50 protein-coding genes and 1 pseudogene (1 of these 51 running past the window's edge) are annotated in these 57671 nt (G+C 45.8%); 26 read left to right on the top strand and 25 right to left on the bottom strand.

The window, feature by feature from the left end; all coding sequences use genetic code 11:
- Positions 1-208 carry the final stretch of a YdcF family protein gene (locus tag J2Z34_RS06170; RefSeq protein WP_209458994.1) on the top strand. 362 nt of this gene lie to the left of the window's left edge, so only the last 208 of its 570 coding nucleotides appear in the window; its start codon lies off the left edge, out of view; its stop codon occupies positions 206-208.
- Between the two features lie 20 nt (positions 209-228).
- Here the strand turns inward: J2Z34_RS06170 and J2Z34_RS06165 are convergent, their stop codons facing one another.
- The 4 genes from J2Z34_RS06165 to J2Z34_RS06150 all read right to left on the bottom strand — a co-directional run bounded on the left by J2Z34_RS06165 (position 229) and on the right by J2Z34_RS06150 (position 5438).
- Entirely contained in the window at positions 229-978 is a 750-nt protein-coding gene (locus tag J2Z34_RS06165; protein WP_209458993.1) for a TIGR03915 family putative DNA repair protein, read from the bottom strand.
- On the bottom strand, positions 975-2312 hold the full coding sequence (locus J2Z34_RS06160; RefSeq protein ID WP_209458992.1) for a putative DNA modification/repair radical SAM protein: 1338 nt from the start codon (positions 2310-2312) through the stop codon (positions 975-977). Before J2Z34_RS06160 ends, J2Z34_RS06165 begins: the two co-directional genes overlap by 4 nt.
- Before the next feature lie 114 nt (positions 2313-2426).
- Complete coding sequence (locus J2Z34_RS06155; RefSeq protein ID WP_209458991.1) at positions 2427-3890, bottom strand: aminotransferase class I/II-fold pyridoxal phosphate-dependent enzyme; 1464 nt, start codon at positions 3888-3890, stop codon at positions 2427-2429.
- A 192-nt stretch (positions 3891-4082) separates the two neighbouring features.
- Positions 4083-5438 (bottom strand): SH3 domain-containing protein, encoded by a 1356-nt coding sequence (locus J2Z34_RS06150; protein ID WP_209458990.1) that lies wholly within the window; start codon positions 5436-5438, stop codon positions 4083-4085.
- A gap of 142 nt (positions 5439-5580) precedes the next feature.
- Here J2Z34_RS06150 and J2Z34_RS06145 point away from each other — a divergent pair, with 142 nt between their 5' ends.
- The 10 genes from J2Z34_RS06145 to purB all read left to right on the top strand — a co-directional run bounded on the left by J2Z34_RS06145 (position 5581) and on the right by purB (position 16860).
- Positions 5581-7311 (top strand): phospho-sugar mutase, encoded by a 1731-nt coding sequence (locus J2Z34_RS06145; protein WP_209458989.1) that lies wholly within the window; start codon positions 5581-5583, stop codon positions 7309-7311.
- Between the two features lie 72 nt (positions 7312-7383).
- On the top strand, positions 7384-8457 hold the full coding sequence (locus tag J2Z34_RS06140; protein ID WP_209458988.1) for a tetratricopeptide repeat protein: 1074 nt from the start codon (positions 7384-7386) through the stop codon (positions 8455-8457).
- A gap of 21 nt (positions 8458-8478) precedes the next feature.
- Entirely contained in the window at positions 8479-9402 is a 924-nt protein-coding gene (locus tag J2Z34_RS06135; RefSeq protein ID WP_209458987.1) for an NAD-dependent epimerase/dehydratase family protein, read from the top strand.
- Between the two features lie 131 nt (positions 9403-9533).
- Complete coding sequence (gene recA / locus J2Z34_RS06130) at positions 9534-10592, top strand: recombinase RecA (RefSeq protein ID WP_209458986.1); 1059 nt, start codon at positions 9534-9536, stop codon at positions 10590-10592.
- A gap of 313 nt (positions 10593-10905) precedes the next feature.
- A complete protein-coding gene (gene rny, locus J2Z34_RS06125; protein ID WP_425348040.1) occupies positions 10906-12399 on the top strand; it encodes a ribonuclease Y in 1494 nt (497 codons plus the stop codon).
- 106 nt (positions 12400-12505) lie between these two features.
- Entirely contained in the window at positions 12506-13336 is an 831-nt protein-coding gene (locus tag J2Z34_RS06120) for a PHP domain-containing protein (RefSeq protein ID WP_209458985.1), read from the top strand.
- Between the two features lie 35 nt (positions 13337-13371).
- Positions 13372-14565 (top strand): pyridoxal phosphate-dependent aminotransferase, encoded by a 1194-nt coding sequence (locus tag J2Z34_RS06115; RefSeq protein WP_209458984.1) that lies wholly within the window; start codon positions 13372-13374, stop codon positions 14563-14565.
- Between the two features lie 16 nt (positions 14566-14581).
- The gene (locus J2Z34_RS06110) at positions 14582-15046 is read left to right on the top strand and encodes a PTS sugar transporter subunit IIA (RefSeq protein WP_209458983.1); all 465 of its coding nucleotides are present in this window, start codon (positions 14582-14584) and stop codon (positions 15044-15046) included.
- A gap of 74 nt (positions 15047-15120) precedes the next feature.
- The gene (locus J2Z34_RS06105; protein WP_023383927.1) at positions 15121-15381 is read left to right on the top strand and encodes an HPr family phosphocarrier protein; all 261 of its coding nucleotides are present in this window, start codon (positions 15121-15123) and stop codon (positions 15379-15381) included.
- 48 nt (positions 15382-15429) lie between these two features.
- The gene (gene purB, locus J2Z34_RS06100) at positions 15430-16860 is read left to right on the top strand and encodes an adenylosuccinate lyase (RefSeq protein ID WP_209458982.1); all 1431 of its coding nucleotides are present in this window, start codon (positions 15430-15432) and stop codon (positions 16858-16860) included.
- Between the two features lie 251 nt (positions 16861-17111).
- Here purB and J2Z34_RS06095 read toward each other — a convergent pair whose 3' ends face one another.
- Positions 17112-18305 (bottom strand): helix-turn-helix domain-containing protein, encoded by a 1194-nt coding sequence (locus J2Z34_RS06095; protein WP_209458981.1) that lies wholly within the window; start codon positions 18303-18305, stop codon positions 17112-17114.
- A gap of 120 nt (positions 18306-18425) precedes the next feature.
- Complete coding sequence (locus J2Z34_RS06090) at positions 18426-19235, bottom strand: MurR/RpiR family transcriptional regulator (protein WP_209458980.1); 810 nt, start codon at positions 19233-19235, stop codon at positions 18426-18428.
- Between the two features lie 169 nt (positions 19236-19404).
- Here J2Z34_RS06090 and J2Z34_RS06085 point away from each other — a divergent pair, with 169 nt between their 5' ends.
- The 7 genes from J2Z34_RS06085 to J2Z34_RS06055 all read left to right on the top strand — a co-directional run bounded on the left by J2Z34_RS06085 (position 19405) and on the right by J2Z34_RS06055 (position 25598).
- The gene (locus J2Z34_RS06085) at positions 19405-20397 is read left to right on the top strand and encodes a prenyltransferase/squalene oxidase repeat-containing protein (RefSeq protein WP_209458979.1); all 993 of its coding nucleotides are present in this window, start codon (positions 19405-19407) and stop codon (positions 20395-20397) included.
- Positions 20398-20617: 220 nt separating this feature from the next.
- Entirely contained in the window at positions 20618-21337 is a 720-nt protein-coding gene (locus J2Z34_RS06080; protein WP_209458978.1) for a DUF3784 domain-containing protein, read from the top strand.
- 134 nt (positions 21338-21471) lie between these two features.
- Positions 21472-22509, top strand: a complete 1038-nt coding sequence (locus J2Z34_RS06075; RefSeq protein WP_209459061.1) for an NAD(P)H-dependent flavin oxidoreductase — start codon at positions 21472-21474, stop codon at positions 22507-22509.
- Positions 22510-22695: 186 nt separating this feature from the next.
- Positions 22696-23463 carry a hypothetical protein gene (locus J2Z34_RS06070; RefSeq protein WP_209458977.1) on the top strand — a complete coding sequence of 256 codons (768 nt, stop codon included), beginning with the start codon at positions 22696-22698 and terminating at the stop codon, positions 23461-23463.
- Positions 23464-23585: 122 nt separating this feature from the next.
- Entirely contained in the window at positions 23586-24023 is a 438-nt protein-coding gene (locus J2Z34_RS06065) for a MarR family winged helix-turn-helix transcriptional regulator (RefSeq protein WP_209458976.1), read from the top strand.
- Positions 24013-24990, top strand: coding sequence for a ring-cleaving dioxygenase (locus J2Z34_RS06060; RefSeq protein WP_209458975.1), 978 nt, complete (start codon positions 24013-24015; stop codon positions 24988-24990). Before J2Z34_RS06065 ends, J2Z34_RS06060 begins: the two co-directional genes overlap by 11 nt.
- The gene (locus tag J2Z34_RS06055) at positions 24990-25598 is read left to right on the top strand and encodes an alpha/beta hydrolase (RefSeq protein ID WP_209458974.1); all 609 of its coding nucleotides are present in this window, start codon (positions 24990-24992) and stop codon (positions 25596-25598) included. Before J2Z34_RS06060 ends, J2Z34_RS06055 begins: the two co-directional genes overlap by 1 nt.
- Positions 25599-25677: 79 nt before the next feature.
- Here the strand turns inward: J2Z34_RS06055 and J2Z34_RS06050 are convergent, their stop codons facing one another.
- Positions 25678-26865: an anaerobic nitric oxide reductase flavorubredoxin gene (locus J2Z34_RS06050; RefSeq protein ID WP_209458973.1), complete on the bottom strand. Its 1188-nt coding sequence runs from the start codon at positions 26863-26865 to the stop codon at positions 25678-25680.
- 234 nt (positions 26866-27099) lie between these two features.
- On the opposite strand from J2Z34_RS06050, the gene J2Z34_RS06045 reads away from it, so the two are divergent.
- The 3 genes from J2Z34_RS06045 to J2Z34_RS06035 all read left to right on the top strand — a co-directional run bounded on the left by J2Z34_RS06045 (position 27100) and on the right by J2Z34_RS06035 (position 29939).
- On the top strand, positions 27100-28149 hold the full coding sequence (locus tag J2Z34_RS06045; RefSeq protein ID WP_209458972.1) for a DUF5050 domain-containing protein: 1050 nt from the start codon (positions 27100-27102) through the stop codon (positions 28147-28149).
- 173 nt (positions 28150-28322) lie between these two features.
- Entirely contained in the window at positions 28323-29312 is a 990-nt protein-coding gene (locus tag J2Z34_RS06040) for a tyrosine recombinase XerC (RefSeq protein ID WP_209458971.1), read from the top strand.
- Positions 29313-29642: 330 nt separating this feature from the next.
- Positions 29643-29939 (top strand): hypothetical protein, encoded by a 297-nt coding sequence (locus J2Z34_RS06035; RefSeq protein WP_209458970.1) that lies wholly within the window; start codon positions 29643-29645, stop codon positions 29937-29939.
- A gap of 46 nt (positions 29940-29985) precedes the next feature.
- Here the strand turns inward: J2Z34_RS06035 and J2Z34_RS06030 are convergent, their stop codons facing one another.
- The gene (locus J2Z34_RS06030; protein ID WP_209458969.1) at positions 29986-31521 is read right to left on the bottom strand and encodes a hypothetical protein; all 1536 of its coding nucleotides are present in this window, start codon (positions 31519-31521) and stop codon (positions 29986-29988) included.
- Between the two features lie 170 nt (positions 31522-31691).
- Here J2Z34_RS06030 and J2Z34_RS06025 point away from each other — a divergent pair, with 170 nt between their 5' ends.
- Complete coding sequence (locus J2Z34_RS06025; RefSeq protein WP_209458968.1) at positions 31692-31901, top strand: hypothetical protein; 210 nt, start codon at positions 31692-31694, stop codon at positions 31899-31901.
- 75 nt (positions 31902-31976) lie between these two features.
- On the opposite strand, the gene J2Z34_RS06020 is transcribed toward J2Z34_RS06025, so the two are convergent.
- The 4 genes from J2Z34_RS06020 to deoD form a co-directional block, all read right to left on the bottom strand.
- Positions 31977-32186 carry a helix-turn-helix domain-containing protein gene (locus J2Z34_RS06020; protein WP_209458967.1) on the bottom strand — a complete coding sequence of 70 codons (210 nt, stop codon included), beginning with the start codon at positions 32184-32186 and terminating at the stop codon, positions 31977-31979.
- 11 nt (positions 32187-32197) lie between these two features.
- Positions 32198-32674: a DUF2975 domain-containing protein gene (locus tag J2Z34_RS06015; RefSeq protein ID WP_209458966.1), complete on the bottom strand. Its 477-nt coding sequence runs from the start codon at positions 32672-32674 to the stop codon at positions 32198-32200.
- Between the two features lie 239 nt (positions 32675-32913).
- Complete coding sequence (locus J2Z34_RS06010; RefSeq protein WP_209458965.1) at positions 32914-33759, bottom strand: CPBP family intramembrane glutamic endopeptidase; 846 nt, start codon at positions 33757-33759, stop codon at positions 32914-32916.
- 53 nt (positions 33760-33812) lie between these two features.
- The gene (deoD, locus tag J2Z34_RS06005) at positions 33813-34529 is read right to left on the bottom strand and encodes a purine-nucleoside phosphorylase (RefSeq protein ID WP_209458964.1); all 717 of its coding nucleotides are present in this window, start codon (positions 34527-34529) and stop codon (positions 33813-33815) included.
- Positions 34530-34696: 167 nt separating this feature from the next.
- Between deoD and lexA the strand changes: the two genes are divergently transcribed.
- A complete protein-coding gene (lexA, locus tag J2Z34_RS06000) occupies positions 34697-35296 on the top strand; it encodes a transcriptional repressor LexA (RefSeq protein WP_209458963.1) in 600 nt (199 codons plus the stop codon).
- A gap of 53 nt (positions 35297-35349) precedes the next feature.
- On the opposite strand, the gene J2Z34_RS05995 is transcribed toward lexA, so the two are convergent.
- The 7 genes from J2Z34_RS05995 to mutS all read right to left on the bottom strand — a co-directional run bounded on the left by J2Z34_RS05995 (position 35350) and on the right by mutS (position 45394).
- Complete coding sequence (locus J2Z34_RS05995; protein WP_209458962.1) at positions 35350-36753, bottom strand: sodium-dependent transporter; 1404 nt, start codon at positions 36751-36753, stop codon at positions 35350-35352.
- A gap of 136 nt (positions 36754-36889) precedes the next feature.
- Positions 36890-38242 (bottom strand): hemolysin family protein, encoded by a 1353-nt coding sequence (locus J2Z34_RS05990; protein ID WP_209458961.1) that lies wholly within the window; start codon positions 38240-38242, stop codon positions 36890-36892.
- A 100-nt stretch (positions 38243-38342) separates the two neighbouring features.
- A complete protein-coding gene (locus J2Z34_RS05985) occupies positions 38343-39623 on the bottom strand; it encodes a methionine gamma-lyase family protein (RefSeq protein WP_209458960.1) in 1281 nt (426 codons plus the stop codon).
- A gap of 112 nt (positions 39624-39735) precedes the next feature.
- Positions 39736-39999: an RNA chaperone Hfq gene (gene hfq / locus J2Z34_RS05980; RefSeq protein WP_209458959.1), complete on the bottom strand. Its 264-nt coding sequence runs from the start codon at positions 39997-39999 to the stop codon at positions 39736-39738.
- Between the two features lie 89 nt (positions 40000-40088).
- Positions 40089-41009 carry a tRNA (adenosine(37)-N6)-dimethylallyltransferase MiaA gene (miaA, locus tag J2Z34_RS05975; protein ID WP_209458958.1) on the bottom strand — a complete coding sequence of 307 codons (921 nt, stop codon included), beginning with the start codon at positions 41007-41009 and terminating at the stop codon, positions 40089-40091.
- Entirely contained in the window at positions 41006-42835 is a 1830-nt protein-coding gene (gene mutL / locus J2Z34_RS05970; RefSeq protein WP_209458957.1) for a DNA mismatch repair endonuclease MutL, read from the bottom strand. Before mutL ends, miaA begins: the two co-directional genes overlap by 4 nt.
- Positions 42836-45394: a DNA mismatch repair protein MutS gene (gene mutS, locus J2Z34_RS05965; RefSeq protein ID WP_209458956.1), complete on the bottom strand. Its 2559-nt coding sequence runs from the start codon at positions 45392-45394 to the stop codon at positions 42836-42838.
- Positions 45395-45632: 238 nt separating this feature from the next.
- On the opposite strand from mutS, the gene J2Z34_RS05960 reads away from it, so the two are divergent.
- A complete protein-coding gene (locus J2Z34_RS05960) occupies positions 45633-46043 on the top strand; it encodes a VOC family protein (protein WP_209458955.1) in 411 nt (136 codons plus the stop codon).
- 49 nt (positions 46044-46092) lie between these two features.
- Here the strand turns inward: J2Z34_RS05960 and miaB are convergent, their stop codons facing one another.
- Positions 46093-47421 (bottom strand): tRNA (N6-isopentenyl adenosine(37)-C2)-methylthiotransferase MiaB, encoded by a 1329-nt coding sequence (gene miaB / locus J2Z34_RS05955; RefSeq protein WP_209458954.1) that lies wholly within the window; start codon positions 47419-47421, stop codon positions 46093-46095.
- A 271-nt stretch (positions 47422-47692) separates the two neighbouring features.
- Here miaB and J2Z34_RS05950 point away from each other — a divergent pair, with 271 nt between their 5' ends.
- Positions 47693-48886: a pyridoxal phosphate-dependent aminotransferase gene (locus J2Z34_RS05950; RefSeq protein WP_209458953.1), complete on the top strand. Its 1194-nt coding sequence runs from the start codon at positions 47693-47695 to the stop codon at positions 48884-48886.
- Positions 48887-48936: 50 nt separating this feature from the next.
- On the opposite strand, the gene J2Z34_RS05945 is transcribed toward J2Z34_RS05950, so the two are convergent.
- From J2Z34_RS05945 to J2Z34_RS05935, 3 genes and pseudogenes are all read right to left on the bottom strand, one after another.
- Complete coding sequence (locus tag J2Z34_RS05945; protein WP_209458952.1) at positions 48937-49821, bottom strand: GNAT family N-acetyltransferase; 885 nt, start codon at positions 49819-49821, stop codon at positions 48937-48939.
- A gap of 161 nt (positions 49822-49982) precedes the next feature.
- A pseudogene (locus J2Z34_RS05940) lies at positions 49983-51913 on the bottom strand (bifunctional 4-hydroxy-3-methylbut-2-enyl diphosphate reductase/30S ribosomal protein S1).
- A gap of 199 nt (positions 51914-52112) precedes the next feature.
- The gene (locus J2Z34_RS05935) at positions 52113-53327 is read right to left on the bottom strand and encodes a BaiN/RdsA family NAD(P)/FAD-dependent oxidoreductase (RefSeq protein WP_209458951.1); all 1215 of its coding nucleotides are present in this window, start codon (positions 53325-53327) and stop codon (positions 52113-52115) included.
- A gap of 280 nt (positions 53328-53607) precedes the next feature.
- Here J2Z34_RS05935 and J2Z34_RS05930 point away from each other — a divergent pair, with 280 nt between their 5' ends.
- On the top strand, positions 53608-54861 hold the full coding sequence (locus J2Z34_RS05930) for an MFS transporter (protein ID WP_209458950.1): 1254 nt from the start codon (positions 53608-53610) through the stop codon (positions 54859-54861).
- Between the two features lie 50 nt (positions 54862-54911).
- On the opposite strand, the gene gdhA is transcribed toward J2Z34_RS05930, so the two are convergent.
- Both gdhA and J2Z34_RS05920 read right to left on the bottom strand, forming a co-directional pair.
- Complete coding sequence (gene gdhA, locus J2Z34_RS05925; RefSeq protein WP_209458949.1) at positions 54912-56279, bottom strand: NADP-specific glutamate dehydrogenase; 1368 nt, start codon at positions 56277-56279, stop codon at positions 54912-54914.
- A gap of 198 nt (positions 56280-56477) precedes the next feature.
- Positions 56478-57335: a MurR/RpiR family transcriptional regulator gene (locus tag J2Z34_RS05920; protein WP_209458948.1), complete on the bottom strand. Its 858-nt coding sequence runs from the start codon at positions 57333-57335 to the stop codon at positions 56478-56480.
- Positions 57336-57671 lie beyond the last annotated feature (336 nt).

Raw genomic sequence — 57671 nt, 5'->3', positions numbered from 1 at the left:
CAGCCTGAGCCTCCTCGGTGGTGAACAGAAGGGGAGAAAGCTCCTCATTGTGTCAAATGACTTCCATGTGCTCAGGGCGAAGCTCATTGCCTGGAAGCTGGGCTGGGATGCAGGGACTTTAGGTTCATCGTCTCCACCAAGCGTCGTAGTGCAGTATCACCTCAGGGAATTTTTCGGGATAATAAAATCACTCGTATTTGACAGATGACCGTCCGGGAGACCGGACGGTCATTTCTTTTCGTTATTTTCTGGCAGCTCTCCAGTCTCCACCAGGTTCTTCCAATACCTGACCGGCATTGACCTCTTCTGCTGCCTGGGATTGGCCCGCTCCTTTATTGCGATGTTCTCGTAGTATTCCTTCCAGAACTCAGTGAAGCTGTCAGTGGTTATATATCTGGGGTCAAGTTCTACTCCTGTCCTTATTGTGGTTATACCATCATGGTAGAGGATCGCCTTTTTTCTCTTCTCATCATATATAAGAAAATCCTGGTCGCTGTACCTGTCAGTGAAATGATCTGCAAGGAACTCAAGTATGTCATGGTCAGGGCAGATCTTCGCCACATAGACTCCGCCTTTTTCAGAGAACCTTACGAAGCCCGTGAACCTGTGGGACTCAAGGGATGCCTGTCTTGAAAGCCTTTCAGCCTTCATTATGGCCTCATCCTGAAAATCTCCCTTCTTCGCCTTGTTGCCAAAGCACGCGACTATGTACCTTAGAGTGACGGTCGGCGCCTCCTTTGAGCTGTTCGCAAGGCAGTATGCAATGGTATCCAGCGTCTCCCTTTCGAATCTTTTGATCATCGCATCCCTTACCTTTGTGAAGGACTCATCGGAGTACAGGACGTCTACTGGCTCATCAAGGAGATTGTGCTGGTACTCGTCACGTCTTTGGAGATTTGGAGGCAGCTTTCCATAGTAGACCAGATAGACTGCACACAGGAGCTCACCCATGCTGCCGTCAAAAAGCATAATCTTCATGAAGCACCTCCTGGTAGGGCTGCTTTAATGCCAGGTAATGGGATCGGCTCCGGGATAAGCTTTGGAACATGTGATTTTATCCTGATTGCCGGCTCCAGCGCGTCTATCTTGTCGAAGAGGTCAGTCTGGATCTCATCCTTCCTTTCTGATAGGGCGCTGTAGATCAGATCTGGGTCCTGAGAGAAGGAGCCATAGTATTTGCCACTTACAAGAATAAAATGTCTGGCACGCTTAAGGACTATCCCCATCCTCTTCAGCCCGTCCCAGGTGAGAGGGGACAGGCGCCTTGCCTTTGCCATCCTTTCAGCTGATATGAGTCCAACTCCGGGAATCCTCAGCAGCATATCAAAGCTTGCGCGATTAACTTCAACAGGGAACAGCTGCATGTTCCTGAGTGCCCATTGCGTCTTGGGGTCCACATTGACATCAAGGTTTTCGTCAGGAGACACCAGCTCCTCTGTCTGGAACTTGTAGAATCTCAGGAGCCAGTCTGCCTGATAGAGCCGGTGTTCCCTCTGGAGAGGAGGAGCAGGAATCTTAGGCAGGAGTGAGCTCGTACCTACCGGTATGTATGCAGAATAGTAGACTCTCTTCAGTCCATAGGACTTGTAGAGGCTTCCGCTTAGTGAAAGTATCTTTCCATCTGTAGCAGGGGTTGCTCCTACTATGAGCTGGGTGCTCTGGCCTGCGGGGACGAAATCCTCGGAATATCGGAAAATCCTCTTCTCTTCTGTATTCTCCTTTATCTTTCTGGAAATCTGGGCCATTGGCTTCAGGATCAGCTGCCGGTTTTTCTGAGGGGTTAGGGAGGCATAGTCAGACTCCTCAGGAAGCTCGATATTGACGCTCAGCCTGTCTGCATATTTTCCGGCTTCTGCAATCAAATAGGGGCTTGCTCCAGGTATGCCCTTGACGTGAATGTATCCATTGAACTTTTCCCGAATTCTCAGAGTCTTAAGGATCTGTACCATAAGCTCCATGGTATGGTCCGGACTTTTCACCACACCTGAACTCAGGAAGAGTCCTTCGATGTAATTTCTCCGATAGAAGCTCATGGTAAGGTCTATTAGCTCTTCAGGCTTGAAGAAAGCCCTTTCGATGTCGTTCGAGATCCTGTTCTGGCAATATGCGCAGTCATATATGCAGTAGTTGGTCATAAGTATCTTCAAAAGGGAAATGCATCGGCCGTCGCTTGTGAAGCTGTGGCAAATTCCTCCCTGTACCGCATTCCCAAGTGAGCCTGACTTGCCTTGCCTCGAATTCCCTGATGACGAGCATGAGACATCGTATTTTGCAGAATCTGCGAGCACCCTGATTTTTTCCTTGGTATCCATGAAATCACCGCTTCATCATTTATTTCATGATCCAATTATAGCACATATGTTCGATATGCGCAAAGGGCATGAAAAAACCCCCGCCAAATAAATGACAGGGGTCCGCAAAACTTATTATCTTACTACTACCTTGATTGACTCGACCTTAGGGTCTTCAGTGCCCTGTACATACAGTCCTGTTTTCTTGAGGTCTCCAACATACTTTACTATCTCTTCTGTGATTACCTCTCCAGGACACAGCACCGGAATACCCGGAGGGTATGCCATCAGGAATTCGCCGCTTACTTCTCCAATGCTGTCCTCTAGGAGAACTGATTCCTTGTACCCGTTGAAAGCTTCCCTGGGTATAAGGACCTGCTTGGGTATTGCAGGAATGTCAATGAAATCAGGCTTTACAGCATTCTTGTTCATGTATTCGTCGCTTATCTCCTTCAGTGCGGATATAAGCTTGTCAAGGTTTTCCCTGGTATCTCCGAAGGAACCAACAGCCAGCACGTTGTATAGGTCTGACAGCTCCATCTGGATATGGTACTTGTTGGAGAGTATCATGTCGAGGTCAAAGCCCGTTATTCCAAGGTCCCTGCAGGTTATGCATATCTTGGTCGGGTCCAGGGCAAATACTCCGGGATTTCCCAGGATTTCCTTGCCGAAGCAGTAGAAGCCCGGGATCTTGTTGATTTCAGCCCTTGCATACTCCGCATTCTCTATTGCCATATCAAGAAGTTCCTCGCCTTCCAGTGCTATCTGCTTCCTTGATGTATCCAGGGATGCCAGGAGCAAATAGGAGGGGGATGTGGTCTGTAGAAGGTTCATAATAGCCTGAACCCTTGACTGGCTCACGTACTTCGTCCTTACATGAAGAAGCGAAGCCTGAGTCATTGCGCCGATTATCTTGTGAGTGCTCTGAGCGCACAGGTCGGCTCCGGCCTCCATGGCGCACATCGGAAGCTTATCGTTGAATGCAAGATGAGGTCCGTGGGCTTCGTCGACTATCAGTGGGATGTCGTACTCATGGACTATGTCTGCAATTCTCTTAAGCTCAGTGGCAACACCATAATAGGTTGGGTTGATTATGAGCACTGCCTTTGCATGGGGATTAAGCCTCAGGGTTTCCTCAACGGTCTCCGGAGTGACTCCCTGTGCTATGCCAAGCTTCTTGTCAAGCTCTGGCTGCATATATACCGGTATTGCTCCGGAAAGTATTATCCCTGCAGTGATTGACTTGTGCACATTCCTTGGGACAATGATAGTGTCTCCCTCGCTTACGACGGACATTATCATGGCCTGTATCGCACCGGAAGTCCCGTGTATGGAAAAGAAAGTGGCATCGGCGCCATAGGCATCCGCCGCCAGCTCCTGAGCCTTCTTTATCGGTCCGGTGGGATGGTGAAGGGAGTCAACCAGCTGGAAAACAGTCACGTCTATCTTGAATGGATTTTCTCCCATGAATTTCTTGAACTTTTTCTCAACACCTTCGCCCTTCTTGTGCCCTGGCACGTGAAAGGGAATGGTCTCTCTGTCGACATATTCCATTAAAGCGTCAAACATCGGAGTCTCGTTCTGATTAAGCTTGTACAACTTTCAACCGCACCCTCTTTCTTGGATTGTGACGGCCATAAGGCCCTATGGAATCAGCGGCAGGGTGTTACATGCCAGTACCAAAATCACTATTTTATATAATAACACAATTTGGTTTCGATTCAATTAATTATACGATATTTTAAGCTGCTCTGCAGAAGTTTTGAATCAGCAGCTGCTTTCACTTTTTTCCTACCTTACGACAACTGCCCACTTGAGTGCATCATAGGCGGTCTCGAACTTGACCTGGCTCACCCAGTAGGTATTCCTTGAGCTGGCAGGGTCGGTGACATGATACTCTCCATCGGAGTTGTAGCCGGTCAGTACCATTACATGCATGTTGTCTACAATGTTCACATTGCCTGAAGGACCCATGTCATATACCTTCCAGATCGGTGTCTCATAGTTTCTGGTGGTGACATAGACTACAACAGGGTTTCCCTTGTCTATCTCTGACTTCAGCTGTGCCGTGGTGTATCCCGAAACATCTGCAACATTGCCGCTGTATCTGCTGCCATATGCTGTCAGTGCCTCCGGGAATATGGACTGGAATATCGCTGGATTGCCCGAAACTACACTGTAAGGTGTGCTCGCGAAACCATTGAATGGGTCCCTTTCCGTTTTCGGCATGGCATCGAGGAACGCTTTGAGTTCAAGTGAAGTGTATCCCTTGTACTTCAGTGCCATGAGGAGGCTTGCCCCTTCGCAGCCCATCGGGGCATAGACAGGAGAATATTGGTTTACGTAGGGTATTCCAATAACCTTCTGGCTGTAGCCTGAGAGTACCGACACGTAGCTTCCTGAAACCCAGCCCGTTTTCCCGCTGTAGCTGACCTTGTACCAGCCGCCTGAAGTCCCGAGAACTTCAGCCCTTGTTCCTGAAGGTATGGTTGTTATTATACTGTAGCCAGTACCGGCTCCAGTCCTCATGTTAAGGTTCGCTGTGGTCCTTATGTATGTAGCGGCAGAAGAAGGGGCTGGAGCAGGAGTCTGGGCCTGCACAGGAGTGAGATATGAGCCCGAAGCCCATCCTGTTATTCCCTGGTACGTTACCTTGAACCATCCGTTCTCGGAGCCTGAGACTGCAACCTGGGCACCTTTGGGAATGACCTTGATTATCTGATATCCGGTTCCGGGACCTGTCCTCATGTTCAGGTTCGCAGTTGTTGCCATCTCTGATGAGGCCTGGACTGCAGGTGCCGGAGCCTGGGAAGACTCTCTGAAGGATACATACAGCGGGTTTGCACTTATGTACATTCCGTTTGAGAGCCTGTACATGTCCCTGCCTGCTACTGATATCCTTTCAAGAACCGTGAAGGACTCGCCCTTGTATGCTACCTTGACCTTGGCTGTCCAGTCAGGTCTGCCGTAGGTCCAGAGAGCACTGCAGGTGACTGTTACTGAACCCTGAAGCTCAAGGGCAGAAACCTCGATTCCTTTGCCTGCCATGTCAGACCACGCTGAAGTTCCCGGCATTGCTGAAGCTGAAGCTATAACCAGAAAGGCTGTCGCCTTAATTAAAATGTTCCTTATTTTCTTGCTGTGCATATTACGCCTCCTGTTATGAAATTTGATAAGATGTATAGACTTTGAAGCAAATTTGACAGATATTAATCTTTACGACTGCATTCAACTCAATCTTATTATATAATATTAGATAAAGATATGATTATGTTTTAGGAGGTTTATCATGACCTATATGGAAAAATACGAATCATGGCTTAAGGACGACAGCGTGCTCCCGGAATTCAAAGCGGAGCTGAAGGCGATTACTGATGAAAAGGAAATAGAGGACAGGTTCTATCAGGACCTGGAATTCGGAACCGCAGGGCTTAGAGGAGTACTCGGAGCCGGAACGAACAGGATGAACGAACACACAGTGGGGAAAGCCACTGAAGGACTTGCCAGATACATTGCAGAGACCTTCCCGGGCTCACCGTCGTGCGCCATCGCGTATGACTCCAGGATAAAGTCCGATACCTTCGCCAAGACAGCAGCACTCATTCTCGCTGCCCATGGTGTAAAGGCGTATCTGTTCGAAAGCCTCAGGCCTGTGCCAATGCTTTCATATGCGGTAAGGTACCTGAAAGCTGATGCCGGCATAGTCATCACCGCATCCCATAATCCAAAGCAGTACAATGGCTACAAGGTCTATGGAGCCTACGGTGGACAGCTTACAGACGAGGCTGCGGACATAGTCCTTGACAAGATTGCAGAAGTCGCCTCGTTTGGGGATGTCAAATCGATAAGCGAGGAAGAGGCAGTTGAAAAGGGACTTCTCGTCTACATAGGCGAGGATGTTGACAAATCCTACATCGATTCTATCAAGACTGTCACTGTCAAGAAGGACCTTGTCAGGGAAAGCGCACCTGAGCTCCAGATCATATACACACCACTCCACGGATCGGGCAATGTTCCTGTAAGAAGGGTCCTGAGAGAGCTTGGCTACACCAACGTGCATATTGTAAAGGAACAGGAGGCTCCGGACGGAAACTTCCCGACTGCTCCTTATCCTAACCCTGAGAACCCTTCGGTATTCACACTGGCTCTTGAAATGGCCAAGGAAGTCAAGCCTGACATCATTTTCGGAACCGACCCTGACTGTGACAGGATTGGTGTTGTAGTAACCGAAAAAGATGGAGGAAGCAGAGTCCTCACCGGCAACCAGACAGGAATGCTTCTGACATATTATCTCCTGAACGCGTTGAAGGAGGAGGGCCGACTGCCTTCGAACGGCGTCGTCATAAAGACCATAGTATCAACGGAGAGCGTAAGGAAGATAGCCTCATCCTACGGAGTTGAGCTGATGGATGTCCTCACAGGCTTCAAGTATATCGGCGAAAAGATAGAGGAATTCAAGGCTACTAAAGAGAAGACCTTCATATTCGGCTTCGAGGAATCCTTCGGGTACCTTGCAGGTGACTTTGTAAGGGACAAGGATGCTGTCGTGGCATCGATGCTCGTCTGCGAGATGGCCCTCTACTACAAGAAGAAGGGCATGACCCTTTATGATGCTCTTATGGAAGTTTACGAGAAGTATGGATACTTCAATGAAGCCATAGTCTCCTTCACCCTGGAGGGCAAGGACGGGCAGGACAAGATCAGGAAGTGCATCGAGTATATGAGGGATAACACCCTTACCGAGGTTGATGGTGTCAGGACTCTGTCCAAGGAAGACTACAAGCTGAGAGAGAAGACAGATCTTCTGACAGGCGTCAAGGAAGAGATAACACTTCCATCTTCGAACGTAATAAAGTATACTCTTGAAGATGATTCCTGGTTTGTTGTAAGACCATCCGGAACTGAGCCAAAGATGAAGGCCTATGTGGCCGTTACCGGAAAGGACCTGGATGATTCCAGGAACAAGCTGGAGGCCTTCAAGAAGGCTGTTGTCGATGCCGTGAACAAGGGCTTCGAATAAGTAACCCGTTTATTAATTAAAGATATGACTGATGGCATACCATCTTTGGTATGCCATCAGTTTGGAGGTAATATGGATTTTAGGCAAGGATTGAAAGAGAAGCTTTCAAAGCTCATTTTCCTTGAACTCAAGAAGGATTTCGCAGCTAAGGCATTCAAGGCGGATGGGCTCATGGACATCGAGGGAGAGGTGTATGTGCCTTTGTCTCCTGACTACATCGCCAAGAACCTGGAGAGGGACATGATCAAAAATCTGCCTGTCGGAGAGTTCGTTAAAGGTATGTACTACTGCCTTGGAGCGGACAGAGGGTTCAGGTATTCTGAGGCCTACAGGCTGATGCTTGAAAACATTGGCATGGAAAGTCTGGTCAAGGGTCTTGTTGCAAGGCTGATCAAGGACGGCAGGAAGGATGAAGCCATCGTTTACCTCCTTGGCCTCTATGAGGTACATGGGGAAAAGGATGTGACACTGAACACTTTAGCTCTTCTCGAGGAGCTTTCCATAGAGGACAGGAGTTATCTCGACGGTTTTCTCGCATTGGCTGAGGAGGTATCTCTGAAGGGTCTCCTTGAGGCGAAACTCTTCTTTGGCTCCGCATTAAGGATGAAGGGTGATTTTCCGAAGGCACTGGTAGTGCTGAGGGACTACATCACATCAGGCGGCGAGGAGACCGAAGAGTTATCCTCAGAGCTTGAGAGAATAGGCCGGAAGGCTCTCCTAGAGGAGTCGGAAGCTGTACTGTATGACGAACCTGCAAGGTTTTTAGAGATGATTCTGCCAATTCTAACATCAGAGGCAGACAATCCTAAGATTCTGCTCCAGGTAGCCATAGCCTACAGGAACCTCAAGAACCATGACAAGGCCATATACTACCTGAATGAAGCTCTGGCTCTTGACGATGGTTATGCTGACGTCATCAATGAACTTGGAATTAACTATGCCGCAATGGGAGACTTCGAGACTGCGGTTTCATATTTCAGACCGCTCTTCGACAGGACCATGACCATAGAGGTTCTTACGAACCTCATAATGTGCTACGTGAACCTCGGAGACATGGAATCTGCCATGAAGCATATAGCAATTGGGGAAAAGATCTCTCCGGATGATGATGTCCTCGTTGACATCAAGAAATTTCTGAAGAGATAATACACACTGAAAGGATTAATTATGAAGATTATGATTACAGGAGGAGCTGGTTTCATCGGCTCACACATTGCCGACCTGCTTGTTTCAGAAGGACATGACGTGGCAGTCATCGACAGCCTGGTTCATGGAAAGCTGGAGAACTTAAGCGACAATGTGAAATTCTACGAATACGACATCAGGGACAAGGGAATAAGGGCAGCGTTCGAGGAGTTCAGGCCTGAGGTGCTTATACATGAGGCAGCTCAGATAAAGGTCCCGAACTCGATAAAAGATCCTCTTTATGACGCTGAAGTTAACATACTTGGGACCCTCAATCTTCTTGAGTGCTGCAGGGAGTTCAGTGTCAGGAAGGTAATCTATCCTGCGACCGCAGCCATGTTCTCTGATCCGCAGTACCTGCCCATCGATGAGAAGCATCCTTTGAGCATGATGAGCGGATACGGGGTTTCTAAGCATACTGTCGAGCATTACCTTGAGGTCTATTCAAAACTTTACAACCTCAGCTATACTGTCCTTCGCTACTCAAACGTGTACGGACCAAGGCAGGATTCGACAGGCGAGGGTGGAGTCGTTGCCATATTCTGCGAGAAGATGACTGAAGGGATAGTACCCGAGATTTATGGAGATGGAAACCAGACAAGGGATTTCATCTACGTCAAGGACGTGGCCAAGGCGAATGCACTTGCACTCGATTCACTTGACAACGAGATTTTCAATTGCTGCACAGGCACCGAAATATCCGTCATTGAGCTTTATGATGAAATCGCACGCGACCTGGGCTTCGACAAACTGCCGATAATGAGGGAGCCAAGGGAAGGCGACATATACAGGACCTACATGACCTACAAGAAGCTAAATGATGCAATAGGCTGGGCTCCGAGCTGGAACATATCCGGAGGCATAAGGGAAACACTCGATTACTACATGAACAGAAAAAACAACTGATATGGTGTAAGAATTGTGCGGATGAATGCATAATGTATATGCCTGCATTGTTGACAGCACCATATGGGTGCCTTATAATAAAAATGAACTAATGTTCGACGTGCGTCGACTTAGATAGGAGGAATGAAGAATTGGCCAATATTAATCCCGATAAGCTGAAGGCCCTTGAAGCAGCAGTCAGCCAGATAGAGAAGCAGTTCGGCAAGGGCTCTGTCATGAAGCTCGGCGAGGAAGCCAACCACAGCCTTGAATCCATACCGACAGGCTGCCTTGACCTGGATATCGCCCTGGGAATAGGCGGAATACCAAAGGGAAGGATAATTGAGATATACGGACCCGAATCATCGGGTAAGACCACTGTTTCACTCCATATCATAGCAGAAGCTCAGAAGCTGGGCGGTGCCGCAGCATTCATAGATGCTGAGCATGCCCTTGACCCTCAGTACGCTAAGGTACTCGGAGTCGATATTGACAATCTGCTGGTATCTCAGCCTGATACAGGCGAGCAGGCACTGGAAATTGCAGAAGCTCTGGTAAGGTCCAACGCGATAGACCTTATCGTAGTGGATTCGGTTGCAGCTCTTGTACCAAGAGCCGAAATAGAAGGCGAGATGGGGGACAGCCATGTAGGACTTCAGGCGAGACTCATGTCGCAGGCACTCAGAAAGCTTGCAGGTACTGTAAACAAGACGAAATGCTCCATTATATTCATAAACCAGCTCAGGGAGAAGGTCGGAGTCATGTTCGGAAGTCCTGAAGTCACTCCAGGAGGAAGGGCACTCAAGTTCTACGCCTCCGTAAGGATGGATATCAGGAGAATCGACTCAATCAAATCTGGTGACAACGTCACGGGAAACAGGACAAGGATCAAGGTCATAAAGAACAAGGTTGCACCTCCCTTCAAGCAGGCTGAGTTCGACATAATGTACAATGGAGGCATCTCCAGAGAGGGCACCGTACTTGATGTTGCAGTCAGAGAGGAAATTGTCCAGAAATCAGGCGCCTGGTTCTCCTACAATGAAGTAAGGCTTGGTCAGGGACGTGAAAACTCCAAGGTCTACCTTTCAGAGAACAAGGATATACTCCTTGAGATCGAGAACAAGATCAGAAGCAAATACAAGCTGCCACTGGCAAAGTCAGAAGCAGTAACGGATGCAGCTCCGGCAGCACCTGAAAAGAAAAGCAAATAGAGTCTATTAACCCGGATCCTCAAGGTCCGGGTTTTCACATCCGGTCTTCATTGTGCAAGATCAAGGTGAACAGATGTTTCCGGAAATCAGGAAATTTGCCTGAACGATATGTTGCTTTTGTTTGACACTTTCCGTTGTGTAGGATACAATTGATTTGTATTGGTTTATCATTTATCACAGTGAGAAAATATGCACTTTCAAGCTTTTGTCCTTAGCTTAAAAGGATGATAAAAAGCAAGGAGGTGTTATGATGCGCCCAGAACAAATGGCGATCCTGGTAACAGGTCTGTTGACAGCAGTGGTCGTTGGAGCCATCATATTATATTTAGCAAAGACAAAACTGAAAGCCGCTAAGGATATCCTTAGCAACGCGGAAAAGCAGGGTGAAACAATCGTAGAGGACTCCAGAAAGGCGGCGGAAGCCATCAGGAAGGAATCAGTCCTTGAAGCGAAGGATGAAGTCCACAGGTTGAGGAATGACCTCGACAAGGAACTCCGCGAGAGAAGAACAGAGGTCCAGAGACTAGAAAGAAGAACCATCCAGAAAGAAGAGACACTAGACAAGAAGACTGAACAGCTTGAGAAGAAGGAAGAGGCGCTGGCCAAGAAGATGCAGGATGCTGCAGACAAGGAATCCAGAGCTGATGAACTTATAGCCGAGAGAAGACAGGAACTCGAAAGGGTTGCAGGTCTCACTCAGGACGATGCCAAGAAGTTGCTTCTTGACGAAGTGAGAGGCGAAATCGAACACGAGACAGCCCAGATGATCAAGGACATTGAAGCAAGGGCTAAGGAAGAAGCCGACAAGAAGGCAAGGGAGATCATCACCACATCAATCCAGAGGTGTGCAGCGGACCATGTGTCCGAGACGACAGTACATGTCGTGGCACTTCCAAACGATGAAATGAAGGGTAGGATCATCGGCCGTGAAGGCAGAAACATAAGGACCCTGGAGACTCTGACCGGCGTTGACCTCATCATTGATGACACGCCTGAGGCAGTAATCCTGTCAAGCTTTGACCCGATCAGAAGAGAGGTCGCGAAGCTGTCGCTTGAAAAGCTTATCGTGGACGGCAGGATACATCCTGCAAGAATCGAAGAGATGGTCGAGAAATCAAAGAAAGAAGTGGAGAACGAAATCAAGGAAGAAGGAGAACAGGCTTCCTTCGAGGTAGGAATCCACGGAATCCATCCTGAAATACTGAAGCTGCTAGGCCGGCTCAAGTTCAGGACAAGCTACGGTCAGAACGTGCTTAAGCACTCCATCGAAGTCGCAAATCTCGCAGGCCTTATGGCAAGCGAACTTGGACTTGACGCCACCTTGGCCAAGAGGGCGGGCTTGCTCCACGACATTGGAAAGGCTGTAGACCATGAGGTTGAAGGACCGCATGCTGTCATAGGCGCTGACCTTGCAAAGAAATTCCATGAATCCGCACTGGTGGTCAATGCCATCGGAGCACACCACGGAGATTTCGAAATGCAGTCCATGGAGGCTGTACTTGTCCAGGCAGCTGATGCTATATCAGCAGCAAGACCTGGTGCAAGAAGAGAAACACTGGAGAACTATATCAAGAGGCTTACCAAGCTGGAGGAGATTGCAAACTCTTACGAAGGCGTAGACAAGTCATATGCAATCCAGGCCGGAAGAGAAATCCGTATCATTGTAAAGCCGGATGTCGTTGACGATGCAGGGGCTATGAGCCTGGCAAGGAATATTGTGAAGCGAATCGAGAGCGAGCTTGAATATCCTGGTCAGATCAAGATCAATGTAATCAGGGAGACACGTTCAGTGGACTACGCAAAATAACCTATGAAGGAGGTGCATAGCATCTCCTTCATTTTGTTTTGTGTCAATTGTTCTAAAATGGCGCTCCAGATGATATATTAATATTAGAGTTGCCAGAGGTGGTTTTATGCTGAATGATCTTCATATCCATACTTCATATTCTGATGGCGCATTCACACCGGACGAGATAATTGAGGCTGCTATTGAAAAGAAAATCAGATGCATCTCAATTACTGATCATGATACGCTGAATGCCTATGGAAATTATACTCCTCGAAGTGAAATTACCATCATACCGGGAGTTGAAATTTCTGCTTACTACAAGGGAATGGAGATCCATGTCCTGTCTTACTTTCACGACCCTTTCGACAGGGAACTCAGGGAGCTTCTGGAAAAGGTCAAGGTAGACAGGGTGGAGAGATACAAGAAGATCCTCGCAAATCTCAGGGCTTTGGGCCTTGAGCTTCCGACTGACGCCCCCCCTTTGGACTCGTACGGAAGGGCGCATATCGCCAAGCTTCTCTTAAGCGGCGGGCATGTCAGGACATTCAGGGAAGCCTTCTCACTTTATCTGGACGTCGACAAGCTGGCATATGAGAAAAGGTTCAAAATCGATGCCAGGGACGCAGTGAAGCTCCTTTCAGGTGCGGGAGGCACACCATGCATAGCGCACCCTGGGGAGAAGCTCCTCACCATGCATTTCGAGGACCTGCTCCTGGACCTTAAGTCCTGCGGGCTGCAGGGACTGGAGGTCTACCATCCTTCTCATACCAGAGAGCAGATGAGCAGGCTGTACAGCCTTGCCAGGAAATACCAGCTGGCCATTACCGGCGGCAGTGACTTCCATGGCCGAAAAGGTTCCCCCATGGACCTTCTTGGAAAATACGGCGTAAATGAGGTGCTTCTCAAAAAGCTTACTCTATGCAGCCAGAGAAGGATCCGAAAGCAAAACAGATGATTAGAAAGTACAATACAAACATTAGGAGGAATAAAATGCAGTATTCAACTAAAGCGCAGAGCCTTACTCCATCACTCACCCTTGCCATCACCGCCAAGGCGAAGGAACTCAAGGACAAGGGACTTGACGTGGTTGGGTTCGGAGCAGGTGAACCGGATTTCAACACTCCACAGAATATCATAGACGCTGCTACTAAAGCCATGAACGAGGGCAAGACCAAATATACTCCGGCATCTGGCATAAACGAGCTGAAGGATGCAGTGGCTGAAAAGCTTCTTGCTGAGAACGGCCTAAAATATGCGAGGGAGCAGGTAATAATCTCCACAGGAGGAAAGCAGTGCCTTGCAAATGCTTTTGAAGCTCTCATTAATGAAGGTGACGAGGTGCTTATAGCAACGCCATACTGGGTCAGCTATCCCGACCTTGTGACTCTGTCCGGCGGAAAGAGCATATTCCTCGATACCAAAGAAGAGAACAGCTACAAGATAACAGTTGAAGTTCTGAAGGCTCAGGTTACAGACAAGTCCAAGGTTCTTGTTATCAACAGCCCCAACAACCCGACAGGAACCATCTATTCAAGGGAAGAGCTTTTAGAGATTGCAGAATTCTGCAGAGAAAAGGACCTTTTCATAATATCAGATGAGATGTATGAAAAGCTGATATACGGAGATGAGCAGCACGTATCCATTGCATCACTTTCTGACGATGCCTATGCAAGGACCCTAGTCGTCGGAGGCTTCTCGAAGTCCTATGCCATGACAGGATGGAGGCTTGGATATGCAGCGGGTCCCAAGGACCTTGTGAAGCTCATGGGCAGCATACAGAGCCATACAACATCAAACCCAACCAGCTTCGTGCAGTATGCAGCCGTTGAAGCTCTTAAGGGAAGCCAGGACTCAATTTCGAAAATGAACGCTGAATTCGCAAAGAGAAGGGACTACATGGTCGAGAGGACGATGGGGATAGACGGACTGTCCTGCATATATCCAAAGGGTGCTTTCTATGTCATGATGGATGTCAGGAAGCTGATGGGAAAGACATACAAGGGAAAGACTGTCAAGGACTCACTGGATTTCTCTGCATTTCTTCTTGAGGACTACCTGGTGGCGGTGGTGCCTGGAGTAGCATTCGGGCTTGAAGGCTTCGTCAGGCTTTCCTATGCAACCTCAATGGCTAACATAGGAAAGGGCTTCGACAGGATATCCGAGTTCGTGTCCCTCTTTGAATGATATGGGAGTGAAGGCGATGAAACCAGATCTGGAGCTATACATGCCTGTTGCGGGAAAAGTAATCCCGCTGGAGGATGTAAACGACCTTCTTGCTGAAGACATGGTAGGGGGAATTGGCGCAGGAATAATACCCAGCGGCGATATCTTTTACTCTCCTGTTTCTGGCAAGGTTGTCATGGTGGCCGAGAATCTCAATTCAGTGGCTATCGCAACAAAATCCGGAATCACCATACTCATACATGCAGGCATAGATACCGCCAAGCTTGGCGGAAGGGGATTCTGCATATATGTCAGGGAGGGTGACAGTGTAACTGCAGGAGACAAGCTTCTGTACATGGACCGGGATTATGTGGAGTCCAGAGCCAAAATCACCACTCCTCTGATCATCACAACTCCCGACATGGTCGGAAATATCGAAACGGATTATTATGTAAACGATGCCTTTGTCAAATTCATGGAAATTTTTTTAGCAAAGGATTGACTATTGAGAATAGAACAAAACATGTTATAATGAATTTGTTAATGTTACAGAATAATGTGTATGAGGTGAATTATATGGTTTCAAAAGAAGTATTTGTAAAAAACCCAACCGGTCTTCACGCAAGACCAGCAACACTCCTTGTAAAGAAGGCTTCATCGTTCAAGTCTGATGTAAGCGTAGAATACAATGGAAAGAAGGCTAACGTAAAGAGCCTTATCGGAGTTCTTTCACTTGGAGTCACAAAGGGAGCGAACATCGTGGTGTTTGCAAACGGCGAGGACGAAGAGCTTGCAGTAGAAGAAGTTTCAAAGCTTATCGCTACACTGGAAGAATAAGAAATAAAACCCTGGAAACAGGGTTTTTTAAATTTTACGGAGGATAATATGAGAGATACTTATGAGACCCCATTGAACAGGAGATATGCTTCCAAAGAGATGAGCTATGTGTTCTCAGACCTTAAGAAGTTCAGGACATGGAGAGATCTTTGGATCGCACTCGCAGAGGTCGAGATGGAACTGGGTCTTCCGATAACAGCCGAGCAGATAGAAGAGCTCAAGAGCTTCAGGGAAGACATCAATTTCAAGGAAGCCGAAGAGAGGGAAAAGAGTGTCAGACATGACGTCATGAGCCATGTCTACGCATACGGACTTCAGGCAGTAGGAGCAAAGGGAATCATACATCTCGGCGCTACATCCTGCTATGTAGGCGACAACACCGACCTCATAATCATGAGAGAAGCGATGCAGATCATACGCGCAAAGCTTGTCCACACAATCAGGAACCTGAAGGAATTCTCACTTAAGTACAAGGACCTGCCAACACTTGGATTCACACACCTCCAGCCGGCTCAGCTCACAACAGTTGGCAAGAGGGCTTCAATGTGGATGCAGGACCTGGTGCTTGACCTTGAGCAGCTGGACTTCGCCATTGAATCGCTCAGGTTCAGGGGAGTCAAGGGAACCACAGGAACCCAGGCAAGCTTCATGAGCCTCTTCGACAATGATGAGGATAAGGTAATGCTGCTGGACCAGAAGGTTTCAGAAAAGTTCGGCTTCAGCAGGGTATTCAGGATAACAGGTCAGACCTATACAAGAAAGGTCGACTCAATGATACTGAACACTTTAAGCGAAATCGCCCAGAGCGCCTACAAGTTCAGCAATGACCTAAGACTCCTGCAGAACATGAAGGAAATCGAGGAGCCATTCGAGAAGAACCAGATAGGATCTTCAGCAATGGCGTACAAGAGGAACCCCATGAGGAGCGAAAGGATCAGCGCACTTGCAAGGTATGTAATCGTTGATGCTCTCAATCCGGCAATCACCGCATCAACGCAGTGGTTCGAGAGGACCCTGGATGACTCCGCAAACAAGAGGATTTCCATTGCAGAGGCATTCCTAGCACTTGACGGTGTCCTCAACCTCTATATCAACATAACCTCAGGCATGGTCGTCTATGAAAAGATGATAACCTCCCATGTCATGAATGAACTTCCCTTCATGGCAACAGAGAACATCATTATGGAAGGCGTCAAGAGAGGCGGAGACAGACAGGAGCTGCATGAGCTCATAAGAGGTCACTCCATGGAGGCTTCAAAGAGAGTCAAGCAGGAAGGCCTGGACAACGACCTTCTGACAAGGATCGGAAATGACCCTTCATTCAGGCTTGGCAAGGATGAGCTCAAGGATATCATGGAACCAGGCAACTACATCGGCAGAGCTCCCGGACAGGTTGTTGACTTCATAAAGAATGAAGTTGATCCTATCCTAGAAAAATATGCTGACGAAACAGCACAGGAATCTGAGATAACCGTATAATTTCACAGAGCATTACAAAGCCATCCTCAGGTCAAGTCCTGAGGATGGCTATTTATATTTTTCCTTTATTTCCCGCAAGATCAGGGTAATGAAAAAGATCTTCAATTTGCTGCCTAAATGCTACTTAAATCAGCACATGCTCATTCCGGAACTAGTTGGATTTTACAACAATGTGATCCATAAATACTGGCTGAAATGGATGAAGTTTCTTCATGCATAGAAAAGGAGTCGAACAGGCTCCCTTTGCAGTTTCAATTGGCTTGACCATATGGTATGTTAATTTCTAATGTCCTCTCGTTGCCATGGTTGTCGATTATGACTGCTACAGCCCTCAGACCCTTGCCCCCGTATAGTATATCAACATCCAAATCGATAGAGTCAGTGTAGAGGTTCGCTTCTGTAATCTCTCCGGAAAGGTCTGAGAATGCCTCATCAACAGGAAGTGGAGCTTCCATCAGGAATGTTGTGTCGTTGTAGAGCATTACCTTTCCTGACACAGGCCAGTTCGAAATCTTCCTTCCTTGCTCTCCACGTGCGAATGCAGGGTACACCTTGAGCATTATTTGACCTGATAAACTTGATCTTCCATTCCTTACACTGCTCGTACCTTCGAATCTCAATTCAGTCTTCATTACATACTGGGACTTTAGGTCCCTGATTATCTCCAGAAATTGGGGTTCAGATACAGTTCCTTCCCTGAAAACCACGGAAAGCCTTATTTCATCGCTTAAAGGCATCCTGATTTCAGCTGTGAACGAAGATCCGGATGACAGCTCTCCCTTAACGGATATAGGTGCACTGCCTGGAATTGCCGCTATGAATTCAGCAGCCATTCCTTCCCTGTGGACCTTTGGAAAAGCTGTAAGTTTCAGAATTACCGTTCCTTCCTTTTCATTTAAATCGCTCACAATTACCGAGTAATCCGACAGGTTTGTGTTTCCGGTCTTCAGCTTGTCTTCAAGGGCATCAGCTATGCTTCCAGGCTGGCTGATTATAAGGCTGTTCAGCAGGTCGACCCTGCTGTTTAGTTCAGCATTCCTTGAAGACTGGGCTGCCATTTCCGCTTTCATCATATCGATGCTTTTTGAGAAAAGAAGATATAGTGAAAGCATTGAAATCGCTGTGACAGCTACTGCCACTGCGCCGATAGTCCTATTTCTTCTTGCAGACCTCTCATTGGCTTCATTCTGCTCTGTGAAGAGCCTTACAAGCTGCGGGTCGATTTCTGGACCCTTCACATCATTTTCAGATCCGTCTCCGAACAGGCTTCCTATGGATACGTCAAATGCCTTCGCCAAAGCTATTATGTTTACCATGGTCGGCTGGGCAGCGTCAGATTCCCATTTGGATACTGCCTGTCTCGACACTCCAAGCATTTCAGCAAGGTCTTCCTGGGATAATCCTGATTCTTTCCTTAGCTTCTGTATGTTTTCCCCAATCATCATATTCAATCCCCCCTAAGCTGCATGGTATCATTTGCTCCAAATACCCTCCACCAATTTTGGCTTCCAAACCGTCAACTGGAGGTTGCACTTCAAAAAAAGAGGCCTTTCGGCCCCGTTTGGTCAACTTTTCCTGCTTCCGATGTATTTTTCGGTGTACTTCAGGAATATATAGTCGAGGACATACAGTGAAGCATACCTTATTGAAAGGTTCATTACCGACATCCCGGTGTTGCCAGTGACTTTAAGGTAGACATCAACCTTATCGAAGAAATCCCTGTAGTCCAGCTGGGAGATGAATATTATCTTGCATTTGGATGATTTTATCTTTTCAGCTATGATCCTGTTTCCGGCAATGAATTTGCCTGAAGGGCTGAATATTATCGCAAGGCAGTCCTTGTCGAAGGTATCGAGCAGCTCCATCTGTTTCTGAATATCCAGGAATGCGTTGATGAACTTACCTTTGGCAAGGAAGTTTATCTCCATGTCCTGTGCATATGCCTGAGAAAGGTGCGTTCCAAATATTCCAACAGTCTCCGTATCATGTATCATGTCGACTATCCTGTTGATGAGCACTTCATCCATGTTGTTCATACTGTCCAGGTCGCCAATTATCTTGTTGTAAAGCATTTCCTTTAAAGTGGCTTCCTCGCCGAACTCAGCCCTCAGGTCATGTATGAAGTCCCTCTGCCTGTAATTCCTTATGGTGGTAGCGAGCGTTTCCTTGAACTCCCCGAAGCTCTCATAGCCAAGCTTCCTGCAAAACCTTGAGATTGCGGAAGGGGACGTATAGCACTTGTCTGCCAGCTGGTTTATTGTAAGCTTTCCAACCACATTGAGGTTCTTAAGGATATTTATGGCGATGTTGTAATCCACATCGTTATTCTTGTTTGTGCTTATGAATACTATGAGCCTGAAAAGAATATCTCCCATTTTATCGCCTCCGGCCAATTCCTATACGTTTATTATATATCATGCCCAAGGTTATTCATAATGCTATTGTCCGTTTTTTTGCCCAACTGGTCATGAAAGTGGTCTCAAAGTTACAATCGAAGCTCAAAGGACTATAATGTAGTCAGAAACAACCAGGGAGTTGATTGAAATGGACGAAAAGGTTCTTCTATGGCTTCTCGAAGAATCCGACCCTTGTGCAAGGCTTGCAGCACTTAAGCTCCTTCAGGGGAAGGATGCCACTGACCCTGATGTTCAGGATGCCAGGGCTTCAGCCATGAATGCAGGTACTATCGGAAGGATCCTTCAAAAGCAGAATCCTGATGGTTCATTCGGTGATCCGGAGAGGTTCTACCTGGATAAGTATGAGGGAACCGTGTGGACGATCCTTGTGCTTGCTGAGCTTGATTCGGATCCATTGGATGAGAGGATAAGAAAGGCCTGTGACTTTATTCTGGACCATTCTCAGGATCCAGATTCAGGTGGGTTCTCCATGAAAATGAGCTTAAGGACAGGAAGTGGCCTGGGAAGCTCAGTCATACCTTGCCTCACCGGAAACATGGCATACAGTCTCCTTAAGCTTGGTTTTGCTGGTGATGAAAGAGTCATGAAGTCAATCGAGTGGATCATAAGATACCAGAGGACCGATGATGGTGAGTACATTACAAGCCCTTCAAAGGACTATGAGAAGCTCACACCATGCTTTGGAAGGCATACGTGCCACATGGGTGCAGCAAAGGCACTCAAGGCGCTTGCAGCCGTACCTGAAGTTATGCGGACGGAACGCATAAGGGAAAAGACCGACGAGCTTGTAGAGTACTTCCTCGTACACAGGCTATTCAAGAAGAGCCACGATCCGGAAAAAATATCCAAGCCCGGCTGGCTAAGGCTTGGATTCCCGCTCATGTACCAGACGGACATCCTCGAGCTCCTGATGATCATGGCGGCTCTTGGGATAAAGGACAGAAGGCTCGAGGATTCCTTGGAAGTACTTAGGGGCAAGATGACTCCAGAAGGGACTTGGATCATGGAGACTTCAAACAACGGGAAGATGATTGCAGACATAGAAAAGAAGGGGAGTCCTTCGAAGTGGATAACCCTGAGAGCACTTAGTGTCCTTGAGTATTATGGGATAATTTGGTAATTTTGACTCTTTCGACTACAGGTGTATGATTGTGGTAGATTAATAAGAAAGGTATTCTAAATTTGACTTAATGCATACCATACCTATAATAGTATGCATATTTGTGATATGATTCTAAATGTAATCTAACCTATAATATAACATTTACTTTCAAGTTTCTAAACAAATATATTATACTAACTTCTCAATAAATTTCACATGTACATGGAGGTATCAAAAAATGACCGGTATCGTACTTGGAATTATCTCATTCACTTTTCTTCTCATCTGGTACCTGGTTGACATGAAGAAGATGTACTGGCTGATTGCAGGAGTCAATACTGCTTCTGAAGAGCAAAAGGCAAATATGGACCTGGGATCAATAGGCAAAGCTGTAGGGAAGATGAGTCTTTCGCTTGCTCTCATCAACTTTATATCAGCATTGACCTGGAAGTCCGGAGAATCATCGTTCTTTATCGCCATGGCAGCCAACATCCTCATTCCCATAATAACGATAGTGAAAATCAGAAAATATGATGCTAACAAGAAGACCAAGGGTGAAACAATCCTTGCGACCTCGTTCACTTTGGTTATAATTATCGGGGTCGGAATACTCTTCCTGACTACGATGAAGGAGAGCAATGTAGCCATTGTAGGGGATGCGGTTAAGGTTTCAGGGCTTTTCGGACGGAGCGTACCAATTGCTGATATTGAAGACATAAGGATTGTTGACACACTTCCTGTGGTGACGATGAGGACCAATGGGGCAGGAATCGGGAGCGTCCTGAAGGGGAGGTTCAAGATTGTCGGTGCTAGCAGGGCGTACCTTTATTTATATAAGTCAGGAGGACCCTACATTCTGATAGAGACACTGGATTATCCAGTTTACCTTAACTTCAGGGATGATAAGACTTTGTACAATACAATGTCAGTCCTTTCTTCGGCTGATCCAGTAAAATGAAATTAATTTCTTAATAAAGTCTTAACATTTTGATATTCAAACAATCCTGGCACTATAATTAAAGCTGTATCTACAGCAATAGCGATAGGAGATTGATTATCATAGGGAAATTGAATGAGTTAAGATTAGGCGACATGGTCGCCAGGGTTCCGATAGTGCAGGGAGCCATGGGAATTGGAGTTTCACTTTCAGGACTTGCAGCTGCGGTGGCAAATGCCGGAGGCATTGGCGTCATCTCAGGAGTACAGACAGGCTTCAAGGAGCCTGATTTCGTGAAGAATAACCTCGAAGCCAACAAGAGGGCTATGATAGCCCAGATAAGAAAGGCAAGGGAGCTTTCAGACGGAATCATTGGGATAAATATGCTGGCTGCCATGAATAACTACAAAGAGCTTGTAATGACCGCAATAGCTGAGGGCATAGATCTTGTTGTATCAGGCGCAGGACTTCCACTCGACCTTCCTGAGCTTGTGAAGGGCACAAAAACGAAGATTGCTCCCATAGTATCATCAGGCAAGGCCGCGGCTCTCATATCCAAGGTCTACGACAAGAAGTTCGCAAGGACCACAGACATGTTCATTGTAGAGGGTCCTGAAGCAGGAGGCCATCTCGGTTTCAAGAGGGATGACATAGAGTCAGGAAACGTGAAGTCTCTCAGAGAGCTTATACCAGAAGTACTTGAGGCTATAAAGCCATATGAGGAAAAGTACGGAGTGAAGATACCTGTCATAGCAGCAGGTGGAGTCTTTACCGGAAAGGACATTGCAGAGTACCTTAACCTAGGAGCAGCTGGTGTTCAGATGGCGACAAGGTTCGTAGCCACTGAGGAATGTGATGCAGACATCAATTTCAAAATGGCTTACATCAACGCAAAGAAGGAAGACATCAGGCTTGTTAAGAGCCCGGTCGGAATGCCCGGAAGAGCTGTGAACAACAGCTTTACTAAGCTGCTGGATGAAGGGGACATCAAGGTAAAGAGGTGCTACAACTGCCTCATACCCTGTGATCCAAGAACTACTCCATACTGTATATCAGATGCTCTGATGAGCTCGGTATCTGGTGGTGAAGGACTGGTCTTCGCAGGCAGCAATGCGTACAGGGTTGAAAAGATTGTGAAGGTTCAGGAGCTTATTGATGAGCTTGTCACGGAAGCTGAGCAATTTGTAAAGTAGAAGGCCATATTGGCCTTCTTTTCTTGTAAATATTTCGGTGATTCCTGAAATCCTCATTCAATTGGTATCTGAAACATGATACTATTTTCAATGATGGTATAAATGGATGTCTCTGTCGGAGACACAGGCATTCTTTATAAGTAATTCATATCTTAGACATATAATAATTGGGAACGGAGGGATGTTATGATTCGAAGCATAAAATATATTGCACCATTGCTCATAGCATCAGCACTTTTCGCTTCATGTGAAGCGAAGGATGTGAATCCCAAGGATGTCTACATATTCAAGGTCGCAACCTTTTCAGAGCTGCCTGATGAAAGCATAAGCTTCGTAAGGAACAAAACCTATGATGGCAGAATCGTCATGGAGTTCACAGATGAAGAATTCATCTATGAGCTGGATGAGACTGGAAGATTTCTGAGCATTTTCGTAAAGGATGAGCCAAAGAAGGAAGACCTTAACGAGACAACCCCTGAAGTACTCCTTGAAAAGACGACTGATTACCTGACGAAGCTTGGCGTCAACCCTGAAACCTATGAGATTACCTATGCAATAAGCAGCAGCAAAGAGCAGATTTCTGCAGTAGCCCGTCATAAGAGCGGTGAATACTTCACAGGCAACAATGTATACATGCAATACATCAAGGATGGCACTCTCATAAGCATATCCATGAAGTACGAGGATCCTGCAATACTAAACAAACCCAGCACCATATCAGAGGATCAGGCAAGAAAGATACTGTTCGACTACTTTGAAACCTCTGAACTTATGAAGCCATACTTGACTCAAATAAGTACAGACAAGCTAAGCAGTGAAGTAGACATCTATTACGGTAAAAAGGTGTACAATTTTTACTTTACGATTGCAACGGCAAACTCAGGCAAATTCAAATGCAAATATGTAATATCTACAGAAACCGGATCCATTCTATCCAAGCTTGAACCGAAATAAAAGCTGACTCCTTATCCAGGAATCGGCTTCTTTTTTTGTCCGAATTTAAATTTTGTTCAATTCAATTTTATCATTGACATTTTATCAGTTTAGATTTAAACTGATATCAAGGAGTTGAGGTCATGGAAAGAGAGGACATAGTAGACAGCATACTGATCTGGTTCAAGATATCCGATATACATTCTGAAAACATAAGGGAAGCAGGGGTCATTGCTAAGGATTTCGGTCTAACTTTGGCTCAATCCGATGTCATTGCCCAGCTTGGGATAAGGGAAATGACCCAGAATGAGCTCGCAGAAAGGCTTCTTATAACTAAAGGCGGAATAAGCCAGCTGATGCAGACTATGGAGTATTTGGGACTGATTGAAAGAAGACAGGATTGGAAGACTAAGTATGTCACCCTTACAGATAAGGGCAAAGAAATCCATGACAGGCTCGTACCTGAACTTGAAAGGTTCCAGGGGGAGTACTTCAACGGTTTATCAATAAAAGAAAAGAAAATGATGCTCGAGATGCTCAGGAAGATATCGGGCAAAAAGGAGAAAAACAATGAAACTTAAAGGAATACATCATGTATCTGCAATAACAGCATCAGCTGCTGAAAACTATATGTTCTATACGAAGGTAATGGGAATGAGGCTTGTCAAGAAGAGCGTTAACCAGGACGACGTTTCTGTCTATCACCTGTACTACGGAGACCAGAAGGGTACACCTGGAACTGCACTGACATTCTTCGAATTTCCGGAAACTTCAAAGAACAGAGAAGGCGTTTCAAGCATTTCGCTGATATCTTTCAGAGTTAAGGATGACAAATCTCTTGAATACTTCGCAAAAAGATTCGATGAGTTTGGAGTATGGCATGAGGATATAGCTGATCGCGCAGGAAGAAAGACTCTTTACTTCAAGGATCCTGAAGGCCAGAGGCTTATGCTTGTCTCCGACGATGGAGCCTTATCCGAAACATTCATACCCTGGGAGCTGTCATCCATTCCTCAAGAGCATCAGGTAATGGGTCTTGGCCCTGTGAGGCTTACAGTCAAGGATCCTGAGGAAACACTCTGCGTACTCATGGAAATCATGGGATACAGGCTTAGAGGCTCATATAAGGCAGAGGTAGAAGGACAGAAGGATATTATCGTTCTTGAAACAGGAGATGGCGGTTCAGGAACTGAAGTACATCTTGAAATACGCAGTGACCTCCCGTTCGAGAGGCAGGGTTATGGCGGAGTCCATCATGTGGCATTCAGGGTAGAGGATGAGGCTGAGCTCAGGGAATGGATTGACAGGATTGATTCCAACCATATAAGGAACTCGGGATTCGTGGAAAGGTTCTACTTCAAGTCCCTGTACTTCAGGGAGCCTAACGGAATACTGTTCGAGCTGGCTACTGACGGACCGGGATTTGATACTGATGAAGAGCTCGAATTCCTGGGTGAAGGTCTTTCACTTCCTCCATATCTTGAAAACAAAAGGGAGTACATTGAAAAAGTCCTTAAACCTCTGGATACTCGCATCAGGAGGTCATGATGGTACATTATTACAAAAAGGCAGCGGAAGGCAAAAAGACCTTCCTCCTTCTCCATGGGACAGGAGGGGATGAAATGGACCTTGTCCCACTTGCAAATATGATCGATGATGGAAATGGAATACTCTCAATCCGCGGTGCGGTTATAGAAAACGGCATGAACAGGTTCTTTAAAAGGTTCGGAGAGGGAGTATTCGACGAAGATGATATCAGGCAAAGGGCAGGGGAGATTTCGGAATTCATTCAGGAAGCCTCAATAAAATACAGTTTTCAGCCAGACGAGCTCATAGCACTTGGTTATTCCAACGGAGCTAATATGATTGCTGCGATGCTTCTTCTAGAAGCCGGGATATTCAGGAAATCCATACTTTATCATCCAATGGTTCCTCTTGCACAGGTTGAAGGAATCAATCTTGATGGTTCTTCAGTGTTTATAAGTGCTGGAACTAACGACCCTATAGTCACTGGAGAGAATTCGAAGAGGCTTTACGAACTGCTGAAGGAGAATGGAGCTGATGTAACCATAAAGTGGTTCCAAAAGGGACATACACTTACTACGGAAGAGGTCAAATCTTCAAAGGAATGGCTCTTCTCTCAGACACATACCTGAAAGAGAAAAATTCTGAAATAAAAGAATCATAGGATATATGAAAGGGAGCGCACCAGCGCTCCCTTTACAATTCTTCAATTTACAGCTTCTCTGCGAAGCTCTTACCGAACTCACGGCATCTTGTAAGGCCTTCCTCATCCGGATTCCAAAGTTCCTTTATTCCTGGCTGAACGACCTCAAGACCTGCTTCCTTCAGTCTCTGTTCAATAATTCCGACATGTTCTCCGCTCCAGCCATAAGATCCGAATGCGGCTGTCTTCTTCTCCTTGAAGCCGATTCCTCTGACCATATCCAGCATACCTGATACGGCGTACAGAACATTCTTGTTGATGGTTGAGGATCCAATCATGAAAGCCTTGGACTTGAATAGCTCCGTAAGTATGTCATTCTTATCCGCATGCGATGCTGAGTAGAGCTTGACTGCAACTTGGTCATCCACAGATTTGATGCCTTCAGCTATTGCTTCAGCCATCTTTCTGGTGCTCTTCCACATGCTGTCATATACCAGAGTTATCTGGTTTTCCTTGTATTTGTTCGCCCACTCCACGTATTTTTCTATAATCTGCGTAGGGTTATCTCTCCATATAATGCCATGGCTTGGACAAATCATGTCTACAGGCAGATTAAATGATAAAAGCTCCTTGATCTTATTCGTAACGAGAGCGCTGAAAGGAGTGAGGATATTTGCATAATACTTTATCGCTTCTTCGAAAAGCTCGCACTGGTTTACCAAATCGTTATACATCAGATCCGAAGCGAAATGCTGGCCGAAGGCATCGTTGCTGAACAGGATGTTGTCCTTTGTCATATATGTCATCATGCTGTCAGGCCAATGAAGCATTCTGGCTTCAACAAAGATCAGCTTTCGTTCTCCGATCTCGATGGAATCGCCGGTCTTAACTGTGACAAAGTTCCAGTCCTCGTGGTAATGGCCCTTCAGAATCTTCATACCGTTAGCTGTACAATATACAGGAACGTTTGGTATCTCCTTGAGGAGAAGTGGGAGAGAGCCGCTATGGTCGATTTCGGCATGATTTGCAATAATCATGTCTATCTTGTTCAAGTCAATCTCTTTCTTCAGATTTTCAACGAATTCCTTGTCAAAGGGATCCCATACGGTATCTATCAGAACCGTCTTCTCATCTCTGATTAGATATGAGTTGTAGTGAGTTCCTCGATGGATTGAATATTCATCTCCGTGGAATGAGGACAGTTCCCAGTCGATCTTACCGACCCAGGTGACATTGTCATTGATTTTGAAGCTCAAAAAAAACACCTCCGTATTTTCATCTACCTAAATTATAAACCAATAAACAAACGATTACATCTTTTGGCCAAAAATCACTTCCTCGTCTATATCTCCAACCTGGATCTGACGATTATGGTATATTAATGAAATAGTGATACGATTTGACTACGATTGACTACATTGGCTTGTCATTGCGTAAATCTATATTCGATAATATAATTAGTCCAAATACTTCAGGGGATGTGTAATCATATGACAAAGAGAATTATTTCTGGCTTGCTGCTGCTTGGCCTTTTCCTTTCAACAGCATGTTCTGACAATGCTGGGAATCAGACTGCTCCAACGACAGGGAACACACCGACAGGAAGCGTGAAGCCCACCGAAATAAGCAGTTCAAAGAATGAACTGAAGCTGGGAGGTCTTGGCACAAACACTGCGAATTCAGCAGCCTACGGTATGGCAGTAGAGCTTGACGGTGATGTTTACCATCTTGACAGGATAATGGAAGGGAATATTCTGAAGTCAGTTACTTCAGGAAGTACTGAACTCTTACTGAAGGGTACCTATAGTGGCTTGAACGCCAAAAGTGAACATTTGTTCTTTTTTAACTACGATTCATCTGCAATCATGTCACTGGACCTTAAATCCATGGAGCAGAAGGAGATACGGAGAGGTTCCGCAACCCAGCTGCTCTTGAACGACGAATATCTGTATTTCACTGATTATGACGGAATACTAAGTAGAATCAAGTATGACGGAACGGGAGAAGCCAAGCTTGCTGAGGATATCTGGGAGGGTTTTCAGATATATGATAATTATATATACTTCGACAGCAGCGACTTAAACAAGGACTCATCTGATTACAGCAGATATGTCTACAGGCTGCCACTAAATGGAGGAACTCCGGAAAAGGTGGTTGACGAGGCATTGTTCAAGACATTCGCAGTCGGTGAAGGATACATATTCTATGAAACTGTAATAGATGGCAGCTCAACTATCAGGAGGACCGACTCAGCCGGAAATAATACAGTCACGTTATTCAACAAGAGCCTGGAGGACATACTTATTGTTAGCGGCAAACTTTATTATTTCACAAATGGCAGGACCAAAGACAAGAGCGATCAGGGTTTGTATTTGGCAGACCTGGATGGTAAGAATGACACCATGATAATCAAACTGGCCGGTGCAAGCTTTAACATAGCGGGAAGTTCCGCGTATTTCCTAACCAGTGAAGATGACAGGGCACTGAATGCAGTGAACCTAGATGGAACGAACCTAAGAAAAATCGCTAAATCAGAGTAAGCTTATGGCTTTTTCTGCCAGGACAGGGGTGGAGGAGGCCATTTCTCAAAATATAATTTATTTCGCGAAATGTAGATTTCGCGAATATTTTATGCTAAAATTAAAGCGATAGAATAAAATCCCTCAAAAATAGCCCAAATCCCCCTATCGAAATACACTGAAAGGAAGTTATCATGAGTAGCGAAAATAACATGTATTTTGATCCATATCCGCAGCGTGTAATGGATTTTCTGAATTATTCAAGCACCATACGCGGAAAATCAGACAGCACCATAGATGCATACAGATACGACCTGGGACTTTTCCTCAGATTTCTTAAAAGATATAGACATCTGGTCACAGCTGACGTTCCCTTCGAAAACATAGATATAAGCGATATTGACGATGACTTCCTAAAACTCGTGTCTTTGTCCGATATCTATGCATTCCTTTCATTTGCAGACAAAAAGCGAATGAATTCAGCTTATGCCCGTGCAAGAAAAACGGCCTGTATCAAAACTTTCTTCAAATACTTGAATCTAAAGGCACGTATAGTCGACAAAGATCCGACTGCAGAGCTCGAAAGCCCCAAAATCAAGAAGAGAAATCCTGTATACCTTACACTGGACCAGAGCCGGTCTCTGCTAAGGTCGATGGATAAGGATAACGTAAACTATCACAGAGACTACTGTATCCTTACATTATTTCTCAATTGCGGCATGCGATTGTCCGAACTGGTCAACATAAGGATAAGTAAAATAAGGAATGATACACTTACTGTAATAGGCAAAGGAAATAAAGAACGGGTAATTTACCTCAATCAGGCATGCATTAACAGCATCAACCAATATCTACCTGCACGTGAAAAGAAGCAGATTCCTGATGCGAGCAAGGATTTTCTTTTTATTTCAACACATCTGAGACCCATAAACAAACGAACTGTAGAAGTCGTTGTCAAGAAGCATATTCGAGGTGCCGGTCTTTTCGACAACCATTATACACCGCATAAGCTTAGACATACTGCAGCCACTCTCATGTACAAGCATGGTAAAGTGGATATCAGAAGCCTTCAGTTGATACTCGGACATGAGAATGTATCGACCACCCAAATCTATACCCACGTCGATAATGAAGATCTCAGGGAGGCTGTCAACCTCAATCCACTTGCCGACGAAAATGAATAATATCCTCATTTTAATTGTAATTATACATTATTGATATAATTGCACATATAAAATATTTTCCCATAAATTTATACTCTAGTTATCTATCGAACTTCATAACCACAACATATTGTGGTTATGAAGTTCGATTTGTATCATTAGCATTACATAATTTATGATATGTAGTTATAATTCGGTTACTTCTCCCCCACTCCCCTCTCCTTTTGAATCAACATCATGCATACATATTCTGATGATTATTGATTTTGCTGCATTGATTTTTATTCTGACATATGATTGTCACATAGCTGATTTATACTTAAACTGTATTATTTTCAAGGAGGCATTATTTTGATCAGATTTTTCAAGCTATCATCACAATTGACCAAATACCTGTTCTATGCCATGGCCTTATATTTCATAGGGATACTGGTAAGCATCGCAATTGGGTATTTCAAGTTCTCTTCGTTCGAATTGCCAATGTACTACCTTATGGCAGCCACTGGAATAGCCCTTTTGAGCCTCTTACTCAATGATGCGACTAAGTTAACCGAGAAATTTTCTGATAAACTCTCGGCGACTTCAATCCAGTCCGAGGTTGAAAATCAGGGAGATGAATCACACGAGCCAGAGAGCAGCGAATCATAGAAAAAACAGAGACTATACCTTAGTTAATAAAAGTATAGTCTCTGTTTTATTCCTTATTCAGTGATTCAATGTATTTTTCAAGTGTAGCTATGGTTTCCGCTCTGCTTACTTCTGTCATCCAACCAGGATATGCTTTTCTGTCCAGATAATCCCAGAATGCTGCAGTAAGGTTTGATTCATTCATGATGAAGGTAACTGACGGAGGGGTTGTCTTGCTTACAAGGACTCCCCTATCCTCTTTGGCGTATAGAATGTATCCTTTATTCTCACTGCTTTCGATAACCCTGACATGGTAATTGCTGAAGTTCTGCAGGTACCTGATGATATTGCTGATATGCTCGGTAAGGTCTCTTGCTGTGTAATAAATCGGGATACCACAGAAATAATCAGAAATCACTATTTCGGCATTACCTCTCCTGACATCATCAATTTCAGGGAGGATGATCTGGTGCATATACACATTGGTAAGTATGTTCCTCTCGAACAGGTCAGATCTGTTTCGCATGAAATCAAGGATGTCTTGTTTTGGCAATACGCTAATGTTGCTTATTATCCTTTCAACTGTATTAAGAGGAAGCGTGTATATCGAGGGTGGTCCCTCGACCCTCACATTGCTGCGTGAGGCCTCAAAATCAAGGAGGTCCCTCGAGAATTCGGCGGTGTCATTCTTTTTATATATTTTCATTAGTGGTTTGCACATATTTAAATATCTCATGAATTCCCGTTCAAAGCTGGCAACGGATACTTCATCTGTAACTATGAAAAGTGAAGTATCCGACAGGTCGCTTCCCATAGCAGCGGAAGATACGGCTGCTGTACCTGGTGCAACGTACAGCGTACGCTTGAACAGTCCATCCCTTATCTTCGGATAATAAAATGGTTCTATGGCTCCTGTCATGTAGAGAGGAACCCATGCCCTTATGGCAGTCATCATCTCATCAATATTCCTGCTGACAGTATGTATTATCTTTATCCTGTTGCCGGACATAAGTGCCTTTGTAAGAAGCTGAGCCCACTCCTTCATGAATCCAGGGTCCTCTGTAATCCAGGAGGTATCCTGGTCGCTGAATAAAAGTAAGGCATGCTTCTTTCCTGACTGTACGACCTTTTCAAGAAAAATCCGCGCAGACTCCCTCATTCCTGTATTTCCATATGCAATCAATGCATTCTCAAGTGACGGCCTGACCGCACCGTCATCTCTCACACTCACGCTGCTTAAGCCCACTGGCTGCGAAATCGACATATTGTCAAGAAAGCCTCTCACCATACTGCCCTTTGCAGGCTTCTCTTCATTGAGCCAGCTATGTATCAGATCTTTTCTTGTATCCTTATCATTGATGCTTCTGGATAGATTTGTCCCGCCCATCATCTCAACAATAGTGTTCCATTGAAAATCCTGGCTGCAGTTCTTTGAGAAATATGACGCCATAGACATGGTATATGATTCGTTTGAAGCAGGTGTCCTGTCCCCTCTCCTTAAACGACTAATGTATGAAGGATCAATGTTGGTCCATTGTGCAAGAGCACTGTTAGAGGTCTTTGTAAGGGTCATTAGAAAATCAAGTTTTTCTGCAAATGTCATACTGCATCCCCTCCAATCTGATAATAACAAACTGGAATTGAGCTGTAAATGATTTCTGTCACGATTCGTGCCAAAACTGTCAATGACAAAGACCATTAACCAGTTAAAACTAGTAAGAAATCTTGCTATAATGTTCTAAACAGGCAATATTTCAACTGGTGGTGATGACCTTGAAAAAGAACTTTATGCGTTTGATTGCATATGCTGTCATTGCTTCGCAGCTGTTGTCAGGTACTTCAGTCACTGTGCTTGCTTCATCAAGTTCCGTATCCTATGCTGCCAGCGAGACATCAATCGCTCCATTCATTTCTTCAGCCGTATTCGGCTTCGTTGCCCTTTTCATATACCTATTCAGTCTGAAAAGCGGAACAGAAGAATAGCAATTATCACTCCTATCATAATTTAATGGCATTGCTGCAGGCAGCAATGCCATTATTTCTTGTCCTAAGAGTCTTCTATTCCTCATTCCTGTACTCCAGTAAATCCCCGATCTGGCAATCGAGAACTCTGCAAATTGCATCCAGTGTACTGAACCTTATCGCTCTTGCCTTCCCAGTTTTAAGGTTTGACATATTTGAAAGTGTAATCCCTACCCTCTCGGACAGCTCTGTTACACTCATTTTTCTTCTAGCAAGCATGACATCAAGATTCACAATAATACCCATTTCTCGACCTCCTAAACGGTCAGCTCGATTTCTTCCTTGTACCCAATGACTTTTCTTAGAAGCTCTTCAAGAATACCGGCAAATGAACCTACCATCACAGATGCCAGAATTATCAAAAGTACCAGAAGACCTATAGGAGGGCTAATATCAACAAGTCTTGATAGTATTACTGTCCCGGTAATATACATAATCGCAAGAACAAGTGCACAAATTCTGACAGCTTTAAGGCAGAAGACCGCATCCTCGGAGAATTCTTCACGTCTTTGGATGATGAAGGTAAGCTTCATCGCAAAAAATACAGCAGCCATAAATGGAATGAGCGTAAAATAAATTGCTGCAAGAAGAGGATATTTTAAATATGCCCATTCAGGTGCTATCTTCGCATAAAACTCAGCCAGTTCCGGCAGGACTGTAGCACAGATCAGGAGCACAATTCCTGCCCCAATGATGAATCCAAACCTTAATACAGGAATAGCAAATTTCTTCATGATACCTCCCAAAGCTTTTAATCAATCACACGAGACCAGGTCTCCTCATCAATGTCAGGATATCACAAAATTTATTGTTAATCAATATATTATTGTTGATTTAAATTATATTTATATCGTAAAGCCTCAAAATTATGACCAACGCCCTTAATTGTAAAAGAGAAGTACTTTTGTAAGTCAAGAAGCTCCATTTGTGACCGAATGCCTGGAGTACTGACATAATTTCCAGATTACGATATTCAAAGACTGGAGAACAGTGCCAGAGCTACAGTTATGTCAGTACCTGCATGGAAAAGGATCGATCCTATCAAGCTGTCGTTATCCTGAGCAATCCTGCCCCAGACAAGAGCCAAGGGTAGAAGATAAACTAAAAACATTAGAGTATCATTGGTATATGTTACTCCCGTATGGTGAAGAACAAACGGGATTGCAACAGCCAGGTTTGAAAGGCTTCTTCCGAGATGAGGTTCCATACTGCTTAGGAAAAGTCCCCTGAATAACAGTTCCTCATTAAATGCATTTCCTATAATAAATATGAGTATCCAGGGCAACCATTCAAGTATCTGAGACAGGCTGAATGCTGATGCTCCGAAAAGCTTAGCCATATAGGGAGACAAGATTGCAGCAACTGCAAAGGAAGGAATCCCTATAGAAAGTCCTCTTCTCAGGTTTCCTTTCTGCAGCCTCAGGTCACTTAGGGAACCTCCCGCAAGCTTGTTGAGCAGTATGACAGAAAGAATTATTATCAGGCTGCTGTCAAGCTTGTCCAGCGCCAAGCCCATTGGAGTACTGTAGTCAGTCCCCATCGCTTTTACTAGAAATATGCTTGTCGGAAGATACAAATCCAAAGATATGGCAGCTGTTGCGATGAAGAAAGCCATTGGTAGCATGTAGGTTACCTTTTTACTTTTCCTATCCTTAAGAACAAAGTAAAGGGAAAGAAATACACCAGCAACTAGAAAGCGGCCAAGAATATCCAGAGTACCTTCAAAGAAAGGCCTCATGTGACTGAATATGACGAACACTAAAAATCCTGCCAATAGATTCAGAGTGAAAGGTAGAACTCTCTTTGAACCTCTTTCCATGATTTTCTCTCCTGTATACGAAGAAGGTCCGCACTAATGTGCGGACCTGAGGTTTACTTGGCTGAAAGCGCGACTATAGCCTCCAGTGCTATCTTCATCATTTCCTTGAATGTCTCCTGCCTTTCCTGCGGTGTTGTAGCCTCGCCTGTTATAAGGCTGTCTGATACAGTAAGTATGGTAAGGGCCCTTGCCCCAGCAAGTGCAGCCTCGGTGTAAAGAGCCGCAGCTTCCATTTCGACTCCAAGGGTTCCTGCATCCATGAACATCTTCGCAGCGTTGCTGTCATCATAGAACAAGTCTGAACTCAGTACGTTGCCTACATGCACGTTGATACCCATTTCCTTGGCCTTGTTGTAAGCAGCCAGAAGAAGGTCAAAGTCTGCCGTAGGTGCAAAATCTAGACCCTTGAACCTGTTTCTGTTGATTGAGGATGTCGTTGATGCTGAACTTGCGATTATGACGTCTCTTATCTTGACGTTTTCCTGCATTGCACCGCAGCTTCCGACTCTTATGAGGTTCTTAACTCCAAATTCGTGGATCAGCTCGTGCACGTAGATTGAGATTGATGGAATGCCCATACCGGTACCCTGAACTGAGACAGGTACTCCCTTGTATGTACCTGTATATCCCAGGATACCTCTGACCTCGTTGTACAGCACCGGATTTTCCAGGAAATTCTCTGCGATGAACTTGGCCCTTAATGGGTCACCTGGAAGCAATATGGACTCGGCAATATCACCCTTATTTGCATTGATATGTGGTGTTGGCATATCATCACTCCTCGTTATCTTTAGCCCTGTGAAGGCTCTCATCAACTAGATTATACCATATCCGCAGCATTATGAAGAACGTCACTAAATGTTCAAAACTGAACATTTGTTTGTATTTCCAAATGTATCATGATATAATTTAGTAAATAAATGAGAGAGGTGCAAGTATGGCTCAAAAGGAGACCAGGAAGAAAGTATATGAATATGTGCTGGCATTCACTGAAGAAAAGGGCTATCCGCCTTCGGTCAGGGAAATAGCTGCTGCAGTCGACCTGAAGTCCACATCATCAGTACACAATCATCTACAGAAACTTGAAAGGGACGGATTGCTGAAGAGAGACCCTACCAAGCCTCGTGCACTTGAAATAGCTGAGCTTGGCAGCAGAGCAGAAATGCTGAACATTCCTATCCTTGGCAAGGTTACGGCAGGTGTTCCAATACTTGCTGTTGAGAACATAGATGATTATTTCCATATGCCAATGAATTTCGTCAAGCATGACAACGACTTGTTCATACTGAAGGTAATAGGAACAAGCATGATTGAAGCCGGAATAAACAATGGCGACCTGGCAATTGTTGAGAAGGTCAATTCCGCATCAAACGGTGACATTGTCGTGGCGATGATAGAGAATGAAGCCACTATAAAGCGATTCTTCAAGGAAAAGGGACATATCAGGCTTCAGCCTGAGAACTCGACCATGGAGCCAATAATTGTACCATCATGCGATATACTTGGAAAGCTTGTAGGACTTTACAGGAAATTCTAGGTAAACCCGAGGCCCCCGGCAGTTAACTGCCGGGGGCCTTTTTTCACCTAAGACTATATGCTGATTACTCCTACTGCGTTAAGGAATACAAGAAGCAGAAGTACCGGCGTTACAAATTTGAGTAGGATGTGGTAAACAGGGGCAAGCCTAGAATCACCATCATCGCTTCCTCCCCCGAAGGATAACCCGATATCCTTTGTCTTGACCTTCCATCCTACAAAGATAGCTATGAGAAGGCCTCCTACTGGAAGGAATATGTTCGAGGACAGGTAATCAAAGAAGTCAAAGAAACTCTTTCCATATATCATTGTTGATCCGAAAAGGCTTTCAGGGTGAACAGTGAGTGCACCTATCGCCAGAATAACAGCTGAAATCGAAAGCACTGCATTTCTTCTGCTTATCCCAAGCTCTTCTGTCAGCACAATAACAGGAACCTCTACCATTGAAATCATGGCAGTGGTTGCTGCAATGGCAGCCAGGCTGAAGAACAGAACGAGAAGCACGTTTCCAAATGGAATCAGTGAAAATACGAGGGGGATCGTGTTGAACAAAAGCCCAGGTCCTCCTCCCGGTTCAAGCCCGAAGGTGAATACAACCGGGAAAACTGCGAGTCCTGCCAGAAGAGATACCATCGTATCCGAAACTGCCACCTTGAAGGCGGTATTCACTATCTTGTTCTCCTCGTTGAAATAGCTTCCGTAGGTGATCATCGTTCCCATTCCGAGAGAAAGCTTAAAGAAAGACAGCCCAAGGGCTGTGAGTATTACTGAAGGGGAAATCTTTGAAAAATCCACACCCATCAGGAAATCCAGTCCTTTTCCTGCACCATCAAGAGTAAGCGACCTTGCTGCGATGATTACTATAAGGATCAAAAGGACCGGCATAAGAGTCTTGGTAACCCTCTCTATGCCCTTTTTAACCCCTGCAATAAGGATTATTGTAACCACAGCTACTGCAGCCGCCTGCCATGCAAACGGCGCGAAGGTTCCTCCTACAGTGCTTCCGAACTGTGCTTCAACAGCCTTTCCTGCCGCATCGAACGGCATTTTTGAAAGAACCCTGAAGTCCCCTCGGATAGCCTTCACTACATACGAGTATACCCATCCTGCAACAGAGCTATAGAAGAACATTATGAGAAGTGCGGACATCATTCCCATGAAGCCGATGATTCTCCAGAATTTGGATGCCTTCAGCTTCTTGAATACACCTACGGCATTCGCTCTGGTTGTCTTGCCTAAATAGAATTCAGCTATCATAATGGGGACACCCACAAGGACTACACTGATCAGGTAGACGAGGATGAATGCACCTCCACCGTTCTGACCAGTAAGGTAGGGGAATTTCCAGATGTTGCCAAGTCCTACAGCTGAGCCTAAAGTAGCAAAGAATACCGCAAGACCAGAGGAGAATGTCTCCCTGCCTTGCCTATCACCGTTTTTACTCGATTTATCAGTCATTTTATACCTCATTGATTTTTTATTAAAATATATGGCAGTAGAATATTACCACATACCGTGAAAGTAGACAATATTAATTGGTTCCACAAAGACCGGTACTTATACGAAAAAACGAGGGCGCACCGTGCGCCCTCTTCTAATAACCGCCTGAATCCTCATATGAGACCGGTTCGTTGTCCGCTTCCTTTTTGCCATCCGCAGGTTTTATTGTGACCTTAAGCTCCTTTATCCTCTTGCCGGACATCTTGAGTACCTTGAGCTCTGTTCCCTGATGAATCACAGTGTCGCCCTTTAAAGGTACCCTTCCAAGCTTTTCTATGACATAGCCGCCTAATGAATCGGTATTCTCAGAAAAGAGCTCGAGGCCTGACCTGTCATTGAAGTCATCAATAGACACAAGACCATCGACAATGAATATGTTGTCAGTCACCTTGTTGATGTATCCGTCGATGATGTCATGCTCGTCATACATGTTTCCGACGATTTCCTCAAGGAGGTCCTCGATGGTTACAATTCCTGAAAATCCGCCATACTCATCAATAAGGATCGCCAGCTGCTGTTTTTTGCCCTGCATCTCCTTGAAGAGGTCATCGATAAATTTGGTCTCAGGTGCGAACATGGGCTTCCGTAGAAGGCTTTCAAGATTACCTGGCTTACCGGTGTTTGTGATCCTTCTGAATAGGTCCTTTACGTACAATATCCCGATTATGTTGTCTACATCCTCATCGTACATGGGAATCCTTGAAAAATTGCTGTTAATGGCTTTGGTGACTATATTGTTGACAGGCTCCTGGATTGAAATCATGTCAACTTCAGTCCTTGGCGTCATCACTTCCCTGGCAAGCTTGTTATCAAATTCGAGTATGCCTTCAAGCATGTCTCTCTCTGTCTGGTTGATTACTCCCTTTTCTCTTCCTACCTCGATCAGGGACTTTATCTCCTCAAGAGAAACCTCCTGGTCCAGAGTATCAGAGTGAATACCTATCAGCTTGGCGAAGAAGCTTGTAGATGCACTGAGAAACTTGACAAAGGGTCTTGCGACAACCGAAACCACCTTGATGACTCCTATTGCACCCAATGCTGTCTTCTCAGGATTCTGAAGAGCCATCCTCTTAGGAAGGAGCTCACCGAATACAAGAGTGAAATAGGATATTATTATCGTGATCAGGACGACTGAAATAGTCTCGCTGTAAGGCACATTGTACCTTACAAGGAGCGCTCCCATTTCCTGCGCAAGACCTGTAGCAGCCTGTGCACTGGCGAAGAATCCCGCCAGAGTTATTCCTACCTGTATGGTTGAAAGAAAGTCGCTTGGCCTCTCAAGTATCTTGATCAGATTCTGGGCGTTTTTGTCTCCAGCCTCCGCCTTTACGTTTATCTTCGTCCTGTTTGAAGATACAGTTGCCATCTCAGCCATTGCAAAGAACGAATTAATAAGTACCAGGACTATTATAAGAATTATCTGTGATATGAGTTCTGTTGTGCTCATAAATATGCGGTTTCTCCTTCTGTGTGCTTAATAACTATATTTTAGCACAAATGCAAAGGTTTGTGATTTCAACGTCTAATTCACAACCTACCGGTCAGAATCAGGCAAATACCCTGGAAAGTGCTATGAGCACACCCAGCTTGCCATGGTCGAAGGTCAAGCCTCCCTGAAGGTAAGCGATATATGGCTCCCTTATAGGTGCATCACAGGAAAGTTCGATTGAAGCTCCCTGGATGAAGGCACCAGCCGCCATTATGACCTGGTCCTCATAGCCTGGCATGTCCCATGGCTCACAGACTGCAGATGAGTCTATGGGCGCACCGAACTGTATGCCCTTTACGAACTCTATCATCTTGTCCTTAACACCGAACTTTATCGCCTGTATTATATCAGTCCTCTTGTCTTCAGCCTTAGGCAGCACAGTGAAGCCTGCAAGTTCAAGAAGCTTTGCCGCGTAGACAGATGTCTTCACGGCCTCCATTGTAGTATGAGGCGCAAGGAAGAGCCCCTGGTAGAAGCTTCTTATTACTCCGAAGGTTGAACCGGCTTCACCGCCGATTCCAGGAAGGGTAAGCCTGAAGGAAGCCTTTTCGACAAGGTCCTTTCTTCCGACCACATATCCGCCTGTCTGTGCGATGCCGCCACCTATGTTCTTTATGAGAGATCCAGCCACCAGGTCAGCGCCTACCTCTATCGGTTCCTTTTCTTCAACGAATTCGCCATAGCAATTGTCTACAAAGACCACAACGTCTTTTCTTACTGACCTTACCTGCCTTATTACTTCTTCGATTTCAGCTATGTTCATGGATTTTCTCCAGCCGTAGCCGGTGCTTCTCTGGATGTGTATCATCTTTACAGAAGGGTTCATACGAAGGATTTCCTTTACTGCTTCAACGTCGACCTTCTCATCCTTCAGCGGAACTTCGATATATCCTACTCCATAGTCCTTCAAAGATCCCGAGTCTTCATCTCCAGCGATACCTATTATACTGTGCAGTGTGTCATATGGCTTTCCGCACACTGAAACCATGGTGTCTCCAGGTCTCAGGGTGCCATAAAGCGCAGCCGCTATGGCATGGGTTCCGCTTACAAAGTGAGGCCTTACAAGCGCAGCCTCAGCCTTGAACACCTTCGCATATAGAACGTCAAGGGTATCCCTGCCCACATCTCCATAACCGTAGCCTGTCGAATTTGTAAAGTGGTAGTCGCTGATTTTTTCATCCTGGAATGCCTTCAGCACCTTGAACTGGTTGTATTCCCTGATGCCGTCATAGTACTCGAACATGCCCAGAACTTCCTTGAGAGCATTCCTGTGGAGCTCAAGGACCTTCTCGCTTATGCCATATTCCTTCAGAAGGAATTTTTCTGTAATCTCATTCATGTTATTTACCTCAATCAATATTTAGTACAATACAACAGTCTATCACAGGTCCCTGCTCAAGGCAAAGGAAAGTGACAAACATGGAAAAGGACCGGTTTCCCGGTCCATAGGTTTACTGTTCGCTTTCAGGTACAATCTCTTCAGGAACCTGAGGGTTATTGAAGAGAATAGGCTTCTGCGGAGTGATAGTAGTGATTGAATGCTTGTATACAAGCATCTGCTTTCCTTCGCTGTCCAGAACTACGGTGAAATTGTCGAAGCCCTTTACCGTACCCCTTAGCTGGAATCCATTGACAAGATGTATGATGACCTGCATCCTCTGCTTTCTTGCCCCATTGAGGAAAATATCCTGTAGATTGTTTGTAGACTTGTTCATCCCCTCACCCCTTTATTTAATAAGCTCATTATGCCGAGCGGTCACGTGTCACTTTAATTTGTATATCCTTTATTATATAACATGTAGATTTAGCTTTCCATGCTTTTAATGAGATTTAGGATTTCTTCAGTGCTCATTGCATCCCTGTAAATCTCCACTGCAAGGCTCTTCCTCCTAAACCATGTAAGCTGCCTTTTTGCATAGTTCCTGGAATGCCTTTGGATCTCCTCTACCATCTCATCATAGGTCTTCTTACCGTCAAGATAGTCAAGGACCTCCTTGTATCCGATACCCTGCATGCTCTGGTGCTCTCTGGTCAGACCCCTTTCCCTGAGCATCCTGACCTCATCAACAAGTCCTTCCTCCAGCATTTTAAGTACTCTGATGTCAATTGCACTGTATAGCTCTTCTCTTTTTCGGTTAAGGTAGTAGTAGCTGACCTCATACTTTGGATTGATGATCCCCTCGTCGGCAAATGAGCTGAAGGGCTTTCCGGTCATGTGATAGACTTCTAGAGCCCTGATGACCCTTTTCAGGTTATTTGGATGTATCCTTTCTGCAGCTATTGGATCCACCTCCTGAAGCTGCCTGTGGACCTCTTCCTTTCCGCTCTTCACTGCAAGTTCCTCCATGGAGTCCCTGAAGGCAGTATCCCCGGAGCCTTCTGCAAAGGACATGTCCGTTATTACGCTGTCGATGTACAGTCCTGTACCCCCGACCATTATGGGTACCTTCCCTCTGGAGATTATGTCATCGATTGCCGTTTCTGCCATGGCCTTGTATTCAGAGACAGTAAAAGGTGTCATAGGGTCTAGGATGTCCACCATATGGTGGGGGATTCCCTGCATTTCTTCTCTTGTCGCCTTGGCGGAGCCGATATCCATGAGCCTGTACACCTGCATCGAGTCGCAGGATACTATCTCACCGTCGAGGAGCTTCGCAAGCCTTATTGAGATTTCAGTCTTCCCTACTCCCGTAGGTCCGGCTATTATGATAAGCCTTGGCTTCATACTATCCTCCTGAAGGCCTTTTCAAAATCCTTTTCGGTATACTTGATCATTGTAGGCCTTCCGTGAGGGCAGGTAAACGGCTCGTCGATGTGCCTGAGCTCGTCTATGAGATGTTCCATTTCCCTCAGTGTAAGAGGTTCGTAGGCCTTTACAGAGGCCTTGCAGGCGGCGGTCGCTATCCTCATCCTCCTGATCTCCTCCCTGGTGCCTTTTCCAAGGTTCCTTATGTTATCCAGTATGTCAGTAAGGTATGACATGTTGGAAACCTCACCCAGGAAATATGGTACCTCCCTGACTGAAATCGCCCTGTCACCGAAGTCCTCGACAAGGAAGCCCGCTTCTGCAAGCGCTGAGCGGTTCTCGTTCATGAGGCCATAGTCCTCAAGGCTCAGCTCAAGGATTGCCGGCACAAGAAGTGGCTGTGACGATACTGCCCCCATCGTCAGGTCCCTCATGTACTTTTCAAAGTTGATCTTCTCATGTGCGGCATGCTGGTCGAAGACATAAAGCTCGTCGTGGATCTCAGCAAGAATATATGTGCTCCTGAATTGTCCTATGATTCTCGGCATTGGGAATTTGGCTTCCCTCATTGAGGTAGGTTCTTCTGAGACATATGAATTTGGGGACTTCGCTTCTGGTGCTGCTGAAGGTCCTGTTTCCTTCCTGTCCTCACCTGAATATATGGTCTCATCCGTCCATTGTCTCCTGACATCAGGGAAGGACCTTGCAGTGACATCCACAGGCATGTCGATATAAACAGGTTTTATGGGCATGTCAGCTGTAAGCTGCTCATGTACCGGATCCTGGCTTGTATCAGGCTCTACATCAAAGGTCCTTTTCAGGCCTTCAGCCATGGTCTTGTGGATGGTATCGAAGACAACCTTGAATATGTGCCTGTCATCCTCAAATTTGATTTCAGCCTTCTGAGGATGAATGTTCACGTCGATGATCTCAGGCAGTATGTCTATGTTGATTATGAGGAACGGAAAACGGCTTACTGTTGCAAAGGATTTGAACGCATTCTCGGCCGCAACTGTTATTGTCCTTGACTGCACAAGTCTCCTGTTTACGAATATGCTCTGCTGGCTTCTGTTTCCCCTGGATATCTCCTCATTTCCGACAAAGCCGCTTATCCTAAGAGACTCATATTCTTCATCGAACTGAAAGGTGTTTTCCTGGGTCTTTTTCGTATAAACCTGCCTTATGACATCCTTCTGTTCACCTGTGCCGTATGTCTTCAGAAGTGACTTCCCGTCTGAAACCAGGCTGAAGCTGATTTCAGGATGGGCTATCGCGATCTTTGACAATATCTCCCCAATGGTAGTGGCTTCCTTGGACCTTGTCTTAAGGAACTTCTTCCTTGCCGGAACATTGAAGAACAGGTCCCTTACCTCAATCAGCGTTCCCTTGTCCATGGGAGAGAACTTCTCATACTTCAGGTCTCCGCCTTCTATATAGACTTCTCTGCCGTCTGAGCCTTCAGTCCTTGACCTCATGAGCACCTTCGATACGGAGCTTATGCTTGAAAGGGCCTCTCCCCTGAAGCCCATGGTACTGATTCTGAACAGGTCATCAGCGTTCATTATCTTGCTGGTTGCATGAGGCATAAAAGCCTTCAGCATGTCTTCAGGCTCAATTCCTTCTCCCTTGTCGAGAACCCTTATGAGCTCTTCTCCGCCCCCCTGGATCTCAACGTGTATTTCCTTCGAGCCGGCATCAATTGAGTTTTCCACCAGTTCCTTGACCACAGAGGATGGTCTTTCAACCACCTCACCGGCTGCTATCTTGTTGAATGTATCCTTGTCCAGGACATTAATCCTTGCCATCTAATTCAATTCCTTCGCATCATTGTTCAATTCGTAAAGTGCGTTCATGGCCTCCATTGGAGTCATGGACATGACATCCAGGGTCTTTATCCTTTCGAACAGGGCTTCGCGTCCTATATCCACGAATCCTATCTGCAGCGGATCTTCCTTGATTTTCTGTGCTCTCGCAGGCTTTTTGCCCTTCTTCTCAAGGTCCTTTAGGATATCCTTTGCCCGTATCAGTATCTCCCTTGGTATTCCGGCAAGCTTCGCAACCTCTATGCCGTAGGACTCATCAGCGCCTCCCGGAACGATCTTCCTGAGGAAGGCTATGGTTGTTCCGACCTCCCTGACGAGCACGGAATAGTTCCTGATACCCTCAAGCTCGCCTTCAAGAGCCACTAGCTCATGATAGTGGGTTGCGAACAGGGACTTGCTCCCCTTTATGTGCTTCAGTATGTACTCGATCACTGCCCATGCGATACTGAGCCCGTCATAGGTGCTGGTACCTCTTCCGACCTCATCAAGGATGATAAGTGACCTTGATGTGGCATTTTTGAGTATTTCGGAGACTTCACTCATTTCAACCATGAATGTGGACTTGCCACCTGCAAGGTCGTCGGAGGCTCCAATCCTCGTAAATATCCTGTCGCATATCGAAAGCGATGCCTTCTTTGCTGGAACGAAGGAGCCAATCTGGGCCATCAGCACTATGAGTGCACTCTGCCTCATGAAGGTGGATTTTCCGGACATGTTGGGCCCCGTTATTATGAGGAACCTCTCCAGAGTGCTGTCCATGACCAGATCATTTGATACGAAGGCTCCCTTGTCCATCATCTTCTCCACTACAGGATGCCTTCCCTCTACTATGTTCATCTTCCCGTCTATGCTGAATACCGGCTTCACATAGCCGTTGTCTCTCGCTACCTTTGCCAGGCACTGGTAGCAGTCAAGGTCTGCTATGCACCTGCTAGTTGCCTTCAGCCTCTCTATCTCGCCCTCGATCCTGTCCCTTATATCAGTGAACAGTCCGTATTCAAGCTCTGAGAGCTTTTCCTCCGCACCTAATATCTTGTCCTCCATAACCTTCAGTTCCTCGGTAATGTACCTCTCCGCATTGCTTAAGGTCTGTTTCCTTATGTATCTGCCCTCAGGTATACTGGAAAAGTTAGCCCTGCTTATCTCTATATAGTAGCCGAACACCTTGTTGAAGCCTATCTTAAGCGACCTTATGCCAGTGAATTCCCTTTCCTTTGCCTCAAGCTCGGCAATCCACCTTTTACCATTGAGCCTGATGTCCCTGAGCTCGTCAACATCTTTGCTGTATCCATTCTTGATTATTCCGCCGTCCTTCGAGGTCATGGGTGCATCCTCTGATATTGATGAATCAAGGAGATTCCATATGTCAGAGAGGGTGTCCATCTTCCTGTTAAGCCTTGAGAGCTCGCCATAATCAAGGTTTTTAAGGATATCCTTCACAGCAGGAAGCCTTCCCAGTGAATTCTTGAGGGTAAGGAGTTCCTTGGGATTGACCGACTTAAGAGCTACCTTGGAGACTATCCTCTCTATGTCGTATACGCCCTTTAAAGCCTCCCTAAGGTCTTCCAGCATGTCAAGGCTCCCGTATAGGGCTTCGACTGCTTCAAGCCGTCTGTCGATGAGCTCGCGGCTTATGAGGGGCTGCTCTACCCATCTTCTGAGATTCCTTCCTCCCATGGCCGTGGCTGTATCGTCAAGTACCCAGAGGAGACTTCCTCTCTTCCCCTTGTCCACTATGTTCTCTGTAAGCTCAAGGTTTCTCTTTGTGTTTGGGTCCATTGCCATGGAATCAGTCGACGAATAGACCTCAAGATGAGTGAGGTTCGTAAGAGCGGTCTTCTGGGTCTCCTCGAGATATCCAAGAAGTATGCTGCAGGAGGACGCAACAAGTGAGTTTATGCCTCCTGATACGCTTCTGAAACGTCCTTCAAGCAAAAGGTCCGATTCATCAGAGATACTTCTTGCATTAGTAAGCAGTGAATATCTGCTGAAAATGAATTCTGCCAGCTCAGCTGAAGAGGCAACAGCCTCCTTAGGGGAGAACTTACCAATTTCCGCATCCAGCATCTCGGCTTCGGCCTTTACTGTTGAAGCGTAAAATTCACCTGTGGAGATGTCGCAGAATGAAAGGCCGTAATTGCCTCCATCCTTGAATACACCCATTATGTAGTTGTTCCTCTCCTCCGAGACGAATGTCTCGTCAAGGAATGTCCCGGGAGTTATGACCCTAATGACATCCCTTCTGACTATACCCTTCGCCAGCTTCGGATCCTCCACCTGCTCGCATATGGCCACCTTGTAGCCTTTGGAAACCAGTCTTCCGATATAGTTTCTGGCAGAATGGTATGGTATTCCGCACATCGGGGCTCTGTCCTCAAGTCCGCAGTCCCTGCCGGTAAGCACCAGCTCGAGCTCTTTTGATGCGAGCTCGGCATCCTCGAAGAACATCTCATAGAAGTCCCCCAACCTGTAGAACAGTATAGTATCCTTGTACTTTTCCTTTATTTCAAAATATTGCTGCATCATCGGTGTAAGTGCCATTTCAGACCTCCAAACGTTAACTACCTTATAGTATACCAAATACGTATTCTAGATTGTACCTCATAATTATTGGTCTGTTAGAAACACCTGACCAGCATATGCCATTATTTTTACTAATTTCCAGAAAATATACAGAAAATTAGCAGATGCAAAACATATTGAGAATTATTTTCAGTTAATATATTCCCATAGGATACCAGTACTGACGCAGCATGCTGACGCATGCAGGGAGGACAAAATGATCAAGGGAGTATATATTAACATTCCAACTAAAGACCTTCAAAAGAGCACCAGATTTTTCACGGACATGGGCTTCAAAATGGATGAGCGGTTTAGCGACAGCAACGCTTCCATGATTGTAATAGACGAAAATTACTACATCATGATACTCACGGAGGAGTTCTTCAGGCGATTCACGAAAAAGACAATAGCTGATGAGTCAACTGTTGAGACTCTGATCGCACTTGAGGTTCCTGACAAGGATACTGTAGACCGCATAGTCGACAGAGCACTCGAGCTAGGAGCAGGAAGCCCGCCTCAGTCAGACCCCATGGACTTCATGTACACGAGAAGCTTCTACGATACTGACGGTCATCACTGGGAATTCTTCTGGATGGATAACGACTTCGACCCGCAAAATCCTGTCTGATGACAGGTTCAGCCGCCATCTGAAAACCAGATGACGGCTGTAATTTTACCTATTCTACTTTATCACCGTTCATGCTGAAGGTTCCTGCCTTTGAAATCCTTACTTTTACCAGGCTTCCAATGAGGGATTCTTCACCTTTGAAGTTCACTGTCTTGCCTGTCCTCGTCCTGCCCTGAAGTACCTCAGTGTCATACTTGCTCTGGCCTTCAACAAGGACCTCGTATATGTTGCCAAGGTAAGCTGCATTCCTCTCCAATGACTTTCTGTTGACTGCCTCAACAAGCCGGTTGAACCTCTCATGCTTGACCTTGTCAGGCACCTGTTCAGTCATCCTGTCAGCAGGGGTATGCTTTCTCCTGGAATATATGAACGTGTAGGCGGTGTCATATCCGACGGTTTCTACAACGTCCAGAGTACCGAGGAAATCCTCCTCGGTTTCACCAGGGAACCCAACTATGATGTCGGTGCTTATTGCAACATTCGGCACCTTCTCCTTGAGCTTCCTTACTGTTTCAAGGTAGCCCTCCTTAGAGTATCCACGGTTCATCGACTTCAGAAGCCTGTCCGAACCGCTCTGCACCGGCAGGTGAACCTGCTCCACCACCTTACTGCAGTCCCTGACGGCTTCAATGACATCATCAGTAAGGTCCTTCGGATGGTTTGTCATGAACCTTATCCGCTCCAGACCCTCGACTTCATTGACAAGTCTGAGAAGTCCAGCGAAACTGATGTCATTCTCAAGGTTAACACCATAGGAGTTCACGTTCTGACCAAGGAGCGTTATCTCCTTGTAGCCCTTCGAGACCAGGTCCCTGATCTCTCCCAGTATGTCTTCAGGCTTTCTTGACCTTTCCCTGCCTCTAACATATGGTACGATGCAGTATGTGCAGAAATTATTGCACCCGTACATTATGGTCACGTATGCAGTGACGGTGGATTCCCTGGTTATGGGCATCCCTTCCACGATATCAGTTTCCTTCTCGAATATTTCCTTGACCTGGACACCCTCGGTCTTTGCCCTTTCAAGATATTCAGGGAACTTATATGCATTATGCGTGCCGAACACAATATCGACATGCCTGTACTTCTTCAATATCTCCTCAGGCATACCCTTCTGCTGCATCATGCAGCCGCAGACAGCTATGATGAGCTCGGGGTTGTCTCTCTTCAGCTTCTTGAGTGCTCCAAGATTGCCGTACACCTTAAGTTCGGCATTTTCCCGGACCGCGCAGGTGTTGAATATTATGACATTTGCCTGGTCCTTGAATAGTGTCTTTTCATAGCCTATGTTCGCGAGCATGCCGCTTAATTTTTCAGAATCCTCTTCGTTCATCTGGCATCCCCAGGTCTCTATGTAGTATCTCTTTGACAAGATCATCTTCCTCTCAAAACTATTTATGATTGAACAATTACATTACAATATAATACCATATATTTCAAGGAAGGTGCCAAAAACCCTCCTGAGCTCTGCCTGAACCAGTCAGAAGAAAAAGTGCGCATTAAGGTCAAATTCCGCGAATTGTGCTATCATTGAATGAGAAACAGGACGGACATCAGAAGGAAGATTCAATAAGACTCTGCAAAGTCTTGAAATTAGGTACTAAAAAGTAGTATCATGAAATACGATTATCATCAAAGGGGTAAATAAGATGAAGCTTTCGAACAGGATCACAAAGATGCAATTCTCGCCAATCAGGAAGCTCGCTCCCTACGCCGCAAAGGCAAGGGAAGACGGGAAACGAGTCCTGGGGCTCAATATAGGACAGCCGGACATTGAGACTCCGGCAGCTTTCTTTGACACGCTCAAAAATTACGAGGAGAAAGTCCTCGCTTATTCAGATTCAAGAGGACAGAGGGTTCTGCTCGATGCCTTCACAGATTATTATGCAAAGCTCGGATACGACTTCAAGGACGAGAACATGGTCGTCACCAATGGCGGATCTGAAGCTCTGCTCTTCTCACTCATGGCAATTTGCGACCCTGAGGATGAAGTCCTGGTTCCTGAGCCGTTTTACACCAATTACTCATCCTTCACTGAGATGGCAGGCTGCAAGGTGACCTCCTTCAAGACCTACAAGGAGGATGGATTCCATTTGCCTTCAAAGTCGGAGATAGAAGCGAAAATAACTCCGAACACAAAAGCAATACTTTATTCAAGCCCGTCGAACCCTACAGGAACAGTCTATACCAAGGCTGAGATAGAGCTTCTCCGTGACCTTGCAATAGAGCACGACCTTTTCCTCATCACTGATGAGGTATACAGGGAGCTTGTATATGACGGACTCACGGTATACAGCCCTCTCGCTTACAAGGAGATTGAGGACAGGGTTGTCCTGACCGATTCCATAAGCAAGAGGTTCAGCGCCTGCGGCGCCAGGATCGGTCTTGTGGCATCAAAGAACACAGCGCTCATCAACGAGATCATGAAGCTCACTCAGGCAAGGCTTTGCGCACCTACTGTAGAACAGGTTGCTGCAGCTGCGCTTTACAGGACGCCTGATTCCTTCTTCGAGAAGACCAGGGCGGAGTACCAGCACAGAAGGGACATCCTGTTTGAAGGGCTGTCAAGCATTCCAGGCGTATTCATGAGAAAGCCGGAGGGAGCATTCTACATAATCGCTAAGTTTCCTGTGAAGTCTTCTGAACACTTCTGCCAGTGGATACTGGAGTCCTACGACCTGGACGGAGTCACCGTAATGATGGCACCTGCAGGTGGATTCTACAATACACCCGGATTAGGCGAGGATGAGGTAAGGATCTCATACTGCATCAAGGCCGAAGACCTGAAGATCGCAGTAGAGGTGCTGAGAAGCGCCCTTGTGGAATATTCAAGACTTTTCTAAAACGATAAAAGCCTGCAGTCAGCTGAAAAAGTTCAGCTTTATGCAGGCTTTTAATATTCCTTGAAGTACCATTTGACCCTTTTTTCAACTATCTCGAACCCTGTGCTCTGGTAGAGATTTACAGCCGGTATGTTTCCGGCGTTGACATCAAGGTAAATTTCCTTATACCCCATAGCTTTGCCTTTTTCAAGGATCCATATGAGGAAATCCCTCGAAAGCCCCTTGCCCCTAACCTCTGGTATCACACCGAAATTTACGAGAACCTTTCTGGTTCCGCTTTTCATTATCTGACCATATCCCGCAATACTTCCATACTTCATCAGGAACCAGCTTGCATCAGGGATGTAGGTCCTCTTTGCCATCTCAATAAGTATGTCAGCCCTCCCGAGAGGAATCCTGTATTTATCCTCGAATATTGAGTTCTGTACTTTAACCCTGTCGTCTATGTCCTCAACGTGATACTGCCTAACCTCAGGCACGCTGCTCATCGCTGGCAATTTTGAGGTATCTATTCTCATTGAAAATGACATCTCATCAAGGTAGAATCCCATCTCTTCAAGCAGGAACCTGTTCTCAGTGCTTTCGGAGGCATTGTACTTGAATCTTCCGGTTTCTGAAAGTGAGGCACTCTTCATAACAGATGGAATTATCCCCTGCAGCTTGCTGCTCTTCATTTCAGCTCCCATGGCTTTAAGAGGAACCATTGTCCGTATGGTGGACGCATAGTTCCTGAAATCACACCAAAGGAACATTACCGGCACTCCGTCAATCCTGATCACCCTTGATGATGACCTCATCTGGTGCTTGACTATCATGCTGGAATTTTTGTATATGCTTAAAAAATCTTCATTGAACTCATTGAAGCTCCTGAAGCCTTCAAGCTCGCCTTCCAGTTCTTCAATGTCCTTCTTTGTCACATGTTCGGCAACAGCCATAGCATCCTCCTGCGGACTTTCGCCCTTAAAAGCTATACTATTATTATAACTCAAAATATCCCCTCACAGGAGTCATTGCCACTATTTTTGGTATGTGGAGTATCCATAAAGGCCCATCTTACACAAAGTAAAAGCCCTGGCATATGCCAGGGCTTGCATTACTACTCTATTGCCTTGAGGCTCAGGGAGACCTTCTTGTTGGCCTCGCTTGAATCAAGTATCTTTACCTTTACAGTCTCGCCTATCTTCAGAACCTCTGAAGGTGACTCGACTCTCTTGTGACTAAGCTGTGAAATGTGGGCAAGTCCGTCCACACCAGGCTCAAGCTCAATGAACGCTCCGAAGTCCGTGAACCTTACAACCTTGCCGAGGGTTATGCTTCCCGCAGGATACTTCTCCTCGATGTTTGTCCATGGATTTTCAGCAAGGGCCTTGAGGCTGAGTGACAGTCTCTTCTTCTCCTTGTCGAGGGATATGATCTTGACCTTTACAGAATCGCCGATCTTAAGTACGTCGCTTGGCTTTCCGACCTTACCGAATGAAATCTCGGAAACGTGAAGAAGTCCATCAACTCCGTTGACATTGACAAATGCTCCGAAGTCTGTAAGTCTCTCGACTCTTCCTTCGATGACCTGTCCTTCTTCGAAGTTCTCCCATGCTGAGGATTCAACAACTTCCTTCTCAGCCTGGAGCTTCTTTCTCCTTGATGCTACTATCCTTGTGGTGCCTCTTCTCTCTTCTATTTCGATGACACTAACTTCCATGTCCTGACCCTGATATACGTTAAGGTCCTTCACTGTGTTGAGCTCAACATGGGATGCAGGTATGAATACCCTCTGGCCCATGTAGAATCCTACAAGTCCGCCCTTTACTGCTTCCTTGATCTTTACTGTCAGAGTCTCGTTTGATTCGAAAGCCTTTCTTATGTCAACAAGGGCTTCCTCTCTCTGAACTTCAACCATGGAAAGTATGAAGAAGCTGTCATTCTCCTGAGGTCTTCTGATAACCTTGGCCTCGATTTCCTGACCAACCTGAAGGACTTCAGCTAAACTGTCGCTGCTTCCTGCACTTGCTTCTTCAAGAGCAATCTTACCATCATGACTTGCTCCCACGAGTGCTACTATTGCTTCCTTCTCATCCAGCTGGATGACCTTGCCCTTTATAATCTGTCCGATCCTTACAGGCTTCTCATAAAGGTCCATTAGGTCCTGCATGGACATCTCCGACTCATTCTTCTCAACGTTGTTGTTTTCTTCCATCATAATAATCCGACTGCCTCCTTAATTATCCATTCGGGTGTGGATGCACCTGCGGTAACCCCTACTCGAACCGCACCATCAAAATTGTTTATCATACCTGCAAGCTCCTGTGCGTTCTCGACCATATAGGTCTTTTCGCAATTCGCCCTGCAGAGTTCGTAGAGTTTTTTTGTGTTGGAGCTTGATTTCCCGCCGATCACCAGCATTGCATCAACTTCCTTCGAGAGTTCTTCCGCCGACTTCTGGCGTTCTTCAGTAGCCTTGCAGATGGTGTTGAAAGCCACGAACTCTTTGGATGTCTTGGCAATATTCATGATCAGATTCAACCAGTTCCTTTGCTTTTCAGTGGTCTGGGATACTACACATACCTTTCTTTTCAAAGGAATGTCCACTTCCCCCGTTGGTGTGATGTAAGCTGAGTTGTCACACCAGCCATTGATACCTACCACCTCCGGATGATTACCATCTCCAAGGATTACAATCTGGTAGCCCTTGTCGTGGTACTCACTGACCTTCTTCTGAATGTTTATAACATAAGGGCATGTAAGGTCGATTATGTCGACGCCCATTGCCTTAAGTCCGTCGTAGACCGCCCTGGTTACACCATGGGTCCTGATGATGACCGTGTCATCCTTTTCGAGTCTTCCTATCTCACCTTCAGATATGGTACTGACACCAGAATCTTCCAGCTTATCAGTTACATCCTTGTTGTGGATAAGCGGCCCCAGGGTGAAGGTCCTGCCCTTGGTCTTCCTGACCGTAAAAGCCTCCTTCACGGCTCTGTCAACTCCGAAGCAGAAGCCGGAGTATTCAGCCCTGATGATTTCCCTCATTTGCTCACTCCCCGGAAAGAGAAATTTACAATGCTATACGTATATAGTTTAATATTTCCGCATGGAAAAATAAAGTGAGTTATTTAAAAATTCATAATTAACCCATTTTTCTACATAAGTTGGCCTGCACTAAGACATTATACTATATTTTCGAAATATAAGCCAACAAAATAATAGGTTCTGCCATGCTTGCGAGCCTTTATGCGTTGCTGCCGGCCAGGTATCCTGTGGAAAATGCTATCTGCAGGTTGAAACCGCCTGTCAATGCATCAACATCAATCATTTCACCTGCAAAGTAGAGATTTTCAACCTTCCTGGACTTCATGGTTGCAGGCTCGATTTCCCTGGTGTCCACCCCGCCTCGCGTAATAATCGCTTCATTCAGAGACTTCGTACCTGTCACAGTGACTGTCAGTCCCTTCAGGAGGTCTGTGAGGACCCTTCTTTCCTCCTTAGTCACGCTATGAACCTTCTTTATCGGATCAATACCTGAAAGTGCAACTATCACAGGTATCAGCTTTGACGGCAGCAGCTCATCCAAAGAATTCCTGAAATCCCTGTTGATGTTCTTTGAGAAATCCCTGAGTATCCTTGCATCAAGCTCATTCTTGTCGAGAGCAGGCTTCAGGTCAATGATCCCCTTAGCCTTACTTCCATGGTAATAGGCTGATGATGAAAGAACTATTGGTCCGCTTATGCCGAAATGTGTAAAAAGAAGCTCTCCGAAGTCCTCGTAAAGCACCTTCTTGTCATCTCTCAGCGTAAACCTCACATTTCTCAGCGAAAGTCCCTGAAGATCCTTTACGAAGGGCTCGCTGCATACCAGAGGTATCAGAGAAGGCTTGAGCGGTGCAATGCTGTGTCCCAGCTTCTCGATGAGTCCGAGGACCATTCCGTCAGATCCCGTTCCGAAGTAGGATGCTCCGCCAGTAGCGAAGATAAAGGAATCTCCTGAAATCCTTCCCCTGCTGGTCTCAAGTGCAAGGATCCTTCCACCTTCAACATCTATGCCCTCAACTTTGGTTGACAGCATCATCTTTACTCCTGATGCTTCAAGCTGCCTCTTAAGCACTTCTATGACATCCGACGATTTATCCGACTCAGGAAATACCCTGTCGCCTCTTTCAACCTTAAGCTTTAGTCCGCGCTTGATGAAAAAATCCATGACATCCATATTTGTGAATGTATATAGTGCAGAATACAGGAATTCCCTGTTTCTAGGTATGTTCTCAAAAAACTCGCTGATGTCCTTGCTGCTGGTAAGGTTGCATCTGCCCTTGCCGGTAATGAACAGCTTCTTTCCGATACCAGGATTCCTGTCGATAAGCGTTACCCTGTTCTGCCTTACTTCTGCCGCCCTTATGGCAGCCATGATGCCTGAAGGTCCGGCACCTACAATTACTATCTCCTTCACCAAATCACTTCCAATCCGTTTTAATGCAGTCTGTTTGTATGCCGCATTCTTCAATAACCATTCTATACTTTATGCAGTCTTTTTAATAGTGCAATTTAACGCTGCAGCCTTAAGGAAAGAATAGGCCTTGAAAAACTTAACGAGACTCACGTGCATCAAAACAATGAATAAAAAATTCTCTGCAATTTAACGTATTCGTCATACACTGAAGCGTATGATAGATTATAATAAATTGCATGCAACTGTATTTTACTTGAAGAATCGAGGTTTAAAGAATAAAATGGACAGCTTTGAAAACATCACATTGGATGATGAAAATACATCGAAAAACTTTACCCACTGGAAAAGAAACACGGCAATCTTCCTTGCAGGGCAATCCCTGTCGCTGTTCGGATCTTCCCTTGTGCAATATGCTATAACATGGTACATAACCCTTACAACAAATTCCGGATTCATGCTCACGCTGTCAATGCTTTTCGGATTCCTGCCCCAGCTGATCGTCTCGGTATTCGCAGGTGTCTGGGCTGACCGGCACGACAGGAAGAAGCTCATCATACTGTCTGACCTTGCAATAGCGTCGTCGACATTCATCCTTGCTCTGATGTTCATGTCAGGTATGAAGAGCCTTGAAGCCATTTTCGCCGTTTCTTTCATACGTTCAATAGGAGCCGGAATACAGACTCCTTCAGTAAGTGCCATACTCCCTCAGCTAGTACCAAAAAATAAGCTTATGAGGATCAACGGATTCAATTCCTCGCTCCAGTCAGCCACAATGATCGCTTCACCAGCGCTTAGTGCATTGCTTCTCACCTATTCGTCAATGGACAGGATATTCTTCATCGATGTTGCAACTGCAGTAGCCGCAATCCTTCTTCTCCTGACGCTCAAGATACCTGCCTACCTGAGGACTTCCGAACCAGGTGCAAGATACCTGGATGAGCTTAAACTTGGGATGAAATACGCAGTACATAACAAATTCATAATAACGCTTATTTTCTCACAGCTCGCCATAACCTTCCTTGTTGCGCCTCTTGCAATGCTCACCCCTCTTCTCGTTGCTAGGAGCTACGGGGAGGAATACTGGAGACTCACAGTTAACGAGATATCCTTCTTTGGAGGAACCATTCTCGGAGGTATCCTGATCGGATACTGGAAGGGGTTTGCTAACAGGATCGATACCCTCGGGGCATCTATCCTGGCCATGGGTATATTGACCGTAGGGATGGGACTTACCAGGATGTTCCCGGTATATATAGGGCTCATGCTTCTTATTGGTATCCTTATGCCATTCTTCAACGTGCCCATATACTCGCTGCTGCAGGAAAATGTTCCGGAGGATAAGCTGGGCCGTGTATTCAGCCTGATCAGCGCATCCTCAGTAATGATGCCGCTTGGTATGCTTCTCTTCGGACCGCTTGCCGAGGTCATGCGCATAGAGTATCTTCTGATAATCTGCGGAATCCTCATGTCCCTTCAGTCGGTATTCGTTCTGAGGAGCAGGAGTCTGAAGAATTACGAAACCCAGGAATTCTGATATTAACGTTAAAGGACCATCCCTTTTGAGGACAGTCCTTTTTCATTTCTCTAATATTCGCCCTGTGCAGCCATTGCCTTGGCAACCTTGTCAAAGCCGGCTATGTTGGCTCCAGCCACCAGGTTGTAGCCGAATCCGTATGCCTCGGCGGCATCTTTGGCATTCTTGTGGATATTGGACATTATCTGGTGAAGTTTCTGGTCAACTTCTTCCATCGTCCATGTAAGCCTCATGCTGTTCTGAGCCATTTCAAGCGCTGAAACGGATACTCCTCCGGCATTTGCTGCCTTGGAAGGTCCGATGATGACCTTGTTCTCCTGCATGTATTTAACAGCCTCGTTTGTGCAAGGCATGTTTGCAGCCTCGCATACGTACTTGATTCCGTTATCGACTATCATCTTCGCATGCTCAAGATGGATGTCATTCTGTGTTGCACATGGCATTATTATGTCTACCTTGCGTCCCCACGGCTTCTCGCCAGGGAAGAACTCAGCGCCGAACTTGTCAGCGTAGTCCTCTACCTTATCTCTTCCGGAATTTCTCATCTCTACGAGATAATTGAACTTCTCCTCGGTATTGACACCATCAGCATCATAGACATAGCCGTCAGGACCTGAAAGTGTGACTACCTTTGCTCCCAACTCTGTAGCCTTTCGGCATACTCCCCAGGTTACGTTGCCGAAGCCTGAAGCTGCGATTGTCTTGCCTTCAAGGATATCATTCTCGTGCTTCAGTATCTCGTTGCAGAAGTATACCACGCCGAAGCCGGTGGCTTCAGGCCTGATGAGAGATCCGCCATACTGGAGACCTTTGCCTGTGAATGCGCCGTTCTCGAATGCGCCCTTTATTCTCCTGTAGAACCCGAACAGATATCCGATCTCCCTTGCACCGACTCCAATGTCCCCTGCAGGAACGTCTACGTCAGGTCCGATATGCCTGTAGAGCTCCGTCATGAATGCCTGGCAGAATCTCATTACTTCCTCGTCTGACCTGCCTCTCGGGTCGAAATCCGATCCGCCCTTTCCTCCTCCGATTGCAAGCCCTGACAGTGAATTCTTCAGTGTCTGCTCGAATCCGAGGAACTTCATTACTGATAGGTTTACTGAAGGCTGGAACCTGAGTCCGCCCTTGTAGGGTCCTATGGCTCCGTTGAACTGAACCCTGTATCCTCTGTTGACATGGAACTCACCTTCGTCATCAATCCATGAAACCTTGAACATTATCTGTCTTTCAGGCTCTACGAACCTTCCAAGAAGGTTCATCTTGATATATTCAGGATGCATTGCCATTACCGGCTCCAGACTGGGGAGAACCTCTTCCACCGCCTGAATGAATTCAGGCTCGCCTGCGCTTTTCTTCCTTACATCTTCAATTACCTTTTCAATGTATTCCTTAGGTCCTAGTACTGCTTTTGCCATTCTCACTACCCCCAAATCAATGTATCTGTTGAACTGCAACATCCTTAGTTTCATTTTACTCTTTTTAATGAAGGATATGAATATAGGAGACAACTTTGTCACCTTTCCATTAAAACCTTTACATCATTAATTATTGCATAAATTATTGAGAATTTCACTCATGAAATCGAATCCAAACTCACTATTTTTGACTATTCGTCAATTATAGATGTCGTACCTCTTCCAAATGTCTTCCAGGGTATTGAAAGTTTCAGTAACGTGGTCTTTCTTCTTGAGCCCGACTGCAATGATCAGCGCATTAATGACGCTCATTGGAGCCACAAGTGAATCAACGAACGAAGCCATGTTGCTCTGCGCGATAAGGCTAAGGTCTGCCCTTGCCGCAAGTGGTGAAAGAAGGCTGTCCGTTATGACACATATCTTGGTACCTCTTTCCTTTGCAAAATCAAGGACCTCGATGGTCTTGTTCGAGTATCTTGGGAATCCTATCCCGATGATAAGGTCCTCATCGCTTATCTTAAGCATCTGCTCAAATATGTCGCTTATGCCGTGGTTAAGCGACTTGACGTTTTCAAGGATCAGGTTCAGATAGAATGCGAAGAAATCAGCAAGTGTGCTGGAGCTTCTAAGACCAATAATATAAATGTTCCTTGCACTGAATATCGAGTCCACGAATGAATCAAAGGTCTTCTGATTGATCTTCTCAAGTGTAGCCCTTATGTTCTCCATGTCAGCCTTTAGTACTCCCTTGAGAGCATTCTCAGAGCTGACAAGGTCCTTCGTTATCTCAAGTCTCTGAACTGTGGTGAGCTTTACCTTCACCAGGTCCTGCAGGGATTTCTGCAGTTCGGGATATCCCTCATAGCCAAGCTCATTAGCAAACCTGACCACTGTGGATTCACTAACGCCTACATTTGAACCCAGTTTAGATGCCGTCATGAATGCAGCCCTGTCATAATGCTTCAGTATGAATTCTGCAATGAGCTTCTGTCCCTTGCTCAGCTTGGGGAATCTTCCCTGTATGTTGCGCATCAGGTCGTCTCTGTTGCCTTCCATAAAATACCACCTTCCATATATATAAGGTCTTATAGACCTTCCCTTGATTCAATTTTACTACAAAAAGGCTTCATATGAATTTATATTTTGCATTTCCTGCAACCTTTTATTTGCAGGAAGAACCTATTCCTGCATCAAGATTCTGATATATGAATCCTGGAGGCACCAGTAGACAATATTTCATTCACCATAATATTTATTATGTAATGTTATGTTTGTAGAAAAAGGCCTTGCCGGCCATGAGGGCACTGAAAAAGCCCCCAAAATTAGCATGATTTGAGCAGAAGATAAGAGGGGACGGAATCCGGACCCTCTTATCTTCCTTTTTTTAGAGTT

Origin of the sequence: Youngiibacter multivorans (genome assembly GCF_017873395.1) — a bacterium.
In the GTDB taxonomy this organism is placed as follows: Bacteria; Bacillota; Clostridia; order Clostridiales; family Clostridiaceae; genus Youngiibacter; species Youngiibacter multivorans.
Note: the sequence above shows the minus strand (reverse complement) of the source record. Positions and strands in the feature narration are given on the sequence as shown.

Coding starts and splice junctions, on each gene's coding strand:
- J2Z34_RS06135 (WP_209458987.1), top strand. CDS start 8,479: ATGAAGATTATGATTACAGGAGGAGCTGGTTTCATCGGCTCACACATT.
- lexA (WP_209458963.1), top strand. CDS start 34,697: ATGGCTCAAAAGGAGACCAGGAAGAAAGTATATGAATATGTGCTGGCA.
- J2Z34_RS05950 (WP_209458953.1), top strand. CDS start 47,693: ATGAAGCTTTCGAACAGGATCACAAAGATGCAATTCTCGCCAATCAGG.
- J2Z34_RS05960 (WP_209458955.1), top strand. CDS start 45,633: ATGATCAAGGGAGTATATATTAACATTCCAACTAAAGACCTTCAAAAG.
- J2Z34_RS06105 (WP_023383927.1), top strand. CDS start 15,121: ATGGTTTCAAAAGAAGTATTTGTAAAAAACCCAACCGGTCTTCACGCA.
- J2Z34_RS06080 (WP_209458978.1), top strand. CDS start 20,618: ATGACCGGTATCGTACTTGGAATTATCTCATTCACTTTTCTTCTCATC.
- J2Z34_RS06075 (WP_209459061.1), top strand. CDS start 21,472: ATGGTCGCCAGGGTTCCGATAGTGCAGGGAGCCATGGGAATTGGAGTT.
- miaA (WP_209458958.1), bottom strand. CDS start 41,009: ATGAAGCCAAGGCTTATCATAATAGCCGGACCTACGGGAGTAGGGAAG.
- J2Z34_RS06095 (WP_209458981.1), bottom strand. CDS start 18,305: ATGATGATTGGGGAAAACATACAGAAGCTAAGGAAAGAATCAGGATTA.
- J2Z34_RS06065 (WP_209458976.1), top strand. CDS start 23,586: ATGGAAAGAGAGGACATAGTAGACAGCATACTGATCTGGTTCAAGATA.
- J2Z34_RS06040 (WP_209458971.1), top strand. CDS start 28,323: ATGAGTAGCGAAAATAACATGTATTTTGATCCATATCCGCAGCGTGTA.
- J2Z34_RS06140 (WP_209458988.1), top strand. CDS start 7,384: ATGGATTTTAGGCAAGGATTGAAAGAGAAGCTTTCAAAGCTCATTTTC.
- J2Z34_RS06110 (WP_209458983.1), top strand. CDS start 14,582: ATGAAACCAGATCTGGAGCTATACATGCCTGTTGCGGGAAAAGTAATC.
- J2Z34_RS06165 (WP_209458993.1), bottom strand. CDS start 978: ATGAAGATTATGCTTTTTGACGGCAGCATGGGTGAGCTCCTGTGTGCA.
- J2Z34_RS06160 (WP_209458992.1), bottom strand. CDS start 2,312: ATGGATACCAAGGAAAAAATCAGGGTGCTCGCAGATTCTGCAAAATAC.
- mutL (WP_209458957.1), bottom strand. CDS start 42,835: ATGGCAAGGATTAATGTCCTGGACAAGGATACATTCAACAAGATAGCA.
- J2Z34_RS06010 (WP_209458965.1), bottom strand. CDS start 33,759: ATGGAAAGAGGTTCAAAGAGAGTTCTACCTTTCACTCTGAATCTATTG.
- deoD (WP_209458964.1), bottom strand. CDS start 34,529: ATGCCAACACCACATATCAATGCAAATAAGGGTGATATTGCCGAGTCC.
- J2Z34_RS06070 (WP_209458977.1), top strand. CDS start 22,696: ATGATTCGAAGCATAAAATATATTGCACCATTGCTCATAGCATCAGCA.
- J2Z34_RS06150 (WP_209458990.1), bottom strand. CDS start 5,438: ATGCACAGCAAGAAAATAAGGAACATTTTAATTAAGGCGACAGCCTTT.
- purB (WP_209458982.1), top strand. CDS start 15,430: ATGAGAGATACTTATGAGACCCCATTGAACAGGAGATATGCTTCCAAA.
- J2Z34_RS06085 (WP_209458979.1), top strand. CDS start 19,405: ATGGACGAAAAGGTTCTTCTATGGCTTCTCGAAGAATCCGACCCTTGT.
- J2Z34_RS05945 (WP_209458952.1), bottom strand. CDS start 49,821: ATGGCTGTTGCCGAACATGTGACAAAGAAGGACATTGAAGAACTGGAA.
- mutS (WP_209458956.1), bottom strand. CDS start 45,394: ATGGCACTTACACCGATGATGCAGCAATATTTTGAAATAAAGGAAAAG.
- J2Z34_RS05930 (WP_209458950.1), top strand. CDS start 53,608: ATGGACAGCTTTGAAAACATCACATTGGATGATGAAAATACATCGAAA.
- J2Z34_RS06090 (WP_209458980.1), bottom strand. CDS start 19,235: ATGGGAGATATTCTTTTCAGGCTCATAGTATTCATAAGCACAAACAAG.
- J2Z34_RS06145 (WP_209458989.1), top strand. CDS start 5,581: ATGACCTATATGGAAAAATACGAATCATGGCTTAAGGACGACAGCGTG.
- J2Z34_RS05995 (WP_209458962.1), bottom strand. CDS start 36,753: ATGACTGATAAATCGAGTAAAAACGGTGATAGGCAAGGCAGGGAGACA.
- J2Z34_RS06120 (WP_209458985.1), top strand. CDS start 12,506: ATGCTGAATGATCTTCATATCCATACTTCATATTCTGATGGCGCATTC.
- J2Z34_RS05985 (WP_209458960.1), bottom strand. CDS start 39,623: ATGAATGAGATTACAGAAAAATTCCTTCTGAAGGAATATGGCATAAGC.
- J2Z34_RS05990 (WP_209458961.1), bottom strand. CDS start 38,242: ATGAGCACAACAGAACTCATATCACAGATAATTCTTATAATAGTCCTG.
- J2Z34_RS06055 (WP_209458974.1), top strand. CDS start 24,990: ATGGTACATTATTACAAAAAGGCAGCGGAAGGCAAAAAGACCTTCCTC.
- J2Z34_RS06115 (WP_209458984.1), top strand. CDS start 13,372: ATGCAGTATTCAACTAAAGCGCAGAGCCTTACTCCATCACTCACCCTT.
- J2Z34_RS06045 (WP_209458972.1), top strand. CDS start 27,100: ATGACAAAGAGAATTATTTCTGGCTTGCTGCTGCTTGGCCTTTTCCTT.
- J2Z34_RS06015 (WP_209458966.1), bottom strand. CDS start 32,674: ATGAAGAAATTTGCTATTCCTGTATTAAGGTTTGGATTCATCATTGGG.
- hfq (WP_209458959.1), bottom strand. CDS start 39,999: ATGAACAAGTCTACAAACAATCTACAGGATATTTTCCTCAATGGGGCA.
- gdhA (WP_209458949.1), bottom strand. CDS start 56,279: ATGGCAAAAGCAGTACTAGGACCTAAGGAATACATTGAAAAGGTAATT.
- miaB (WP_209458954.1), bottom strand. CDS start 47,421: ATGATCTTGTCAAAGAGATACTACATAGAGACCTGGGGATGCCAGATG.
- J2Z34_RS06020 (WP_209458967.1), bottom strand. CDS start 32,186: ATGGGTATTATTGTGAATCTTGATGTCATGCTTGCTAGAAGAAAAATG.
- J2Z34_RS05920 (WP_209458948.1), bottom strand. CDS start 57,335: ATGGAAGGCAACAGAGACGACCTGATGCGCAACATACAGGGAAGATTC.
- J2Z34_RS06030 (WP_209458969.1), bottom strand. CDS start 31,521: ATGACATTTGCAGAAAAACTTGATTTTCTAATGACCCTTACAAAGACC.
- J2Z34_RS06060 (WP_209458975.1), top strand. CDS start 24,013: ATGAAACTTAAAGGAATACATCATGTATCTGCAATAACAGCATCAGCT.